Here is a 55,137-nt window from a genome sequence, read left to right on the forward strand (position 1 = left end):
CGCTGCACACCGCGCTGCGCGACACCCGGGGTGCCGCCGTCGCGGTCGCCCAACTCGACCTCGCCGGGCGGCATCTGGAGTTCTCCGGCATCGGCAACATCGGCGCCCGGCTCCGCTCCGGCGACGGCTGGCAGCCACTGGTGTCGCATCCGGGCATAGTGGGCGCCCACCGTCCCGCGCACATCCCCCGCCACCGGCTGCCCTGGAACCCCGACTCCCTTCTCATCCTGCACAGCGACGGCCTGCCCAGCCGATGGTCGCTGCGCCCCGAGGTGCCCGCCGCGACCCTGGACCCGGGGGTGACGGCCGCCCTGATCGTGCGCGACTCCAGCAGTTCGGCCCGGCCCGTCCGGGACGACACCACGGTGGCCGTGCTGTCCCCCCACACCGCCGAATCGTGAACCATGACCCACACCTGGCAGATCACCACCGTCGTCGACGCCGCCCGGGCCCGGATCGCCATCGCCCGGCTCGCGGCCGAGCACGGCGTCCCCGTCCTCGCCCGCACCCGTCTGGTCACCGCGCTCACCACACAGTTGCGCCAGTGCCTCACCAAGGGAGGTGCCTGGCGGCTGACCCTCAAGACCATCCCTCCGTCCCCGCGCGGGGACCAGTCGCGGCTGTGGATCACGCTCTGCCCCCATTCGGGCGACGGCTCCGACGCCGACCTCACCTGGCAGGCCTCGGCCCCCGCCTCGGAGCGGGCGGGCGACGCCGGCTCGGCGGTGGTCCACACCCGTCCGGCGGCCCTCGCCGAGGCGCTGTTGAGCGCCGACGACGACACGGCACGAGTGCTCGAGGCCCTCACCGAGCAGGAGGCACTGGTCGCCTTCCACCGTGAGGAGCTGCACCAGACGAACCAGGGCGTCCTCGCCCTGCACGCGGAACTGGACGCCGCGGGGCGGGCCCAGCAGGAGTTGTTCGCCGCCGAGCGGGCCGCCCGCACCGAGGCGGAGGAGGCGCGCCGGCGGCTGACGTTCCTCGCCGACGCCAGCGCCGCGCTCACAGCCTCCCTCAACCACGGGGAGATCGTGCGGCTGCTCCCCGAACTGCTGATCCCGACCTACGCGCGCAGCGCCGACGTATGGCTGCTCGGCGACGAGGAGGAGGCGCGCGGACACGCTCCCCGTCCCGCCGCCGCCGTCGTCGCCGCCCGCACCGGACGTCCGCAGTACGCGGCCGCCCAGCCCGGCGGTCTGCCCGGCGTGGACGACCGGCCGCCGTCCGCCCTGCACCCCACCCGGCCCCTGCTGTGCGTTCCCCTGTCGGCCCGGCGGACGGCCCTGGGCGTGCTGATCCTCACGCCGCCGGGCGACCGGTGGGACCCGGACGACGCCGTGATGCTCATCGAGCTGGCCCGCCGGGCCGGCATCGCGATCGACAACGCCCAGCGCTTCGAGCACAGCCGGGACATCGCCGAGACACTCCAGCGGGCGCTGCTCACCGATCTGCCCACCACCCCGGGGCTGCGGCTGGCCGCCCGCTACCTTCCGGCGACCCACGGCCTCAACGTCGGCGGTGACTGGTACGACGCCTTCCGCCAGCCCGACGGAAGCCTTATCGCGGTCGTCGGCGACGTCACCGGCCACGGGCTGCACGCGGCGGTGATGATGAGCCAGCTGCGCACCGCCCTGCGCGCCTACGCCGTGGACGGGGGGACCCCGGGTCAACTGCTCACCCGGCTGCACCTGTTCCTGCACCATCTTCAGCCGGATCTGTACGCCACGGCGGTCATCGCCCGGTTCCGCCCCGGCGAGCCGTTCCTGACCTGGGCGGCGGCGGGACATCCGCCCCCGGTGCTGCGCACGCCCGAAGGCCGGGTCCACACCCTCGACGACAAGCCGGGAGCCATGCTGGGCATTCCGCTGCGGCAGGCCATCGAGGACCACACCGTCCCGCTGCCGGCCGGGTCGACCCTCGCCCTGTACACGGACGGCCTGGTGGAGCGGCGGGCGCAGGGGATCGACCCGGGCATCCAGCGGCTCACCGAGGCCCTGTCCGCCCTCGCTCTGCCGGATCTGGCCGGCGATCTGGAGGGCGCCGCCGACCGGGTCCTCGACCCGATGCTGCGGGACTCGGAAGGCGATGACGACGTGTGCCTGCTGCTGTGCCACTTCGACAGCGGGCAGGGGACTCCGGCGGTCGCCTCGCCGTCCCTGCGGCGGTGAGGGCGCCGCTCGGCAACCGGAGCGGCGCGCCGGGAGAAGCCCGCGTCCTGCGTGGGGCTACGCCTCGCCGTCCGGCTGTGCCGCTCGGGCCGCGCGGAAGGCGTGCAGCCCGTGTTCCAGCGCGGCGCGCTGCGCGGGGGTCATCGCGGCCAGCACATCCGCCAGACTCGCGGACCGCCGCTCGGCGACCTCGGTGAGCGCCCTCCGTCCATGGGCGGTGACTCTCAGCTGAAGTTCGCGTCTGTTGCGGGGATGGTTCACCCGTTCCAGCAGTCCGGCTGCCTCCAGCCGGTCGCAGAGTCTGCTGGCGGCGGGCAGGGCGATGCCGAGCGTCTCGGCGAGCGCCGTGAGATTGAGCTCCCGCTGCCGTACGGCGGTCAGCGCCTTCAGCTGATGGCTGGACAGCCGTGGAGTGACCGCCTCGGCCGCCCCGGTCCACAGTGTCACCAGGCTCTCCACCGCATCCGCGACCTGCCGGGCCAGCACCCGGGGACCGCCCCTTGCCTCTTCCGCCTCCGTCACCTCACGGTCATCTCCCACCGCGCTTCTCTTGACCGCCGCGCCGTCCGCTCCCCGAGGTGCACACGAACGGTTCGTCCTTCACTTCAGCCGATATGGTCGGCCCGATCGGCGCCCGTACCCAGAGCGGCGCCGGATACGCCGTCGGACCCCGTCATCTTCACAAGATCACTGCAGGACGCACCGTACCGGGCCCATCAGTGTGACCGGGGCGTGAGTGCCGTGATACCGGATGCGTAGCTCTCGGCGTTCTGGCAACCGTGTTAAGGGGGGCCGGGCGACAGCTCGATGTACCACGACAACCGGCCGACGCGACGGCCGGGGGAAGGACGGTATGGCAACCGAGCCGCGTGGGGACAAGGCCTGGCCGTTCGAGGCGGTCGAGAACCTCGTTGCCGACTTCAAGGGCGACCTGCACGACGTGACGGACGCGCGTCTGGCAGCGGAGGGGTTTCTGCGCCGGCTGGCGCGGGCTTCGCCTCCGGCCAGTCCGGAGCACTGGAACGACGTCTTGCTGGTGGTCGACGAACTGGCGGCCAACGCCGTCCAGTACGCCCCGGGCCATTTCGCCCTGCGGATGCGTCCGACGTACGACGGCATCCATGTGACGCTGCACGACTCCAGCACGACCCCGCCCACTCCGCGGCCCTTCCGTCCGGGGCGCCCGGGCGGTATCGGCTGGCATCTCGTGCACACGCTGTGCGAGCAGGTGAGTGTGGTCATCCAGCCGGAGGGCAAGGATGTGCACGTCTTTCTCCCGTGGTAGGGCAGTTTCTCCCGGTAGGGCGGGTGCGCGGGGCACGCCGCGCCCGTCAGGCGGCCCGGCGCGGCGTCCCGGGACCGGCCGGCCTCGTGGGACGCCTGCCGCCCGGCGCGATCGGGCCGGTCCGCGGCCGGACCGCGGGCTCCGCCTCAGCGCCCGGCACTGTGGGTGACGACGGATCGGGCACGGCGCGCAGCCGGCGGCCGCCGGACGCGGCGGGAGCCTCCTCGGCATCCCCCGGGCCCAGCATGCGTTCCTCGTACCGTCCAAGGGCCAGCAGCAGACAGAGCATGGACGCGGGTATGAGCAGGGATACGGCGATCATGCGGGTTCCCTTCACGGGTGTCCCGTTCCGCATTACCGCACTTGGCCCGGGGAAACACGGGGACCGGGCGAACCGGGGCCTCGGCCGCACCGACCCACCCGGACAGGGCCCTCATCGGCCGGGTCCAACCGGGGCCTCGGCCGCACGGATCCACCGGGCAGGGCCCTCATGGGCCGGGCTCGGGTCTGGCGCGCAAGGGTACGACCACGCTCACGGACTTGCCGCCATGCGCACACTGCTCGATGACGATCTCGTGGGCGAGCCTGATGATCAACGGCCACCCGTACCCGCCGCCGTCGTGTCCGACAGGAAGCGCTCCGGAGCCGAAGGCGACGGTGGGGATGTGGGGGCTGCGGTCGTGCACGGTGAGCCGGATCCCGTCCCGGGCCGGTGTCGCCTCGAAGGCCACGACACCGCCGCCGTGACGGTTCGCGTTGGACACCAGCTCCGAGGTGACCAGCAGCAGATCGGTGACGGCCTGCTCGGCGGGCGGACGGCCCGAACTGCCCCAGTGGCCTCGGACGACCGCCAGGACCTGCGCGCGGGCCGAGGCGGCGGTCATCATCTCCCTGGCGGCCGGGTTCCCATCGTCCCGGGCCGGCGGCTCGGCCGGGTTCCCACCGTCCCGGGCCGGCGGCTCGGCCGGTCTCATCGCCCGCTCGGACAGAGGGACGTCGAGGGCAGGACCCCGCCCACGGGCGGGACCGGCGGGCATGGCGCGGAGACCGGCTGGCGCGGGGCACGGAAGCGGACACCGCCCGTACCGCCGGAGAGGCCCCGCCGGGGACGACGGCGGGCTTCCCGACAGGCACGAGGCGGTGACGTGGCGTGATCTCGTACGTTCATCACCCCTCCCTCTACCCGGCATCGCACAGGCCATGGGTCCCCGGCCCACGCCGGGGTCCGCAGCCGGCGCTCGGCCCGTTCCGGGTTCGGCGGCGCGGCCTTCACCTCCACCTCGGCGCAGGCCGACGTGCTTCGCAGTCCCCGGCTGGCGACGGCCCCTCGGCGTCAGCCCGCCCCGGGCTGCTCCCTGGCGCGGCTGTCCTCGAACGGAGCGGTGAGGTGTTCGAGGGAGCCCGTGATCTCCAGGAGCCGCTGGAGTGCGGGGGGACGGTGGTCGAGCCGGAGGTCGATGGCCGCCGCGTCCGTCCGCCGGCGGATCATCAGCAGGGCGGACAGCCCCATGGAGTCGACGTCTCCGAGCCCCGCGAAGTCGAGGTGCAGCGCGGTCAGCGGGGGGCCGGCCAGGGGCCACCGGGCCAGCTGACCGTCGACGGTGCTCACCAGGTCGTCGCACGTCTCGTAGTCGAGATCCCCGGCGATGCGAACGACGATCGCGGTCCGCTCGGTCTCGACCGTGAGCGTGAGGGAGGGTGTGTGGGAGGTCGTCATCTGGGCTTTCCGGGGCCGGGGACGTTCGGTGCTGCTGGGCGGGCCATCACGGCGTCGTGTGCCGCGCAAAGAATACGGCGGGCCCGCGGGAAGTCGCCGGGCCGGGTCGCCAGGGACGCCGGAGCCGGTCGCGGACCGCGTCCGGCCGCCGTGGCGGACCGGACGGGTGCGGTGCTCACGCGGTGTACCTCCCCCGAGTGCGGCCGTCGACCGCGCTGAGGTGCGCGTGGTGCGGCGCGGTCACGGCGACCACGGCCATGTCGTCGTGGCGGCGGCCGCCGACCCACTGGGCCGCCAGCATCTGCACATGGTCCACCACCGCTTCCGCGGGCATCGCAACGCACTCCGCCACCGCCGCCATCAGCCGCTCGACGCCGAACAGTTCGTCTCCCCAGGGCCCTCCCCTGGCCTCGATGATCCCGTCGGTGAACAGCAGGCAGGTCTCGCCGGGCGCGAGTTCGAGGTGGGCGGTGGTGGAGGTGATCTGCGGGAAGACACCCACCAGGGTGCCGCGCGTGTCCGCCTCCTCGACGCGGCCGTCGGCCCGGACGAGCAGGGGGGCGGGGTGTCCCGCGCTGGTGACGCGGAGCCGTACCGTGCCGCCGCGGCGGATGACGGACGCCAGCGCGAGGGTGGCGAACCGTGTGTGATGCGAGTTGATGAGCGCGCCGTTGAGCAGGCCGAGGACGGAGCGGTGGTCGGCGGCCAGGGGCAGCAGCGCCTGGACCGTGTTGCGGATCTTCCCGGTGAGCACGGCCGCCTCGAGTCCCTTGCCGCACACATCGCCGAGGACGACCAGGGTCTCCTCCTCGTCGGTCGCGCCCGGGTGGACGTCGTAGAAATCGCCGCCGACGCGGTCGTGCTGACTGTAGGGCCGGTAGGCGCCCGCGAACTGCACGCCGTGCACGCTGTGCAGCTGCGGCGGCAGCAGCTCGCGCATCAGGGTCGTGGTGATGGCGGCCTGGTCGGCGTACATCCGCGCGGCGGAGATCGCGGCGCCGGCCCGGGCGGCGAAGAGCCGGGCGAAGACCTCCTCGCTCTCGCTGAACGTCCTGCGGTCCTCGGCGCGCAGGAGGATGAGCGCTCCCGCCGGTACGCCGTGCCCGGGCAGGGGTGACACCACGACGGAGCCGACCGGTCCGGTCAGCCCGGCGGGCACCGCCCAGTCCGGGAGCGCGGCGGGGTCGATCCAGCGGGAGGACACCGGCGGGAAGCCGCGCAGCGCCTCGTCCAGGCCCGGCACGTCCTCGGGGTCCGCGAGCACCGTCGTGTGCGTGATCTCGCCCGAGGGGCCGCAGGAGGTGACGGGGCTGCCCCGGCCGCGGGCGGGGGCGACGGTGACGGCCGCGTCGGCGAGGTGTTCGACGGCCAGCCGGGCGGTGGCCTCCATACAGGTCTCGACGTGCAACGAGGCCAGCAGGGTGGTGGAGGCCCTGGCCAGGAAGGCGGTGCGCTCGCGCTCGCTGCGGAGGGCTTCCTCGGCGAGGCGGCGGTCCGTGTCGTCCACCAGCCACCACACCACCTGGTCGTGGGCCGACCGGGTGGGATGGGCTTCGAACGAGCGCTCCCCGATCCGCCCGGACGCCGGAGTCCCGTCGGTGAGGTCCCGATCGGTGGTGTCCGAGGCGAACCGTTCGTGGGCCTCGCAGAGCCATGGCGGTGCGACGTCCCGCAGACTCGAGCCATGGCCCGCCCCGGGGAACAGGCCTTCCGCGACGGCGTTCAGCTCCAGCACGCGGCCGCGCCTGTCCGCGACCATCACCGGGCAGGGAGCACTGCCCCACGCCACGTCGTGGCCGTGGCCGCGCGAGTCGGCGGAAGTCCGCTGAAAGGTGTCCACAGGCAGGGGGTCGCGTCCGCGGCCCGTTCCCTTCTCTGCTGCACAAGCGACGAGACCGTTGTCCTACGACAACCATCTCGCAGTCCGGCCGTTCTCCGCAAGCAGCCGGCCGTGGCGCGCGACAGAGGCCGTCGGGGCTCAGGCGGCGAGTGCGGACGCCAGTTCGCTTGCGGCCTCGACGAGTTCGGTGTCCGGCTCCGCGAGCAGCTGCCGCAGGGTCCCGTGGTCGGCGCGCACGGCGCTGCGAGCCTGCCGCTCCCAGCCCACGTAGTCATGACGGTGGTTGAGGAGCTTGGGGTACACGGAGGCGGTGCTCTCCCACTGCCGGGCGGCGGCGATGCTCTTGAGCAGGTTGACGATCTGCACTCGGCAGGTCACCTGGGGAAGCCTGGCCAGCTCCCACAGGAAGGGCACCGTGGCGGCCGTGGCCTGGTCGACGACGAAGCCGTACTGGCAGATGCGGGACCGCAGATCACCCAGTGCCGCTCTCGCGGCGGATTCGTCGCCTCGCACGAGGGTGCGCAGCAGGAACGGGATCGCCTCCGCGGTTCCGCTGGAGTCCTTGATCGCACCCCACGGCACGCGCTCCAGGCCTTTCAGTGGTGTCGCCATGTCCGCTCCCCGCAAGACGGTGTGGAGCCGGGCCCCCGTCGTCCCTGCTCCGCGCGCGGCCCCGACGGGTGGGCCTGACATCCGGTACCCAGCTGATGACACGGCATCTGCCTGATGCCACGTCAACGTACGGCGTCTGTCGTGCGATTGACGCCGTCGCTATTATCCACGCAGTCAGCATCGTCGTGCAATTGCATGGGAAATTGCACGACGGGTAGGAGACCCTCGGGAACCGGCGGGTGCACCCCGCCCCGTGCGCCCCGATGCCCCCGTGGCGGAACGTCAGCAAGGAGAATGCGGTGTCTTCAGAGCCGAACGGAGTGCGGGCCAGCGCCTTGGCCGCCCGCTGGATCAAGAGCCGGCACAGCAACGCCGAGGGCAACTGCGTCGAGCTGGCCGCCCTGGCCGACGGAAGTGTCGCGATGCGCAACTCCCGGGATCCGGACGGGCCCGCCCTCGTGTACACCCCCGCGGAGGTGGCGGCCTTCCTGGCCGGCGCGAAGGACGGGGAGTTCGACCACCTCACCTGAGGGCGGAGCGGAAAGTCGTCTCATCGGCGCATGCGGTGGGACCCGTTCGAATGCGATACTGCGAGCCTGCTTTTCTGTCGGCCAGCAGGGAGCCACGATGTCCGCCGAGTCGCACCGCATCTCCCGCCTCGAACCGTATCTGACTCGGACGGAGCCCGCTCCGACTCTGCTGAAGATGCTGGTCGGCGTGCAGTTGGCCGGTATCCGGGAGGAGGCCGGCCTCTCTCAGGAACAGGCGGCGCGCGCCCTCGGTTTCAGTCCCGCGAAGCTGTCGCGCATCGAGGCGGGCAAGGGCCGCAGGCCGCCCACGGAAGGCGATGTCCGCGCGCTGCTCCAGCTGTACGGGGCCGATGACTACGAGGCCACGGTCCTGGTCAAGCTGCTGCAACGCGCCGGTGAACCGGGCTGGTGGCAGCGCTACGACAAGCGCCTGATGCCCGAGTGGTTCGACCGTCTGGTCGGGCTTCAGGAGGCGGCCGTCGCCATCCGCACCTTCGAGATCCAGTACGTTCCGGGACTGCTCCAGACCCCGGCCTACACCCGGGCCGTGGTGGAGCGCGGACTGCCGACCGCGTCCGCCGCCGAGGTGCAGCGCCGGGTGGAGCTTCGGATGCGCCGCCGGGAGCTGCTGTCCCGCCCCGACGCCCCTCAACTGTGGGCGATCCTCGACGAGTCGGTCCTCATGCGGGTGCTGGGCAGCCGTGAGGTGATGCGCGAGCAGGTGGAGCATCTCGTCGAGGCGGCCCGGCTCCCCCATGTGACCGTGCAGATCGTGCCGTTGGACGTGACCAACGCCTCGGCCCCGTCCATCCCGGTCACCTATCTGCGCTTCGGCGGTCTCGAGTTGCCGGACATCGTCTACCTGGAGCACATCAGGAGCGCCAACTTCCTGGAGGACCGCGACGAGACCGAGGAGTACCGGGTGGTACTGGACCGGCTCGCCGACGAGGCCCTCGACCCGCGTGCGTCGCTGGAGCTCTTGCGCAGGACACTGGAGGAGCGCTACCCGGCCCGCTGACTTCCGGGCCGGCGGCCCACGGGGAGCGGCCGGGTCAGCGAAGCCGCCCCACTCCCCCGAACTCGATCCACTCCTGAGTGAGTTGGCGCGGTGCCACTTCGCTGTCCGGCCGCCAGGTGGACACCTCCACCAGGCCCGGTTCGAGGATGTCCATCCCCTCGAACCAGGCCGCGACGTCCTTCTCCTGGCGTACGCGTCCCCAGTGCCCCTGTGTGGCCTGGTCCATGAAACCGGTGACGAAGTCCCGGACTTCGGCGTCCTCGCTGACCAACTGGCACATGACCAGGCAGCTGCCGGGCACGAGGCGCTCGGTCACCCGGCGGACCAGGGCGGGCGGCCCGTCGGTCTCGCTGTCCGGAATGCAGTGCATCACCGAGTTGAAGAGCACGGCCACCGGCCGTGAGAAGTCGATCAGGCGCCGGGTGTCGGGGTGGGAGAAAATGGCCTCGGTGTCCCGCATGTCCGCCTGGATGACCGTGGTGCGCTCGTCCTGCTCCAGCAGGGCCCGGCCGTGGACCAGAACCATCGGGTCGTTGTCCACGTACACCACATGGGTGCCGGGGTCGACCCGCTGTGCGACCTGGTGGACGTTGTCCTGCGTGGGCAGACCGGATCCGTGGTCGAGGAACTGCCGGATGCCGTACTCCGTCGCGAGGGTCCGCACGACGCGCTGAAGGAATCTGCGGTTGTTCAGTGCGAGCGCCCGTGTGCTGGGAACGACCTTGTCCAGCTCCTCGCAGGCCGCCCGGTCGACGGCGTAGTTGTCCTTGCCGCCCAGATAGTGGTCGTACATACGGGCGGCCGTCGGCACCGTGGCGTCGATGGACGTGGACAACTGCCTGCCTGGCTGCATCGTTCCCCCAGATCCATGCCGTGCCGTCAGGACCGGCTCGACGGGCCTCCCATCCTAGGGAAGGGAGGATTCCCGGTGCCAGCCCTTCGATGTAGGACACCGGCGGTTCACGGGCCGCCCTCCGCTCCCGGACCGCGGCGGCCGGCGTCGTACCGTGCAGTAATATGCGCCTCGACAGGCCTGGAGGAGGAACGGTGTCACGGTCGGAACGCTCATCCCTGTTGCTCGCGGGCCTGCTGGCCACCGCGGGCGTCAGCCACTTCGTCGCGCCGCGGCAGTTCGACGCGATCGTCCCGCGTGCGCTACCGGGCGCGGCCCGGGCCTGGACCTATGCCAGCGGCGCGGCCGAACTGGCGCTGGCGGCCGGGGTGGCGCTGCCCCGGACACGCCGTAGGGCCGCGCGGGCGGCGGCGGCCTTCTTCGTCGGCGTGCTGCCGGCGAACGTACAGATGGCCGTGGACTGGCGCGACCGTCCCGCACCCCTGCGGGCCGCGGCGCTGGCCCGGCTCCCGCTCCAGGTGCCGCTGGTGCTGTGGGCGCGTGGCGTCGCGAAGAACGCGGAGGAGCGGGCATGACGGATCGCGTCGAGGTGGGAGCCAGGGTCGAGGACTTCGCCCTGCCGGACGAGACCGGCACACCGCGCCGGCTGTCCGAACTCCTCGCCGAGGGGCCGGTCGTGCTGTTCTTCTATCCGGCCGCCCTCTCGGCGGGCTGCACCGCCGAGGCGTGCCACTTCCGGGACCTGGCGGCCGAGTTCGCGGCCGTCGGGGCACGGCCGGTCGGCATCAGCGGTGACGCGGTGGACCGGCAGCGGGAGTTCGCCGGGCGTCACACCCTGGGCTTCCCGCTGCTGTCGGACGAGGACGGGACGGTTCGCGAGCGCTTCGGCGTCAGGCGTGGCTTCTCCCTCGCCCCCACCAAGCGCGTCACCTTCGTCATCGGCGAGGACCGCACGGTCCTCGAGGTGGTGCGCAGCGAACTGCGGATGAGTGCGCACGCCGACCGCGCGCTGGCCGCGCTGCGGGCCCACCGGGCCTGACGGCCGGCCGCTTCGGCCGCGCGCCGCACACCCACGGGCCCGGACCGCTCGCTTCCGAGCGGTCCGGGCCCGTTCGGGTTGCCGCGCGGCCGGGTGCTTCACGAGCGACCACCTACGCAACGGCGCCCGGGGCGGATGGGGAAACGTCCTATCGTCAGAGCCGTTGAGAGTCCGCGCCGGTGCCGAGGTGGTCGAGTCGCGGCGAAAGGAGCGCATCGGTCGCCTGGCGGCCCTGGCCGGCCGGCTCGCCCCCCACCACCGGCAGGCACTCGCCGCGTCGCTGTCAGCACGCCTTGAAATGGCGCGGTACCGCCGCCCAACCACCCAACAGGCCGACGACACCGCCCCCGACCCGGTAAGGAACCACGCCATGACCACCCCGCACGCCTTCCCCCTGGAACCCACCCCGATCCACGTGCCCGACAAGGTCCTCGATGATCTGCGCACCCGTCTCACATTGACCCGGCCGCCGCTGGACGAGGGGAATGGGGACTGGTCCTACGGCGTCCCGGACAGCTATCTCCGTGAGCTGGTCGCCTACTGGCGGGACGCCTACGACTGGCGCAAGGCCGAGGCCGCCATCAACGCCTACGAGCACTACCAGGTGAGCGTCGCCGGTGTCCCAGTGCACTTCATGCGCAAGCCCGGCCGCGGCCCGCGCCCGATCCCGTTGATCCTCACCCACGGCTGGCCGTGGACGTTCTGGCACTGGTCCAAGGTGATCGACCCGCTCGCCGACCCGGCCGCGTTCGGCGGTGACCCCGCCGACGCGTTCGACGTCATCGTGCCGTCCCTGCCCGGCTTCGGTTTCCCCGGGCCGCTCACCGGCTTTCCGGACGTCAACTTCTGGAAGGTCTCCGACCTCTGGCACACCCTGATGACCGAGACCCTGGGATACGAGAAGTACGCCGCCGGGGGCTGCGACATCGGCGGGATCGTCTCCAGCCAGCTCGGCCACAAGTACGCCGACGAGCTGTACGGCATCCACATCGGCTCCGGGCTGCCGCTCGACTTCTTCACCGGCCACCGCGCCTGGGACTTCGCCCGGAACCGGCCCCTCACCAACGACCAGCCCGCCGACGTCCGCGCCCGCATCATCGAGCTGGACCACCGCTGGGCGTCCCACCTCGCCGTGCACATGCTCGACGGCGCCACCCTGGCCCACGGGCTGAGCGACTCACCCGCCGGACTGCTCGCCTGGCTGCTGGAGCGCTGGAACGCCTGGAGCGACAACGGCGGCGACGTCGAGTCCGTCTTCGCCAAGGACGACCTGCTCACCCACGCCACGATCTACTGGGTGAACAACTCCATCGCCACGTCGATGCGTTACTACGCCAATGCCAACCGCCACCCGTGGGCCCCCGCCCACGACCGCACCCCGGTCGTGCAGGCCCCGGTCGGCCTCACCTTCGTCACGTACGAGAACCCGCCCGGCATCCACACCGCCAACGAGCGCGTCCGGGCATTCAAGACCGGCCCGCAAGCCGAGTGGTTCAACCATGTCAACGTCAACGCCCACGACCACGGTGGCCACTTCATCCCCTGGGAGAACCCCGACGCCTGGGTGAGCGACCTGCGCCGCACCTTTCATGGCCGCAGGCCCTGAACGACCCTGCGGGCCCTCTGGTGAGGGGCCAGGCGAACCTTGACGGTGACCAGGCCCCACACGGTCTTGTGGCGCAGGGCGACGGTGGTTGGCACCGCCGGGGCCGCGGCCGGAGGAGCGTCACGCGCCGGTGTCACCGGCTCCGGTGCGACGAAGCCGGTGACAGGGGTGTGCAGGGGATCAGGAGGCGGGACACTCCTTCCAGGCCAGGTGGTAGATGGTGCTGAGGTCACCGTCGGTCGAGTCCATCGTCATGAAGCTGGTGCTGCCGTGCGCCGACGTCCCGGCGTTGACCCGCAGTTCGGTGTTGATGTTGAAGTTGCGCTGCACGCCGCAGGGCGCCCACACGAGCTGCGCCCAGTCCGTGGTGTCCGTGGCCTGCCAGTTGTCGTTGTACGGGCCGGAGAACGGGTGGGTGAGCGCCGCCGTGCTCGACGAGCCCTGGAAGTAGTACGAGGCCTTCTCGGTGCTGCCGGCCCCGCGCTGGAGGGAGGCGAAGCCCCGGTAGTCCGCGCTGGCGATGGCGTACGTGAAGCCCTGCGGCACATGCACGATCAGGTTGAGCTGACAGTTCTTGCGGAACGCGGTGGGATCGGCGTTCCCGCCGACCTGGGCGAGGTAGTCGCTGTACGTCACCGTGAAGGCGGTGTTGTCCGGCGAGACGGCGACCGCCGCGGTGCCCTGGGGGCAGCCGGATCCGTTCACCGTGGCGACCTTGATCACGATCCTGTCCGGGGGCGGGTCGGTGAATCCGCCCGACGGGTCCTGTACGGGGAATGCGGTGGCGAGGAGCGCGGCGATCGCGCCGCCGAGGAACGGTCCACCAGCCATGGTTCTCCCATCCGTTGCATCGGTTCTCCGGCGGCGGGAGACCGCCGGGTATTGGGGGGTGCGGCCCCGCGGGCAGGCGGGACCGTCGCGGACCAGGTGCGTTGGATCAGGTACAGAGCCTGTTCGGTCATGTGCATGCCAAGCCAGGCGGGCGCATCACCCGGCCTGTGAACGAGCTGTGAAGACCGGGAACGACCGCATCGTATGTACTGCGCCACCAGACCGGAACGGCCATCTCCGGCCAATCGTTCACCCCGTCCTGCCGTACGGCCGCCGGGTGAACGTGCGATGGCCCGCCGCCCCGGGCCCTTCCGGGGACGGCGGGCCGGGCCGGCCCGGTCAGTGGGCGGGCCAGCCGTCCAGGTGGCGATGGAGCGTGACGGTGGGCCGCTCGGCGCCCTTGGGGGCCCTCGCGACCGCGTCGTTGAGCACGGTGTTCACCTCGGCGGCCAGGGCGTCGGCCCGCTGCTTCAGGTCGGTGGCCGGAAGCGTCGAGCGGGTCAGGGCGTCCAGTCGGCGGTGGATGTCGTCGAGGCGCCGCCTGGTCTGCTGGTCCAGGGAGAGTGGGCGTGGCGTGGAGACCACGAACTGATAGGCGCCGGCGAGGGTCTGACAGCCGTCGCAGTGGTTGTTGACCGCGTCGCCGCGGTTCAGGGCCGTCAGATGGGTGTGCTCACCAGCCATCGTGACGATCTGGAAGGACAGGGCGACCGAGCGGCAGTGGTCGTCGACCGAGCAGCCCACCCCGACCGCGTTGGCCTGGTTGCGCACGGTCGCGGCGTTGACCGTGCCGAACTGGCGCACGGTGAAGGAGTCCCGGGCCTGCGTGTGGTGATGGAAGTCGGCGCGGCTGAAGGTCTGGTCGGTGACCACCGCGGTGTGCTGCGGTGTTCCCGTGGCCGCCTGCGCGGGAACCGCGGTCGCGATTCCGGCCGCGCCCGCGGCGAACAGTCCGACACGGACGGCGCGTTGGGTGAAGGCTGACGGCGTGCGTGGTTTGCGGTGCTGGTTCACTTGGGTCTCCTGCTGGAGTGGTGTCGACGGACGGAGCGCCGCGGACCGGGGTGCACGGCACTCCCGGCCGGCGGCGGGGACCGGCCCCGCGCCCGGGGCCGGTCCGCGACCCCCGGGGCACTGGCCCGGGGTGTTCAGGAAGCGGTGGGCGTGGGCGCCGCGGAGGGCTGCTCGCTCGCACTCACCGACGCGGACGGAGTGCCGGCCGTGGAGGGCGGCGTGGACGGCGGGGCGGAGCCGGGATCCGCGGGAACGGAGACCGAGGGGCCGCTCGTGGCGGGGCTGCCCGTCGGTTTGCCGCCGGGGGCTGCGGACGGCGAATCGGAGGCGCTGGGTCCGGGACTCGCGGAGTCGGACGGGCTCTCCGAGGCGGAGGGAGGGGCCGAGACACTCGGGGACACCGTGCCGGAGGGCACGCCGGTGGCCGTGGCCGACGGCGTGGCGTGCTTCCGGTCCGATGGCGTCGCGACCCGCGCGGGCGGGGCCGAGGTCGACACACCGGGTTGCAGGATCGGGGCGATCGGAGGCCTCTTCGGCAGCGGCTCCGGCGTCAGACCGGAGACCCACGCGTAGCTGAGACCGCCCAGCCCGACCAGGAGCACCCCGCACAGCGCCAGCCTGAGTCCCGGCCGTCCGGCCGTCGACTTCGCGGCGCCCCGCCACAGGCGTCCGCCGAGTTTCACCGACAGATAGACCACGCCCGCCATGGGGCACAGCAGCATGACGCAGCCGACCACGCCCATCAGCCCCGCCGCGATCTGCCCGTGCACGAAGGCGCCGCCGGTGCCGAGGACCTGCTCGGTCAGCGAGCGGACCATCGTGGTGGTGATGCGGGGCAGGTTCCACAGCGCGTAGCCCAGCTCGCCGACCAGCAGGGGCACCATCGTCAGCACCCAGGTGGCGACGATGGCACGGGCCGACTTCTTGAGCGCGGCGACCTCGGCGCGGGCCGTGCGTCCCTTGGCCCCGGGGACCAGGCTCAGCAGGATCGGCTGGATCTTGCCGTAGAGGTCGGGCACCCCGGCGAGGTCGCCGAGGATGTAGTAGCCGTCCAGGCGCACGGCCGGCATGAGCTGCTCGAGGATCTCGAAGTGCCCGAGATAGACGGCGGCCAGGAAGAATGCCTGGCCGCTCACGGCGTAGGCGCCGGCCATGGCCAGCATGAAGACGACGTTGAAGTAGACGCCGCCGAGGTCGGTGCGCAGCCGGCCGGCCCGCCCGATGCGGTAGACGTCGGTGACGTCCGTGTACATCGAGGGCCAGATGAGGAACAGGCCGCAGCCGATGCAGCCGGGCCGGGCGCCGCCGTAGCGGCAGGCCGAGGCGTGGCCGAACTCGTGGAAGACCAGGGACGCCACGGTCAGCACGAAGACCACGAGCAGCAGCACCGGCTGGTCCAGCACTTCGAGCACGGGCGTGATCGCGCCGAAGAACACGAACAGCCAGACGTCCAGCATGGCGATGCCCGCGAGCACGGCCACCACCACCAGGGGGCGGTGCAGCCAGGCCAGGGCCCGGGCGATCTTCGCCACCCGTCGCTCGCTGAACAGGACGCGGTGGCCCTTGAGGGCGAGGAGCAGGTCGGACCGGGGCGCGGAGACCTGGTCGTCCTCCTGACCCTCGGGGACCGTCACCCCGAGGGGGTCCAGCTTGTTCTCGATCAGATAGCGGATGTTCTCCGCGCTGACCTCGCGTCCGAACCGGGCGCTGACCCGGTGGGCGATCGTCTCGATGTCGCGGTGGCCGTCGACCGACGACGCCACCAGGTGCAGCAGCCGGGACAGCTGCACGACCTGCCCGTCCCCCCGACGGGCGATGTACTTGGGCTCGGTGAATCCCGATCCCTGATACTCGCCGTGCAGTTGCAGTCCGGCGCTGAGCCGCGGCACCAGCGGATTCTCGAAGCCGACGACGGTCGGGTTCCCCCCGGTGGCCTGCTCGTAGGTCACCGGCATTCCCCCGGGCCCGGGTACGGGGCCGGTGTCGTACAGTGCCGCGGTGTTGTCCCCCAGCAACGTCATATGCGCCTTTCCTCCCCCCAAGGGCGGACCGCGCCTGCCCCGTGCGCGGTCCGCCGGAATTGCCCTCGGTGTACGGGGGTTACTGCTTGATGTTGATCGACTGGGTGGCCTGGGACTCGGCGACCGACCACGCGGAGTGGTCGTTGAGCGCGGCCGACTCGTTGTGCGCGGAGACGTTGGCGACGTGCTTGGTGACGTTCACCGTCTTGCCGAAGCTGAACTTCAGGCGACCCAGCGCCTCACGGCCCGGCAGCAGCTCCGCGGACTCGGCGTCCAGCTCGTAGGCGTCCATGCTCATGGCGTGTCCTTTCCGAAAGACCTTCGTTGACAGGCTTGATGGGAGCCGGGCGGATCAAGGCACCGCCCGGCGAGAGGTGGTGACGTGTCGTCAGACGACGAAGCCGGATGGGGGTACCGCCGCGGCGGGCGAAGGTGTGTGGTGATGCGTCGCCGCGGCGGTACCGGGTGCCGCACGGCGCCGGGGCGCCGGCCCGTGCGGCACCCGATCACTGGCCGATGTTGATGGACTGGGCGGCACCCGACTCCGCCACCGACCACACGGAGTGGTCGTTGAGCGCGGCCGACTCGTTGTGCGCGGAGACGTTGGCGACGTGCTTGGTGACGTTCACCGTCTTGCCGAAGCTGAACTTCAGGCGACCCAGCGCCTCACGGCCCGGCAGCAGCTCCGCGGACTCGGCGTCCAGCTCACGAGGATCCATCATGATCGATTCCCCCTCAGGGTTCTTGTGGTGTTTCCGTCGGACACGGTCAGGTCCCCCCGGACCGTGTCCAACTCCGTCGGACGGGCTGTCCAACGAGATTGGACACTAGGGCCCGCGACCGATGTGACGCAAGCGGTTCGGGAGAACACCTTCCGTCACTCACCCAAGTCGCCCCTAGAATGATCCGACACGGAAGAGTTCCGCCCGGCGGCGAGCAGGAAGTGACCATCGGTGGCCAACGCACTGCAGCAGATCATCCGCGACCGGCTGGACCACGAGCGCTGGTCGTACGGCGACGTCGCCCGTCGCGGAGGCATCCCCCGCTCCACGGTCCACCACCTGGCCACGACCGAGCACATGGCCCGTATGCCCCAGCCGGCCACCCTCGAAGGGCTGGCCCAGGGTCTCGGACTGCCCTTGGGGACCATCCGTCAGGCCGCCGCGGAGGCGTGCGGCATCCACCTCTACGCCCCGGCCGGCGAACCCGCGCCCGTCTCCGACGCCCCCGGCGACCCCGAGGTCGACGTGCTCATCGCCAGCGTCCAGCGGCTGTCCGCCGAGGACCGCCGCCATGTCGCGGCGCTGGTCGAGTCGCTGCTGAACCGCGCTCCGGACGCCTCCTGACCGCAGACGGCGGCAAGCGCGACGGTTGCGCACCTCGCCTGCCACTTCCGCAAAAAGTAGCCACTCCCGCCCAAAGGCCCATGATCCGCCGCTAGTCTCTCCTCCTGCCCGGGACCCATGAGCCGCACGCCCCGGGCCGACTGGGGGGAACTTTGCTCTTCGTACACGGCGGCCCCGCCACCGCCATCGTCAAAGGGCCGACGGGAGAATCCGTGGTCCTGCTGTCCGGCGAGCTGCCGGCCGACCTCACCGACACGGCCATCGGTGAACTGCTCGACCTCGCGGCGGCCGTGCTGAGCGAGGACGAACTCGGGCTGTTCGACCAGTGCCTCGCCATGCTGCGCCGCGGCGAGGGCCCCACTCCTCGGCGCATCGAGGTCAACGGCGCCGTGCTCACCGTCTACCGCGAGTGACCGCGGGCCCGCCGCCCGGGGCGGGGGTGATCTCGTACGGAATTCCGGACGCCGGGACCGTGGCTACCAGGCCCCGGGCAGGGCACCATCACGGCCATGGGAAAGACCGCACCTGCGCACCACCGCCCCGCTTTCCGGGCGGCACCATGAGCCCGGCCCGCATCCCCGGCCTGATCGTGCCGCTCGTCTTCCTGATCGCCCTTGTGGCCGGTGCCGTGTGGTACTGGCGCCACCGTGGCGAATAGCCCCGGCGCGCCGGGCTCAGCCCGGCCCTCGTTCCGCCTGCTCGCGCAGGAACGTGCTGATCTGTCCGGCCAGGATCTCCGACGCCCCGTCGGGACGGGCACCCGATCCCGGCATACCGTCCGGCGCGCTCAGATCACCGGACCACAGATACCGGTCGGCCCATTCATCGCCGGCCTTCACCTGCACCTGAATGTCGACGAGAGGCAGGCAGGACTCCGGGGCGGCGGCATACAGCACCGCGGTCGCCCGGCGCAGCGGATAAAGATCGAAGCCCTCGATGAACTGCGAGTTGCGCCAGTCGAGGAACGCGCTCTCCCCGTCGGGGCCGGTGCGGACGTCGAGTTGACCGTCTTCGAGATGGATGCCGACGACGTCCCCGCCGCGGTTTTCGACGGTCACCCGGAAGCGGAAATACGTCAATCCCTCGGCGGCGTCGTCCCGCCCGCGCGGCGGCTCCGCCTTTTCCAGGCGGTGCACGCGAATACGCAGACCGGCATGCTCGTCCGAGCATTCCTGCCAGTCACCGATCACATGGGGCTCGCGCACAGTCCACCTCTCCACTTCCGCGCCTTGTTTCCTATCCGCGCGCGCAACAAAGTGTCAAATGCGGAGAACACTGCGTGGCCAGCGGATTTTCCCCTCTTGATCACCGATCAAGCGATGCGCAGCAAGGATCCCCCGCGGGATCCGTGGGGGGCCGTCGCGCACGTGTCGCACATCACGCCGGCCGCCGCCCGCGGCGGACCGTGACCGGGGTTCCGGCGGGGGCCGGGCCGGCGGCTGGCACACTGCACGTCATGGCCCCGATCACGCCCGCCCGCGCACTGCGTCTGCTCGTCACCGGGCTGGTCTGTCTGACCACCGCGAGCGGCGCCCTCCTCGGTGCGCTCTTCGGCGGGGCGCGGATCGCCCTCGTCGCCGCGACGGGCGCCGGTGCGGTGACCGCGCTCACCACCTTCCTCCTGCGCCGGAGGGCGCTGGCGCACTTCGCGGCGGCCCGTCGGCAGGCCGGGGCGCGCGGCTACGCCGAGGGGATAGCCCACGGCGTGCTCCTGCACATCGCCGTGTACGAGGCCGCGGTCTTCCCGCGCTCGGGGCCCGCGGGGGTCGCCCCCGAGGAGCGGGCCGCGCGGCGTACGGTCGCCTATCGCATGGCCGCGCTGGACGAAGTGCCCCGGCCGGTGCGGGAGGCCGCGGCCGACGCGCTCGCCGCGCTCGACGACGCCGACCGCACGCGGGCCGAGGAGGCCCTCGCCCACCTCGCCTCCACCGTGCGGCAGGAGTACGCCCGGCCCTGAACGGCCCGGCGACTCCGCTGTTCCGCCTTGCCCTTCCGGCGCGCGTGACACGAGGCCGGCCGTAACCCGTGCGCCGTTGAGCAAGGTCCTGCCGTTGCGACGTAGCAGAGGACATGATGACGTACGAACAGCGGTCGCTCCTCACAGCCGACGACGGGAGCGCGGCGGTCCCCGGTGCGGCGCCGGCCGACGCTCGGCGGGGCGGCGGCCGCTGGGAGCGGCTGCGGCGCCACCGGCGGCCGCTGCTCGCACTGCTGGTGGTCGCGCTGCTGGCGCAGATGGCCGTGGCGATGGTGACCACCGCCGTGCGGCAGACGCCCACCATCGACGAGCCCGTCTACGTGGGCACGGCGGTGGTGTACGTCCGCGAGCACAGCCTGCGGTTCAACCCGGAGCACCCGCCGCTCGGCAAGCTCATCGTCGCGGCCGGCACGGTGTTCGCGCATCCGCGTCTGAAACCCGGCTTCCACGGCGACCAGGGGCAGTTGGGGCGGCGGCTGCTGTACGAGTCCGGCAACGACCCCTGGCGGGTGATGTTCTGGGCCCGGCTCCCGGTGATCGTCGTGACGCTGCTGTCCGCCCTGGTCGTCTTCGGCTTCGCCCGCGATCTCGTGGGACGGGTGGGCGCACTGGTGGCGCTCGCCCTGTACACGTTCTCCCCCGATCTGATCACCAACGGTTCGCTGGCCACCCTCGACCTGCCCGCCGCGGGGTTCGTGGTGACCGCGGCGTGGATGCTGTGGCGCGCCCGGCGCCGGCCGCTGCCGTATCTGCTCCTCGCCGGCCTGGCGACGGGTGCCGCCGTCGCCACGAAGATGAGCACCCTGCCCGCGGTGCCCGTGCTGCTGGCGCTGGCCGCCTGGTCGTACTGGCGGGCTACGGCGAGCACCGTTCCCCGGTGGCGGCGCGCGGCACACGCCCTGGCGGCGGCCGGCGGTGTCGCACTGGTGCTGGTCGCCGTCGTATGGGCCGTGTATCTGGCCGTGGACCCCCGGCTGCGGTGGACGACACCGGCGAACGTACCGGCGGTGCACGGACCGAGGGGCCTGCTGATCGACTGCCTGCCGTTCCCCGACGCCTACCGCGACGGGATGCGGATCCAGTTCGGCTTCGAGAACGCGACCTGGCACGGCTATCTGTTCGGCCATGTCTACACCGGCGCGCTGTGGTACTACCTGCCGGCCGCGCTCCTGGTGAAGACACCGCTGGGCATGCTGGCGCTGTGGCTTGTCGGGGCCGGGGCCATGGCGGCGCTGCCCCCGCTGCGCGCCGCCGTGCCGTATGTGCTGGTGGTGCCGGCGGTGCTGCTGGCGGCGGCCATGCAGGGCTCACGTGACCTCGGGGTGCGATACGCGCTGTTCATACCGGTGTTCCTGGCCGTCGCGGCCGCCTGCGTGCCCACGCTGCGGCGGCGGGGGGCGTACGCCGTGACGGCGGTGCTGGTCGCGTTCGTCGCGGTCAGTTCGCTGCGCACGTACCCGTACTACCTGCCGTACTCCAATGAGGCCTTCGGCGGTCCGGCGCAGACCCATCTGAGGCTCCACGACTCGAACGTCGACTGGGGCCAGGACCTCGGGCGGCTGGCCGATCGGCTGCGCGAGCGCTATCCGCGGGAGCGGGAGGTGTGGCTGGTCTACAAGGGCAGCGGCGAGCCCTCCTGGTACGGCATCCACGGCCGTGACCCGCTCGAGGTGCCGCCGGACCGGGTGCACGGGCTGCTCGTCGTGTCCGACTCGTCGATCGCCAAGGCGCAGGGTCCGCTGAAGCGGCTGATCCGCGGCAGCAGGGCGATCGACGACGTCGGACACTCGATCACGATCTTCCGGCGGCCCTGAGAGCTCCGGGCGGAACAGGCGCCCGGCTCGCGACGCCTGTCTTGTTCGGATGTCTTCTTCGGAGCTCCGGGTCAGGACGCGGACGGCTTGCCCGCCGTGCCGATCCAGGTGTGGAACAGCGCGCCGAGGTCCTTGCCCGACAGGCGCTCCGAGAGCCGGACGAACTGGGCCGTGGTCCCGTGGCCGCCGCGGTGGCCGGCCGCCCAGGTGCGCAGGATGCGGAAGAAGACCCGGTCGCCGACGGTCGTGCGCAGCCGGTGCAGGGCCATGGCGCCCCGGGCGTAGACGGGCGTGTCGAAGAGATGGGCCCCACTGCCCGGGTCGGCGGGCGGGAAGGCCCACAGGTCGTCGCTCGCCGGGCGGGCGTAGAGCGAGTCGAAGGTCTGCTGTGCCGTCGTGCCTCCGTGCTGCTCGCTGTAGAGCCACTCGGCATACGTGGCGAAGCCCTCGTTGAGCCATATGTCCTGCCAGCGGGTCAGGCTGACCGAATCGCCGAACCACTGGTGGGCGCTCTCGTGCACCAGGGTGCTGACGTCGGGCGCCCGGTCGTAGACCGGGCGGGTCTGCGTCTCGAGGGCGTAGCCGACGTTGGTGGCCTTGTCGACGATGGCTCCGCCCGCGCGGAAGGGATAGGGGCCGAAGAGCTTGCTCTCCCAGGCGAGGACGGAGGGCAGCTTCTTGAGTACGGGGGCGGCGGCGGACGCCACGCGCGGGTCGACGGCGTTGAAGATCCTGATGCCGTCCCGGGTGGTGTACTGCTCGACGTCGAACTTCCCCACGGTCGCCGTGGCCAGATACGCGGCCATCGGCTCGGACTGGCGCCAGTGGAACGTGGTGTGCCCGTTAGCGGTCCTCCGGCTGACCAGGACGCCGTTGGAGACGGCGGTACGGCCTTGCGGGACCGTGATGGTGATGTCGTACGACGCCTTGTCCCGGGGGTGGCCGTTCACGGGGAACCAGGTCATGGCGCCCTGCGGCTCGCCCGCCACGAAGGCGCCGTCGTCGGTGGGGATCCAGCCGTCGAGCGAACCGTCGGGGTCGGTGACCGGCTTGGGCGTGCCCTGGTAGCCGACGGCGACACGGAAGTCCTGGCCCTTGCGCAGCGCGTGCCTCGGGGAGACCACGAGTTCCTGCCCGTCGCGGCGGAAGGACGCCTTCACATGGTCGACGGTGACCATGGTGACCTTCAGGCCCTTGAGGTCGAGGTCGAAGCGGGTGAGGCGCTGGGTGGCCCGGGCGCGCAGGACGGCCCGGCCGTCGAGGTGGCCGCTGCCCGGGGCGTAGCCGAGGGTCAGGTCGTAATGGCTCACGTCGTAGCCGCCGTTGCCCTCGCGCGGAAAGTACGGGTCGCCCGCCCCGGCCGAGCCCACGGTGCCGGCCGCGGCGGGGCCCGCGGCGGCGAGCAGCGCGGCGAGGGCGACGGGGACCGTTCCTGCGACGGCCTGCCGGGGCAGGACGGTGCTGCGTCTGGGGGTGTGCCGACGGGGTGGCGTCACGGTGACTCCTGTGGAGGGGCGGATGATCAACGGCCGTCAGCTTAGGGTGCGGCCTGGCTCCGGAATCACCTGTGTTCGGTCAAGTTCCCTGCCGCCGGGCCCTGTTGCTCCGCTCCGGCGGGCGGTTGTGGTCAAGCCCGTGGAAACGTGATGGAGTTCGTGCCATGACAGACCTGTTGCCGCCGTGGACCGGGGAGCCCCTGCGGGTGGGTCTCGTCGGGGCGGGGCCCTGGGCACGTGCCGTGCACGCACGGGTGCTCGCGGCCGGCCCCGAGACCCGCTTGACGGCGGTATGGGCGCGCCGCGAGGAGGCGGCCCGCGAGACCGCGGCCCCCTACGGCGCGAAGGCCACCGACCGGTTCGAGGAACTCCTGGACTCCTGCGAGGCGGTGGCCTTCTCGGTGCCTCCGGCGGTCCAGGCCGAACTGGCCGTGCGGGCCGCGGGGGCGGGCCGGGCCCTGCTGCTGGAGAAGCCGCTCGGACAGGATCCGGCCTCGGCGCGGCGGCTCGCGGACGCGGTCGGGGAGGCGGGGGTCGTCTCCCAGCTCGTCCTGTCCAACCGCTATCACCCGGCGGCCCGCCGGTTCCTGGCCGCCGCACGGGAGACGGAGGTCGCCGGCGCGCGCTCCAGCGGACTGAGCGGCGCCTTCCTGGGCGGCGACTTCGCGACCCCGTGGCGCCTGGAGCACGGCGCGCTGCTCGATGTGGGGCCGCATCTGCTCGATCTGCTGGAGGCGGCGGTCGGTCCCGTCGCGCGGATACGCGGTATGGGCGACCCCCGCCGCTGGCTCGAGCTGACGTGCGAGCACACCACCGGGGCGATCAGCCAGTGCTCGCTGTCCGGCTCGGTGGACGTCCCGGGGGGTGGCACCCGTGTCGAGCTGTTCGGACCGCGGCCTCCGCTGGTGTACGACACCGCCGGCCTCGACTACGAGGAGGCCTGGCCGGTGCTGCGCCGCGAGTTCGCCACCGCCGTGCGCACCGGGGTGTCCGGCGAGCTGGACGTCCGGCGGGGGCTGCGGTTGCAGGAGCTGATCGCTCAGGCCGCACCGGCGTAGCTCGGGCGCCGTTCAGGGGAAAACGCCGGGCCGGGACGCGTGACGGTGCCCGGCGGCGTCCACAACTGACCCGTGAGACTTCCGCTGATCGCCCCCATGCTCGCCACTCCCGGTGTCCTGCCGCCCGCCCGGCAGGACGAGAAGTGGGCGTACGAGACCAAGCAGGACGGCCAGCGAGCGGTGGTCTATCTGCCCGGCGACGGCAGCCTGGGACTGCGGGCCCGGTCGGGGGAGATCATCACGGGGGCCTACCCCGAACTGCGTCCGCTGGGGGGTGTCCTCGGCGCGACACCCGCGGTGCTGGACGGGGAGGTGGTGGCACCGGACGAGCGGGGGCGGGGGGACTTCCAGCGGCTTCAGTCCCGGATGGGGCTCGCCCACTCTCCGGCGCTGGCGGCGCGCCGCGCGGCGCAGACGCCCGTGCATCTGGTGCTGTTCGACGTGATGTTCCTGCGGCACGACCTCACCCGGCTCCCCTACGCGCGGCGGCGGCGGGAGCTGGAGGCGCTCGGGCTGGCCGGTCCGCACTGGTCGACGCCGGGCGCGATCGTGGGCCACGGCGCCCAGGCCCTCGAGGCGACCCGGGAGAGCGGTCTGGAGGGGCTGGTGTGCAAGCGGCTGGACTCGGTCTACGAGCCCGGGGTGCGGTCCCGGTCCTGGATCAAGATCCGCAACGTGCGGGCCGTGGATGTGATCGTCGGCGGCTGGCTGCCCGGCCAGGGCCGGCTGTCGGGACTGCCCGGGGCGCTGCTGGTGGGGCAGCGGGCGGAGGGGCGGTTGCGCTATGTGGGCCGGGTGGGAACGGGCTGGAGCGAGGCGGAGCGGGTGGAACTCGCCCGGATGCTGGAGGCCGTGGAGTCACGGGTGTGCCCCTTCGACCGGGACCCCCGGGTGCCGGGGGCACGCTGGGTGCTGCCGAGACTCGTGGGCGAGGTCCGCTACAGCACGCGCACCCGGTCCGGCCTGCTCAGACAGCCGTCGTGGCTGCGGATGCGTCCGGATCTGACGCCGGAGGAGTCGGCGGCGGAGCTGCCGTGACCGGCGCCGTCCGGGCGGCCCCGGACTCCGCCGCTTCCGTGCCGCAAGGACACACACCGGGCCCGTGCCGGGTGGGTGGTGGGCGGCTCAGACGTGGCCCGGGCCGCCGCTGCCGAACGCACCGCTGGAACCGGGAAGCCAGCGCTTGCGATGCTGATCGTCGCAGCGTTTGCTCGCCGCGTGATGGAGCTGGTACGGCATGAGCCGTTCGCTCTCCTGCGCGGCTTGCGGCATCTCTTCCGGTTCCCGGACCTCCCGCTCCTCGAGGACCGGGCCACCGTCGGGCAGGTGGGGCTGCTCTTCGGGGCCTGGGGGCTCCGGTTCCCGGTCTCGTACGGCCATACCGATCCGTACGGCCCAGATCAGCGCTCCGGCGACGACCAGGCCGCCGATGAAGGCGAGGAACACGTTGACCTGTTCCTGCGATACCGCCAGCAGTACATAGCTCATCGCATTCATAATGTGACCATACTCCCGCTGAATGGAGTTCGCCCTCCCCCGGGAATTTCCCCCGCACCTACGGCCGTCGCGCGCCCGGCAAATCCGCCGGGCGCGCGAAAGCCGTATTTCCCCGGTGGAATGCCGGGTGTCAGATCCGGTAGTCGCGCAGGGCCGGGGTCGCGACGGCGAGGACGAGGATGGCGAGGACGACCAGCAGGCCGCCGCCGTCGATGGCCGCGCGGACACCGAGGGCCGAGCCGACCGTGCCGTGCAGGACGTCCGCGAGACGCGGGCCCCCTGCGACGACGACCGTGAACACGCCCTGCATCCGGCCCCGCATCTCGTCGGTGGCGGCCGACAGCAGAATGGCCCCGCGGAAGACCATCGAGACCATGTCGGCCACTCCGGCGGCGGCGAGGAAGGCCACGGCCACCCAGAGGTTGGTGGTCAGTCCGAGGCCGGTGATGGCCACGCCCCAGGCGATCACCGACAGGATGACCATGAGGCCGTGGCGGCGGGCGCGGGAGAACGTGCCGGACATCAGACCGCCCAGCACCGCGCCGATCGGAATGGCCGCGAACAGCAGTCCGAGCGCGAGCCCCTCCCCGTAGGCGGCGTAGGTGCGGGCGGCGAGCTGCGGAAACAGCGCCCGCGGCATCCCGAGCACCATGGCGATGATGTCGGCGAGAAAGGACAGCAGCAGCACCTTGTGCAGCGACATGTAGCGGAAGCCGTCGGCTATCGCCTGCCAGCCGGAGCTGCTCCTCTCCCCCGTCGTCCGGGGCGGCAGCGCGGGGAGCCGCACAACGGCCCACACCGTCACGCACAGCGCCAGTGCATCGATCAGATACAGCTCGGACAGGCCGATCACCGGGATCAGCACACCCGCCAGGAGCGGACCCGCGACCAGGCCGGTCTGCATGACGGTGGAGCCGAGCGCGTTCGCCGCGGGGAGTTCCTCCGCCGGCACCAGTCGGGCGATGGAGGCGTTGCGGGCCGGGGAGTTGAGGCCGAAGAAGGCCTGCTGGAGGGCGAGCAGTGCCATCAGCACGAACACCGAGTCCAGTCCGATGGCGGCCTGGACCCAGAAGAGCACGGACGTGACCGCGAGACCGGTGTTGGTGAGCAGAAGCAGCCTGCGGCGGTCCATGCTGTCGGCGATCGCCCCGCCCCACAGGGCGAACACCGCGAGCGGCAGAAGGCCCGCCAGGCTCGCGTAGCCCACCCACGCGGAGGAGTCCGTGATGTCGTAGATCTGCTTGGGCACCGCGACCGCGGTGAGCTGGCTGCCGACGCCCGTGACGATCGTCGAGGTCCACAGGCGGCGATAGGCGGGACGGCGCAGCGGCCGGGTGTCCATCGCCCAGCGGCGCCATCCCCGCCCCTTCGCTCCCGCCCCGTCCTGCCCGTCGTCCTGCGCCGCTGCTTCGTTGCCGGTCGTACTGTCGCTCGTGTCCACGGACTTCCCAGCTGCCTCGAACATCTGATGATTCCCGGTTCACTATCACCGATCGGCCTCCGGCCCGGCCGCCGGGGGTCCTCCGGCCGGCCGGGCGCGGGTTCAGGCCCCGGCGATCAGCAGGCCACCGGTAGTGATCACCGTCACCGCGACCAGGGCGTCCAGCAGGCGCCGGGAGGAGGGGCGGGACAGGAAGCGGCCGGGCAGCGAACCAGCCCAGGCCGGCGAGGGCCGCGCCGAGCCCGAAGGTCCGGCGCAGCGAGCCGTGGCCGGCCGCGAGGGTGGCCGTGGCCGGGTCAGCCGTCCGCGACGACGAGGACGAGCGGGACGTCGTCGCACGGGACGAGCCGCAGTCCCTCGTGGCGGCCGGGCCGCGCCCCGGTGAGCACCGCGCCGAAGTCGGGGCCCTTGGTGAGCGAGCCGACCAGATGCGCCGGGTCGGCCGAGGCCGCAACCCGGCCGCGGGCGTTGACCAGGTGTGCCGCCCGGGGCAGCTTCCTGAGCAGCGGCATCACGGCCGCCTCGAAGTGCCTCAGATAGACGTCGGCCGCGGCGACCCCGGCGAACCGGCCCGCCACCTGGACCGGCGCGGACAGCGTGAGGCTGTACTCGTCGGAGCAGAGGTAGTCGACATACGGTCCGGCGACGGCGCGGCGGCCGGTGTCCCGGGGCAGCGTGAACCAGTCCCAGTGGGTGTAGTCGGAGTAGGCCGACTGCCGCGGGTCGAGGTCCAGCAGCAGCGGCCGTACGGCCCCGTCGGAGCCGGTCTGCCACCACTCCAGCCACGCCGGTACGTCGCCTAGCAGCCCCGGGGCCGCCACAAAGCCGACGCCGGAGACCAGTTCCCGCCGGAGAAGGTCCCGGTGGAGGCCGGGACGCAGCGCGGCGAGGTCGGCGGTCAGCGGGGAACGGCCCTCGGCGGCGACCCGGGTCAGCAGGGCCGTGGTGTCGCCCCGGACCCGGGCCACGGTCTCGAAGACGGCTTCCAGGGTGCGGCGCACCTGGGCCGCCACGCCGGCTTCGGTGACCGCGTCGAGCGTCGCCGTGGCCGCACCCGTGTGCCGACCGCCGTCTCTCGCGGTGGGACTCTGACCCGTAGGGACGGCCTGGGGGACAAGGCACGGAGAGGCGCCGGGCTGCTGCGGGAGGTCGGACATGACCGCGACGGTATACGCCCGGCTCGCTTCACCGCACCTTGACTGTCCGTCAACTTGCCTTGTAAACACGCAAGTTGATCAGAATGGCGACGCTCCGTAGGGTGTTGGCCACGCCGTCCGCCCGAAGGAGCCAACCCGTCCTCGGGGCGGACTCCCGGGCGGGTCGTGCCGGTCCGCCCACCGGCCAGGAGTGTCGTCCGAGCCCGCCGTCGCGACCCGCGGCACTCGGAGCCGCCCCGTCACCGACGCCGGCCGCCCCCACCCCGGATGCCGTGTGCGGCCGGACGGCCGCGCCATTCGTCCGGGTCGCATGCTGCACGCCCCGCGCATCCGCTGTCACCCGCCGCCACACAACCGCCCCCGATTCCCCCCACTCCCCCACACCGTGGAGATTTCCGTGCGTCTGAACAGATCCCTGAAAGCGACCGCGGCCGTCTGCTCGCTGCTGCTCATCGGCGGCTGCGGACTGTTCGCCGAGTCGAGCGCGTCCTCCTCGGCGGGCTTCAACCCGCCGGATCTCAAGGCGCAGTCGGAACTCGGCCGCGCGGAAGGCCAGGTGAACCTGGTCGCCTGGGCAGGGTATGTGGAGGACGGTTCCACGGATCCGAAGGCCGACTGGGTGACGCCTTTCGAGAAGCAGACCGGGTGCCAGGTCCACGCGAAGGTGGCGGCCAGTTCGGACGAGATGGTCAAGCTGATGAAGTCGGGCGCCTACGACGCCGTCTCCGCGTCGGGTGACGCCTCCCTCAGGCTCATCGCCTCGGGCGAGGCGGCGCCGGTGAACACCGACCTGGTGCCCAACTACAAGGACGTTTTCTTCGGGCTGAAGAACCAGAGCTGGAACTCCGTCGACGGCACGGCCTACGGCATTCCGCACGGCCGGGGCGCCAATCTGCTGATGTACAACACGCGCGAGGTCTCCCCCGCCCCCACGTCCTGGTCCGCGGTGTTCGACGACGCCTCCCGGTACAAGGGGCACCTCACGGCGTACGACTCACCGATCTACATCGCGGACGCGGCGCTGTATCTGCGCGAGACCCGGCCGGGGCTGCGCATCCAGAATCCGTACGCGCTCGACCAGCACCAGTTCGACGAGGCCGTCGACCTGCTGAGGAAGCAGCGCCCCAACGTCGGCGAGTACTGGAACGAGTACCTCAAGGAGATCTCCGCCTTCAAGAGCGGCGACTCGGTCATCGGCACCACCTGGCAGGTCATCGCCAACCTCGCCCGGGGCGAGGGCGCCAAGGTCAAGGCGGTCCTTCCGCAGGAGGGGGCCACAGGATGGTCCGACACCTGGATGCTGTCCGCCAAGGCGAAGCACCCCAACTGCGCGTACAAATGGATGAACTGGATCATCTCCCCCAAGGTCAACGCGCAGGTGGCCGAGTACTACGGCGAGGCGCCCGCCAACATCAAGTCCTGCGACGAGACCAGCGACCCGGCGTTCTGCGACACCTTCCACGCCACCGACGAGAGCTACTGGAAGGACATCGCGTTCTGGACGACTCCGATCGAGCAGTGTCTCGACGGCCGGACGAACGTCAAGTGCGTACCGTACTCCCGGTGGGTGCAGGCCTGGACGGAGATCAAGGGCTGAGCCGGTCCGCCCGGCGCCACCCGGCGGGCCCACCCGTGAGGACCGTCGACGGCGGTCCTCACTCCCGTGGGACGTCGGCCGTGGCGCGCTGACGACGGGCGAGCGCGTGGCCGATGTCGCGGGTCGCCGGGTACAGGCGTAGGTAGAGGTCGTAGAGACCGTCGTAGCGGGACTGCCGGCGGGCATCGGGCAGGACGCGCTCGCGCACCGGGTTCCAGCGGTCGATGTCGGCCCCGCCGACCGCGTTCGCGGCCAGGAAGGCCGCCCCGTAGCTCGCGCCGAGCGTCACGGCCCTGATCTCCTGCTCCAGTCCCGTGACATCGGAGACGATCCGCGTCCACAGACCGCCCTGGGTGCCCCCGCCCACCGCGACGACCCGGCGGATGTCGGCACCGGCCGCGCGCATCGCCTCCGCGTTGTGCCGCACCCCGAAGGCGGTCGCCTCCAGAGCGGCGCGGTACAGATCGCCGCGGGTGTGCTCCACGGTCAGTCCGGCGATCACGCCCCGGGCGTCCGGGTCGGCGATCGGGGTGCGCTCCCCCGCGAAGTAGGGCAGCATCAGCAGGCCCTTCGCGCCGACCCCGGACGCCTCGGCCTCGGCGAGGAGGGCGCGGTGCCCGGAGACACCGAACAGTTCCCGCAGCCAGTCGGTGATCACCCCGGAGGTGGCCATGCCGCCGGCGAGGCTGCGCGTACCGGGCAACGCGCCGACCGTGCTCCACAGTTCCGGCACCAGGAGCCGCTCCGCCACGGTGTGGATCAGGAACATGGTGCTGCCATACATGAGCATCAGGTCGCCGGTGTGCTGGGCACCGACGCTCAGCGCCTCCGACCAGGCGTCGACGGTGCCGGTGACGACCGGGATGCCGACGGGGAGCCCGGTGGCGGCCGCCGCGCCGGCGGTGACCCGCCCGGCGATCTCACCGGGCCAGCGCAGTGGCGGCAGTTCGAGGTCCGGTGCGATCCGGCGCGCCCAGGGGCGGTACCACTTCTGGGCGGTGGAGTCGTACAGCGGTACGGACTGGCTCGCCGAGTGGTGGTCGAGCACATAGGCGCCGGTGAGCCGGTTCACCAGATAGGAGCTGGGCATGTACAGCCGCCGGGCGCGGGCGGTGATGCCGGGACGGTGCTCCGCGAGCCAGGCGATCTTGGGGCCCACCGCCTGGGTGGACAGCAGGGATCCGCAGCGCTGGAGGACTGCGTCGGGGCCGAGTTCGGCGTCGAGCCGGGCGATCTGGGCGGTGGCGCGGGTGTCGACGCCGTACAGGATGGCCGGGTGCAGCGGTGTGTCGTTCTCGTCGGCGAGGGCCACACACGGGCCCATGCCGCTGACGCCGACCGCCTCGACGGCGGTCCCGGGCGGTACCAGCTCGCGGGCCAGGGAGGCGAACTCGTCCCACCAGAGGGCGGCGTCCATCTCGACATGGCCCGGCCTCGGCCGGCTGACCGCATGCGGCCGCACCGCCGTGCCGAGCACCGTCCCGTCCGCGCCGACCAGCACACCTTTGCTGCTGGACGTACCGATGTCGACCCCGAGCACCGTCATGCGCTTTCCGTCCTTCGCTTCGTGACCCCCGGGACATCGTTCCCCTCCCGCGGGGCGGCCACTGGCCGAAACGCAGAAGTCGGGGTGTTCAGGGGGCTGTTGCTGTTTCGGGACATCGTCGACCTTGGCGGAACGTGATCTTCCGGGACACCATGCGCTCATGAAGGGTGATCTCTTTTCCAGCGACAACATGGTGCAGCCAGCCGACCGGCCGGGCATGTCCGTGCAGAACGCCAAGTCCATCCGGTACGTGGTGGACGGCGAGATGTTCGCGCGGCAGGGCGCGATGGTCGCCTACCGCGGGAACCTGCAGTTCGAACGCAAGGGCCAGGGCGTGGGCGGAATGCTCAAGCGGGCCGTCACCGGTGAGGGGCTGCCGCTGATGACCGTGCGCGGCCAGGGCGAGGCATGGTTCGCGCATGAGGCGCAGAACTGCTTCATCGTGGACGTCGAGCAGGGTGACGAGTTCACGGTCAACGGGCGCAATGTGCTCTGCTTCGACGCGACGCTCTCCTACCGGATCCAGACCGTGAAGGGTGCTGGCGTCAGTGGCGGCGGGCTGTTCAACAGCGTGTTCACCGGGCATGGCCGGCTGGGGCTGGTCTGCGAGGGCAACCCGCTCGTCATACCGGTCTCGCCGCAGCAGCCGGTGTACGTGGACACCGACGCGGTGGTGGGCTGGACCGCGCGGCTGCAGACCGCGCTGCACCGGTCGCAGTCCATCGGGTCGATGCTGCGCGGGGGTTCGGGGGAAGCGATCCAGCTCAAGCTGGACGGCCAGGGCTATGTGGTCGTACGGCCCAGTGAGCTGACCCCGCAGAAGGAGCACTGAGCGCGGGGGCCCGCCGGGCGGCGGGCCCCCGCGTGTCCGGGCCGGATCAGCGGCCGTCGGACGGGGCGTCGGCGTCCGTCACATTGACGGCCGCCCATGCCGCGTCGACCGTCTTGTACTCGGTGCTGCTCGCGCCGTACATGTCGGTGGCGGCCTTCAGCGTCGCGGTGCGCGCGTCATGGAAGTCCGTCGTGGAGACCATGTACCGGGTGAGCGCCCGGTAGAAGATCGCCAGGGCCTTCGCCCGGCCGATACCGGTCACCTTCGAGCCGTCGTAGGTCGGCGACTCGTACGCCACACCGCCGATGGTCTTCCTGCCGCTGCCCTCGGCCAGCAGGTAGAAGGCGTGCGAGGAGACACCGGAACCGGCGTGCACCTCGGTGTCGTAGACCTGCGGCGACCAGTAGTCGACCGTGCCCTCGAGCTTGTCGAGGGACGGGTGGTCGAGGCGCCGCAGGAACTTCTGCCGCAGCCCGAGCTTCTCGCCCATCAGGTAGTTCGGCGGGTTCTTCGGGTTGTTGGCGGCGAACTCGACGCCCGAGCCGAAGATGTCCGCGAGCGACTCGTTGAGCGCGCCCGGCTCGCCGTACTGGCCATAGCGGTCCACGCGCGTCGGTTCGAGGCCGGCGGTGGCGTCGACGACGCCGTGGGTCAGCTCGTGACCGGTGACGTCGAGGACGACGAGCGGCTTCTTGAACAGCCTGCCGTCCCCGTCGCCGTACAGCATGCAGCCGCAGTCGGAGTCCCAGAAGGCGTTGCCGACCTTGTTGCCGAAGTGGACCATCGCGTGGGCGCCCGTGCTGTTGTTCCTGATGCCCTTGCGGCCGAAGGTCTTCTTGTAGAAGTCCAGCGTCTTGGTGATGCCGTACTGGGCGTCGACCGCGACGGTGGCGCGGTTCGAGGTGGCGCCGTTGCCCCACTCGTCGGTGGTGCTGGTCAGTGCGGTGCCGCGCGAGAAGACCTCCAGCTCCCGGCCCTTGGCGTCGCGGGTCTCGGTGCCCCAGCGGGTCGGGTCCTTGAGGAGGTAGCTCGTGCGGGCGGTCCGGGTGGTGGTCAGCGGCACCTTGCCGACGAACAGGGAGGTGCCGGTGCCGTTCGCGGTCGACGGGTAGTGGGCGGCCGCGGATGCCGGCGCGGCGGTGAGGCCGGACAGCGCCACCTGTCCGTCGGTCCCCGGGGTCGCCGACTCCCCCCGCTTGCGCAGGGTCTCCCCCAGCCTGGGCGAGATGAACTCGTCGTTGTCGGGCGTGTCGCTGCGGACCCGGCCGGTCAGCGCGTCCACGACGACCGTCCGGGAACCGCCCGCCTCGGCGGTGCGGCTGTCCGTGACGCGCACCTGGTAGGCGAGCGCGGCGTGGCCGTCACGGGCGTCGAGCACGAGCTCGGCGGTGCCCGCCTCACCCTGCGCGGCGTCGGCGGCCTTGCGCTCGGCCTCTTCGGCGGTCAGCTTCGCCGCGGTGGTGGCGGGCTTGACGGCGTGGTCCGCGGCGCGGGTCACCCCCAGGTAGCCGCCCCGCCGGTCGAGATGGACGACCAGGTCGCCGCCGAGGACGGGCATGCCCTGATGGCTGCGGAGGAAACGGACGTGCTGCTTACCGTCCGGGTCGGTCATGACGTCCTTCGCCTGCAAGGTGTCCCCCCGCGTGACACCGGTGGCGGAGGCGTGGGCGAACGCGGCGGCCCGGGCCGCGTCGACCGGCGAGGCGGTCGCGGTGGCCCCGGCGGCGGGTGCGTCGGCGAGCGCCGGGGTGGCCGGGAAAGTGGCCGCCGTCGCCACCGTGACGGCGACGGTCAGCCTGCGTATATGGGGGCTGCGCACAGAGTTCCTTTGCTCCAGGGGGCGGTCGTGAGCGCCAACCGCCCATGCACACAGCGCCGTTGAGCGCCGTGGGGGCTGGTCGGGCCCCGGTGCGCCACCCTCATGCATTCACCATGTACATGTAAAGGAGAAGGATCCCTTTTACGGCTTTTCAGGTGATCTCTTTACGAAAGTTCGGATATGGGTGACCGGCCGGTGACCGACGGTGCGTCGGGGGGAGAGATGGGCGGCGGGCTGGGCCGGTTGCCCGACGGCCGTCTCCCGGACGAGATGTGACCGATGTCGCATCGCCTCCGGGGCCCGGGCTGCGGTGGCCGATGCCGCGTCGCCTCCGGCCCCGCAGGGCGGTGGCCGGAGGCGAGCGGGCTCAGACCGTGCGCCGGGTCAGGACCGAGAGCAGGCTGCGCAGGTCCCCGGCGGCGTGCGGCGAGCAGGGGACCGCGTCCAGGAGGGCGTCGGCGGCGGCGAGATGACGGCGCGCCTCGCGCAGGGCGGCCGCACGGCCACCCGCCCGCGCCACAAGGCCGGCGGCACGCTCCGCCGTGTCACGGGCGCCGAGCAGTTCGGCCAGCTCGGGGCCGTACGAACCGCCGAGGGCGGCGAGGACCGGGAAGGTCTTCTTCCCTTCCCGCAGATCGCCGTGGACGGGCTTGCCCGTGACCTCGGGATCGCCCCAGATGCCCAGCAGGTCGTCGACGATCTGGAACGCCACACCGAGGTGACGGCCGGCGCGGTCGAGGGCGGCCACGGTCTGGTCGCCGGCTCCGCCGAGGTGGGCACCCAGAGCGAGGGCACAGCCGAGCAGCGCCCCCGTCTTGTGCTCGGCCATCGTCTCGTACTCCCTGGCGGTCACGGCCTCGGGGCCGGTCCACGGGCGGCGGGCGAAGAGCAGGTCGTCGGCCTGGCCCCGGACGAGATCGTCGAGGGCGCCGGCGAGCCGGCGCGCGGCGGCCGGGTCCGCGCTGAGGATCTCCACGGCGAGGGCGAGGAGCGCGTCGCCCGCGAGGACGGCGGGGCCGGTACCGTACGCCTTCCACAGTGCGGGGCGACCGCGGCGCAGGGCGTCACCGTCCATGATGTCGTCGTGCACCAGCGAGAAGGTGTGCACGAGTTCGACGGCCACGGCGGCGGGAACGCCGGTGCCGGCGGGCGCGCCGGCCAGTTCGGCGCCGAGCAGGGCGAGCGCCTGGCGGATGCCCTTGCCGCCACGAGGGCCGGCGTCCGTCCCGCGGCCGCCGGGCGCCGTCCCGCCGCGGCCGAGCGCGTACTCGGCCATCTCGGCGACCCAGGGGTGCAGCGTGGCGACGGCGTCCGCGAGGGCGGGGGCGACGAGATCGCGGGCCCGGTCGAGGATCCGCCCGGCGGCGAGGTCCTCCCGCGGGGAGCCGAGCGCGTCCGCGGTGGTCGGGGCGGTCATCGTGCGGTTCCTTCCGGGGCGGTGAGCCCGAGTTCACCGTAGGCCCGCAGGACCATCGCACGGCCGTGCCGCAGCCCGATCCCTTCCAACTCCCGGGCGAGCGCGTCGAGATCGGCGGTGGTCTCGGCGCGGTCACGGCCCAGCCGCGCCCGCGACTTGACGAGGCCCAGACGGGCGAGGGCGGTCCCACGCGGCTCGTCCATGCCCTCGAACTCCGCGAGCGCCTGAGCGTAGATCTCGCGCGCCTCCTCGTAACGCCCGGCGCGGTAGAGGACGTTGCCGCGCATCTTGTGGTTGTAGGCGAGCGCGCCGAGGAGGTTCATCGCCCGGCAGCCGGCCTCCGCCTCCGACAGCAGCTCCAGGGCCCGCTCCGTGTTCCCGTCCCGGACCGAGAGGATGTCGGCGAGACCACGCAGCGCCCAGGCGTGACCGCGGCGGTCGTCGGCGCGGGCGGCGATGTCGGCCGCCTCCTCGAACATGGCGTACGCGGTGTCGTACGCACCGGTGTTGCGGTGTATCTGCGCGATGCCCTCCAGTGCCCACACGGTGTGGCGGGCCTCGCCACGGCGGCGGGCCTCGGCCAGAAGCTGCTCGTGCAGGGCGGTCACGGCCTCGTAGTCGCCCTGAATGCGACCGGTCTCGGCCATTCCCGCGAGCGAATATCCGCGCACGACGACATCGCCGGCCCGCTCGCCGAGGTCGGCGGCGAGCCGCAGCAGCCGCCAGGCCAGGGGCAGGGCACCGCGCTGCCGGGCCAGGGTCCCGCCGCTCCACAGGGCCCAGGCCATCGCCGCGGTGTCACCGGCCTCCCGGGCCGTGCGGTAGCTCGCCTTCCAGGCTCGGTCGGCGTCGGCGACCTGGCCGAGCCGGCGGTGCGCCTCGGCGACCGCGAGACCGGAGCGGGCCGCCTCCTGCCGGGCCCCGGCGCGCTCGGCGGCCCGCAGGTGCTCGGTGCCCGCGGCCAGGACATCCGTGAGCGGGGAGTTCACGGACAGGGAGGTCAGAGCGCCCTGGTACTCCGGGGCGAAGGCCTTGCCGTACATGAGTGCCTTTCGGTCTGCTGCCGGCCGGGCGCGTGGGCGCACGACCGACGGGTGCTGGCTGTCGGCGGCGGCAGGCACGGCGAGACCCGGCTGCGCACTCCGTGGGGATGTGCACGTATACGCGAGATGTATACGCAACATGTATACACGGAGCGTATAGGACCCGGGACATCCGCCCGGAACCCTTTTCGGTGATCGGTCCGCACTACCGCCCGTTGTCGATCAGGACGTCATCCGGATCCCCAAGGTTGCTTCGCAGCAAAGCAGTTGACCTACGCCACACCGGCACACGGCGGACGCCGGTCGTAATCAGAACACATTTTCGAATCGAGGAGTACGCTGCCCCTATGGCCACGCATCTCCAGGGCTCGCTGTTCGACCAGACCGACGACCTCCGGCTCGCCCCGCTCGACGGGCTGCGGCGGACCCCGCTCGGCGCCGGGGCATGGATCGACCTGCTCCCGGGATGGCTCAGCGGGGCCGACGCGCTGTTCGAGCGGCTGGCCGCCGAGGTGCCGTGGCGGGCCGAGCGACGGAAGATGTACGACCACACGGTGGACGTGCCGCGGCTCCTCGCCTACTACCACCCGGGCGAGCCCCTGCCCGACCCCGTTCTGGAGGAGGCCCGCGACGCCCTGTCCGCCCACTACGCGGACGAGCTGGGGGAACCCTTCGCCACAGCCGGGCTCTGCTACTACCGGGACGGCCGCGACAGCGTGGCCTGGCACGGGGACCGGATCGGCCGCGGCGCGCGCGAGGACACCATGGTCGCCATTCTCTCCGTGGGCGCTCCCCGGGATCTGGCGCTCAGGCCGCGCGGCGGCGGGGAGACCCTGAGGCGTCCGCTCGGCCACGGCGACCTGATCGTCATGGGTGGCAGCTGCCAGCGCACATGGGAGCACGCGGTGCCGAAGAGCACCCGGGCGACCGGACCCCGGATCAGTATCCAGTTCCGGCCGCGCGGGGTGAACTGACCTCGCTCAGGGCGTCAGCTGCGCCTGGACGACCGGGGCGTAGCGCTCGACGATCGCCTCGACGTCCAGGACGCGCAGATGGGTTCCGCGCGCGATGCCGAACATCACGCCCAGTCCCAGCAGGGTGCCGACCGCGAGCTCCGCGCGCAGGCCGGCGTCGGGCCCGCTCAGCCGCTCGGCGAGGCGGTCGGTGACCTGGGTGCGGAAGTTCTCGCGCAGGATGTCGCCCTGGTCGCCGTGCAGGGGGGCGAACACGATGCGCAGGAGGGGGTCGGCACCCTGCCGGGTCTGGCTCACCAGGACCTGTCGGACCATATGCCCCCCGAGGTCGGTGAGCGGTGCGTCCAGCAGGGCCGAGGCGTCCGTCTCGAAGGACATCACCTGGGAGAAGAGGGTGTCCTTGTTGCCGAAGTACTTCAGGATCAGCGGCGGACTGACCCCTGCCCGTTCGGCGACCGCCTTGAGCGTGATGTCGGCGTGGGCCTGACGCGCGAGGAAGTGACGGGCGGCACGGAGGATCGCCGCCTTCGTCGCCTCGGCGTCGCGGCGGGCCGGGGATCCGCCGGTGCCCGTCTGACGGACGGGAGCCGCCGCGGGCCCGGCGTCCCGGTGGGCCGCTCTCTCGTCGGCCCGGCGGGCCGCTGGGTCCTCGGCGGCTCCGCCCCGGCGGGCGGCAGCGGATGAGGGGGGCACGGTACTCACGCTCCTTCCAGCGCCTCGTCCTGAGGCACCGTGGTCTCCCCCCGTACCCCGCCGAGGCCGCCGGACCCCCCGTCCCGCGGGATGGCGAGGGCGGCGGCACTGGCCGCCAGTGCGACGCCGCCCGCCATGGCGAACGCCACCAGGTACCCGTGCAGCGTGGGCACGGGCACGCCGGCGACACGGCTGGTGTGGCGGACCAGGACCGCCGCGACGGCCGCGCTGCAGACGGCCTGGCCGATGGTGCGCATCAGGACGTTCACACCGTTCGCGGAGGCTGTCTGGTCGGCCGGCACGGCACGCAGGATCAGGGTGGGCAGGGCCGAGTAGGCGAGGGTCGTGCCGGTGGCCACGATCGAGGCACCCACGACGATCATCCACAGATCACGGCTGTCCGCGATGCGTACGGCGTAGCCGAGCGCGAGGACGGCCGCGCCGAGGGCGAGGGTGACCCGGGGACCGCGGGCCGCCGAAATACGGGCCGAGAGCGGGGAGAACAGCAGCATCGTCACCCCGCCGGGCAGCAGGCACAGGCCGCTGCCCACGATGGACAGGCCCAGCCCGTAACCGGTGGCCTTCGGCGCCTGGACGAGCTGGGCCGTGAGCAGCGAGTTGGCGTAGAACCCGAAACCGACCACGAGCGCCGTCAGATGGGGCAGGGCCACACGCGGGCGGGACGCGAGGCGCAGATCGACGAGGGGCCGTTCGGCACGCAGCTGCTGCCGGCACCACAGGGCGAGCACCACGACGCAGGCCGAGAACAGGCCGACGATCCGCGGGCTGCCCCACCCCCACGCGCCGCCCTGTGACACGCCCAGCAGCAGACAGACCAGCGCGGCGGCGAGCCCGAGCGCGCCCAGGACGTCAAAGCGCCCCGGAGCGCGTACCGGCGACTCGCGCACCGCCCACCAGGCGAGCAGCAGACCGAGGACGCCCAGGCAGGTGGTCGCCCAGAACATGGCGTGCCAGTTCGCGTACTGGATGACGAGGGCGGCCAGCGGCAGCCCCAGGGCGGCGCCGATGCCGACGGTGGAACTCATCAGCGCGACCGCGGATCCGGTGCGCCGGGGCGGCAGTTCGTCGCGCAGGATGCTGATCGACAGCGGGACGACCGAGGCCGCCGCGCCGGACAGGGCACGCGCGGTGATGAGCACCGTGATGTCGGAGGAGAGGGCGCACAGCAGCGAGCCGAGGGTCATCAGCCCGAGGGCGGCCAGCAGCACGCGCCGTTTGCCGTACATGTCCCCCGCGCGCCCGAGCACCGGGGTGAGCACCGCGCCGGCCAGCAGGGTGGCGGTGACCATCCAGGAGACGGTGCCCGCGGACGCGCCGGTGAGCCGGGGCAGGTCGGGCAGCAGGGGGACGACCACCGTCTGCATGACGGCCATGAGGATGCCGCCGAACGCCAGCACCGGGACCGCCAGCCGGTCCCGCGCTCCCGGCCGTCCGTCCCTGCTGTCGGGGCCGGGGAGGCGGTGGGAGGGGGCGGGTATCGGGACCATGGACACTCCGGCGGCGGTGCGGAAAGCTGGGTGAATGCCCATTCACCTTAACTGGTGAATGGGCATTCACCCAAAAAATTCTCTTCAGGCCGCACGGGCGCGGGAAGCGCCGGCCGCCGCCTTGCAGGGCGGGGCCACGCGGCAGTTCGCGTCAGATCACGGACGTGAGCCGCGCCACGCACGGGACGCCCGCCGCGAAAGATCCTCGTCCACCGACTGCCAACAGGGCGGAATTTTCCCGTCCGTCGCGTCCGCGGCACCCTTCACAGCAAGATCATCTTCGTTCAACTTTGCAGGACATGTAGGCAATTGTCCTGATCGCAGCCAACCCCCTCGCGACGATTTCCCGGCCCGGGCAGCCGCCGGATAGGCAGGACGCGACGTCAACTTCCAGTGACCCAGGAGGACTTCGTATGCCCGAACTCACCCGCCGCCGCGCCCTCGCGGCCGGGGCCGCCGTCGCGGCCGGCGGTCTCGCTGCGCAGGCTGCCCCGGCATCCGCCGCCACCTCGTACTCCTCCGTACCAGGCTCCGCCGCTATGGCTCCGGGGCACGATCACGGCGCGCCCGCTCCCTTCGACGAGGTCTACCGGGGCCGCCGAATAGAGGGCCGCGCCACCACGGGCGGCCACCATGGATCCGGATATGGCGTGTTCATCGATGGGATCGAACTGCATGTGATGCGCAACGCGGACGGCAGCTGGATCAGTGTGGTCAGCCACTACGACCCCGTGCCGAGCCCCCGTGCGGCGGCCCGCGCCGCCGTAGTGGAGCTACAGGGCGCCCCGCTCGTCCCGTTCAACTGACCGTCCCCCACAGGATTTCCGGAGCCTTCCGCACATGACCGTACGCAAGAACCAGGCGAGCCTCACCGCCGACGAGAAGCGGCGGCTGGTCGCCGCGTTCGTCGAGCTCAAGCGCAGCGGACACTACGACGCCTTCGTCACGACCCACAACGCCTTCATCATGGGCGACACCGACACCGGTGAACGGACGGGCCATCGCTCACCGTCCTTCCTGCCCTGGCACCGCAGATTCCTCATCGAGTTCGAGCGGGCGCTGCAGTCCGTCGACTCCTCGGTCGCGCTGCCGTACTGGGACTGGACCACCGACCGCTCCGCGCGCTCCTCACTGTGGGCGCCGGACTTCCTCGGCGGCACGGGTCGCAGCCTGGACGGGCGGGTGATGGACGGACCGTTCGCCGCGTCCGCCGGCAACTGGCCGATCACCGTGCGCGTGGACAGCCGTACCTATCTCCGGCGCTCCCTCGGGGAGGGCGGACGCGCGTTGCCCACCCGGGCCGATGTCGACTCGGTGCTCGCCCTGTCCACGTACGACATGGCGCCCTGGAACAGCGCGTCCGACGGGTTCCGCAACCACCTCGAAGGGTGGCGGGGCGTCAACCTCCACAACCGGGTGCATGTGTGGGTGGGCGGTCAGATGGCCACCGGGGTCTCCCCCAACGACCCGGTCTTCTGGCTGCACCACGCCTTTGTCGACAAGCTGTGGGCCGAGTGGCAGCGCCGGCATCCGACGTCCGGCTACCTGCCGACGGGCGGCACGCGGTACGTCGTCGACCTCGACGAACCGATGAAGCCGTGGAACAACGTGCGTCCCGCCGATCTGCTGGACCACGCGGCGTACTACGCGTTCGACACCGACTGAGATCCCGTCCGGCGGCCCGGTCCCGGCAGGGGCCGGGCCGCAACGGCCGACGGTCCGGGCCCGGCTCGGGGCGGCGGCCGAGAAGACGGTGGCGGCGCAGGGGCCGACGCCACCGCTGCGGCCCTAGTCCTCGCCGGTCGTGCGGCACTCCGGGTGGCCCCAGCCCTGGGCGTTCTTGGCGATGGGGTCGCCGGCCGCGTACGCGCGGCCGCAGACGCAGCGACCGGGGAACTTGGCCTTGAGGGTGCGGCCGGAGATGCGCTTCCTCGCGGGCGCGCCGCGGCGGGCCGGGGCGGCTGCCGCCGGGGCGGGCGAGGGCGGCGGCTCGGGCGAGCCGTGCTCACTGCCCGCGGGCTGCTGCAAGCCGGCCGCCTGGCTGGCGGCGCGGTCCGCGAAATCGTTGAGGCGGTCGCCGCCCACCTGGTGCGCGGGGACATAGCGGAACTCGACCTCACGGCCGTCGAGCAGCGCGTCGATCCGCACGACCAGGTCCCGGTTGGCGACGGGCTTGCCGGCGGAGGTCTTCCAGCCGTTGCGCTTCCAGCCGGGCAGCCAGGTCGTGACGGCCTTCATCGCGTACTGGGAGTCCATCCGGATCTCCAGCGGGACATTCCGGTCGACGGCGGTCAACAGCCGTTCCAGCGCGGTCAGTTCGGCGACGTTGTTGGTCGCCCTGCCCAGCGGGCCGGCTTCCCAGCGGCCGGGGATCTCGTCGTCTGCGGCGACGACCCAGGCCCATCCGGCAGGTCCGGGGTTTCCCTTCGAAGCCCCGTCGCAGGCGGCCACAACTCGTTCAGGCATGTCTCCGATCATGCCACGGCTCGGTGACCGCACCGGAGCCCGGGGCGAACCGAGCGCACCTCACCGGAGCCCCGGCGCAGCCGGCGGATCCGCCGTCCCTGCGCCGCCCGGCCCCTACACCACGGTCATGTCCGGCATCCTGCCCTGCGCGGTGGTGCCGTCGATGACGGAGAAATGGGCGCCCTGGGGATCGCTCAGCGCCGCGAACCGGCCGAAGGGGCTGTCCATCGGGCCGAACCGCAGGATCCCGCCGTGCCCCTTCGCCCGCTCGACCGCGGCGTCGCAGTCGTCGACGGTGAAGTACACATTGACGTAGGACGGGACCTCCGGCGGGAAGTCGTCCGTCATCTTCATACGGCCGAGGACGGGTGTGCCGCCCAGTTCGAAGACGCGGAAGTCGATCGCCTCGTCCTGGATCTGCTTGACCTGGTAGGGGAAGACCGCGGGGAAGAAGACGTCGGACTTCTCCGGCTCGCGGGTGAAGACCTCGGCCCAGCAGTACGCGCCGGGCACTCCCGTGGCCTCGAAGCCCTCATGGGTGCCCGCCTGCCAGAGGCCGAAGACGGCACCGCTCGGGTCGCGGGCCAGGGCCATGGTGCCGAAGTCGCCGACCTTCATCGGTTCCATCAGCACCTCGCCGCCTTCCTCCCGGATCCTCCGTGCCGTCGCGGCGGCGTCCTCGGCCGCGAAGTACAGGCACCAGGCGGACTGGCCTTCCTGTCCCGGCATGGGCGGTACGACCGCGGCGACCGCCTTGCCGTCGGCGTACGCCTGTGTGTAGTGGCCGTACTCGGACGTCGACTCGCCGAACGTCCAGCCGAGGACATCGCCGTAGAAACGTTTGGCACCCTCGAAGTCGCTGAACATCGCGTCCGCCCAGCAGGGCGTTCCCTCCGGCTGTACCGCCATGGCGTGCGACCTTTCCCGGTTCGGCGGCTCGGGCTCCGTTTCCCACGGTAGCCAGGTCCGCAGCGCGCCGCGCGCCGGTCCACGCACCTGTCCGACACTGGAACGGGGCTGTCGTCGAGGGACGGGGAGCGGGCGATGCGCGCATGGGTGGTGGACCGGCCGGGTCCCGTCGAAGGGGAGCCGCTGCGGTTCGCGGAGCGGCCGGTCCCGGTGCCGGGGACGGGCGAGTTGCTGGTGCATGTGCGGGCGTGCGGTGTGTGCCGGACGGATCTGCACGTCGTCGAGGGCGATCTGCCGGTGCACCGGCCGGGGGTGACGCCCGGGCACGAGGTGGCGGGCGTGGTGGCCGCGGTGGGAGAGGCGGCGGGCGGATGGGCCGTCGGCGACCGGGTCGGGGTCGCGTGGCTGCGCCGTACGGACGGCAGCTGCCGGTACTGCGTGCGGGGAGCGGAGAACCTGTGTCCCGCCTCCGAGTACACCGGCTGGGACGCCGACGGCGGCTACGCCGAGTACACGACGGTGCCCGCGGCCTTCGCCTACCGGCTGCCGGCGGACGTGGACGATGTGGCGCTGGCGCCGCTGCTGTGCGCGGGCATCATCGGTTACCGGGCGCTGCTGCGGACGTCGCTGCCGCGGGGCGGGCGGCTGGGGCTGTACGGGTTCGGCGGCAGCGCGCATCTGTGCGCGCAGGTCGCGCTGGCGCAGGGGGCCACCGTGCACGTTCTGACCAGGGACGAGGCGTCGCGGCGGCTCGCGCTCTCGCTCGGGTGCGCGTCGGCGGGCGGTGCCTACGATCCGCCGCCGGAGCCGCTGGACGGGGCGATCCTGTTCGCACCGGCCGGGGAGCTGGTCCCGGTGGCCCTGCGGGGACTGGACCGGGGCGGCGTGCTGGCGGTCGCGGGCATTCATCTGAGCGACGTCCCGGTGCTGCACTACGAGAGCGAGCTGTTCTACGAGAAGGAGGTGCGCAGCGTCACCTCGAACACCCGGGACAACGGACGGGAGTTCCTGGACCTCGCCGCCCGGTACGGCGTCCGCGCGACCACGCATCCCTACCGCCTGTCGCAGGCGCGACATGCTCTCCGTGATCTGAAGGCCGGGCGATTCGACGGGGCGGCCGTTCTGGTCAACGACCTCTGAGGGTGTCGGGGGGTGGCGCGGATGCGAGCCCGACCGCCCCGTGCGTGGATGGACTCGGGACGTGTGGTCACGGAGGTGGCGCTGTGGGCGTTGAGAACGCTGCAGACCCGCCGCCCGGCCTGGAGGACGCTCTCGAGTCGATCGGTACGACCCTCGACGAGCGGACCACGTGCCGGGAACTGGCCGCCTGTGTGTGCGCCCGGCTGTGCGACGCCGCCGTGGACCTGCTGCCCCAGGACGTACTCCTTCGAGGCGCGGGAAACGGGTGCCGCGGGACCGCGCCGGCTCAGAGGGTGGGCAGACGCAGCAGACGGGTGATCGTGCGCAGTACGCCGTTGTCCGTGTGGGCGGGCGCCAGGTGACGGGCCCGCCGGATCACGTCCGGGTGGGCGTTGGCCATGGCGAAGGACCACTCGGCCGCGTCGAGCATCTCGAGGTCGTTGAGGTAGTCCCCGAACACCAGCGTCTGCGCGGGCGTGACGCCCAGCTCCCGCTGGAGCCGCCGTAGCGCGGCGCCCTTGTTGGCCGTTGCGTTCATGATGTCGACCCAGTGCGCGCCCGAGACGACCACTTGGTGCGTCGAGGTGAACGGCTTCAGCGCGGGGGCGGTGGTCCGCTCCACGGGGCCGAAGTCGAAGAGGGCGACTTTCAGGAACTCGTCCTCGACGGCGGTGAGGTCCTCCACCGTCTCCAGCAGGGTGTAGTACCGCTTGGCCTCGGCCACGAACACGTCGTCGGTCCGCTCCACATAGGCCGACCTCTTGCCGCACAGCACCGCCCCCACGTCCACACCGTCGGCGGCGAGGCGGCGCGTGGTGGAGACGACGCGGTGGGCCACCGGCGCGTCCAGCGGGTCGGAGGCGAGTTCGGCCCCGTCGCGCACCACATAGGTGCCGTTCTCCGCGACGAAGACCATTCCGTCGCGCGCGTCGGCGAACTGCTCGGCGAGCGTGGCGTACTGGCGGCCGCTGGCCGGGCTGAACAGCACGCCGCGCCGGCGCAGTTCGGCGAGGAGCGGCCACAGGCCCTCGGGTATCCGCCCGTCGCCGTCGAGGAGCGTGCCGTCCATGTCGGTGACCACGAGCCGGATGTCGACGGGGTCGCTCGGGAGATCGGGGGCGATCCCGGCGGTGGCGAGAAGTGGCGAGGGCGTGGAGGACATGTCCTGCTTTCTGGTGGAGGCGAGGGGATGCCGGTTTCCGCTGAGGCGAGGGGGTGCCGCACGGCGGGTGCGGAGGCCGCGTGCGCGCCGGAGGGTCAGTCGCTCCGGGCGTGGGTGCGCAGGGCGGCGCGGGCGTGGGGCGGGGTGACGGGGGTGGGCTCCCGCATCGGGGCCGTGCCGGCTACGGCGGCCCCGGCGGGCGCTCGGTGGATCTCCATCTCACCTCTTGCGGGTCGGATCTGTGGTCCTCGGCGCCGTTGCCTCGTCGTGGCCCCATCGTAGGAGTTCCTGTTTCCCGACCGACGGTCCGGGTCCGGGTGCGAGATGAGCGTGCGGCAGCCGAAGCGGTGCATGGCTCAGCCGCCACCTGCACCTGTCAAGACATCAATATGTAAGTTCACCTGGTCGAGTGAACTAGATCTTGCCGGGACGGCCGCAGGGATGTTTTCGCCCGGGGCGGGGTATTTACGCAGATCAAACGTCATACTCCCCTGCCGAGGAGGAGCCGGCCATGTCCTCCGAGCCGGTGGCGGCGAACCCCTTCGCTCGCAGTTACACCCTCGGCCCGTACACGGTGGTCGAGGTGTCGGGCGAGATCGACATGGCGACGGCGGGCTCGGTGGCCGAGCATCTGGAGGCGGCCACGGGCCGGCCCTCGCCCGATGTGCTCGTCGATCTGCGGCCGGTCGTCTTCTTCGACTGCTCGGGCCTGCGCGCGCTGTGCCGGGCGGAGACCCGGGCCCGGGAGCGCGGCGGGCGGCTGCGCCTGGTCTCGGACCGGCCCCGCCTCCACCGACTGCTGCGCGCCGCGGGCCTGCTCAGACGCTTCCCCCCACTCGCCGTCCTGCCCGACCCCCGTCCGGAGCCGCCGGAGGGGCCGCCGGGGGCCGGAGGGCAACCCCCGCCCGGAGGGGAGGGGCGCGGTGCGGGCTGACGTCCGGGGTGAGTGACACCGGAGCCGCGCACGCGCAGAACCCACGCAGGACCCACGCAGAACCCACGCAGGGCGTACGAGGTCGTATACGACTTCGCCCACCGCTGCGAACCGCGCGCGGTGGGCTGTGAGTCCATCGAGAACACAAGATGTGGGGACCGGCCGGACGGCCCCACTCCTTCCGGCCGGCCCCCGCCGCGAGATCTCACGGTCGCCGCGACTGGGCTTGCACTCCCCAGTTACAGGCCCACGGTCCACGCTCGCGGTGGCCGCGCGATCCCGGTCCTCAGAACGCGAAGATGGCGGTCCCGTAGGAGCTCTTCACGCACTCGTTGGCGAAGGTGCGTTCGTAGTCGATGCGCTTGCCCTGCCACACGCCTTGCACCGTGACGACGACGGGGTCGAACAACTTGGTACAGAAGACGCCTTCTCGGGCCCGCAGAGCATTGAGGTCGCCGTCGACGGCCCGCAGATCGGCGCAGGCGTCCGCGGCGGCGGGGTGCGTGCCCGAGGCGGCCGGGGCGCAGTTCAGCGTGACCGCGCGCTGCGGCGTGGCCGTGGCGGTGCTCTGCCCGTGGCCCGTGGTCAGGACCAGGGCCGAGGGGGCGTACAGGGAGGCGGGGGCGGCGTTCGGGGCGGCGATCGCGGACCCCGCGATGGGTCCGCAGACGGCGGTGGCCGTGAGGGTGAGGGTCGCTGCCCAGCGCGCGGTGTTCGGCATTGTGTGCATCCTTCCGCTCGTATCGAAGTGACGTTTCAGCTTCGGCAGGTACGTGGGCCGGAGCCGTGACGTCCGGTGCCGGTTCGGCGAGCGGGAGTCTGCCGAGTCCGCGCCGGAAACTCACATCGACCCCCCGGGTTTCGGTAACTTTGAGTATTGAATCAGTGGCGTGAAGTCACGGAATTCCCACGCTTACCTTCCGAAACTGCGCCGCTACAGCGTGTCCGGGGTCGCTGGCTGGCCGGTTTCCCACGGCTCGGCAATCGGCCTGAAACATTCCGGTTACAGGATCCGGTAAGCGCTGTCTTCTCCTGCCGCCCACAGGCCATGGAGCGCGACTCCGAGTGGGGCCCTCAAGTCCGCCGCCGACGATCCCGGCCCCGGGCCGGAAGTCACCTTGGCCCACGGCCGTAGCGGCCGTGGATCAAGACGGCGGATTCCCGGGGCATCGGCCCCCGCCACAAGCGGCCGAGCCGCCTCGCCACGGCCCCCGCCACAAGCGGCCGACCCGCCTCGCCACGGCCCCCGCCACAAGCGGCCGACCCGCCTGGCTACGGCCTCCGCCACAGGGCGGCAGGGCCTCCTCCCCCTGGCTCCGGCCGCACGGTCCCGCCGAGGCCCGCCCTGGTCCATCCGCCGCCCACGGTGCCGCCCGCTGGGGGCGGTCCGGTGACCGTGACGCGCGCGGGGCGCAGCAGCCGGTCACCCACCCGGTACCCGGGGCTGAGGATCTCGGTGCAGACCAGGCACTCCGCATCCGCGGCGACGACGTGCGTCACCGCCTCATGGCACGTGGGGTCGAAGGGTTCGCCCTCCTCCCCGAACGACTGAAGACCCAGGGTGCCCAACTGGCTCCCCAGCACATCGACGACGGCCCGGAGACCGGATGGCATGGCCTCCTCCTGCCTTCGGGCCGCCTCCACGGCGTCGAGCACCGGCAGCAGTGCCCGCAGCACGTTCTCCGTCGCGATCTCGCGCACCGCCATACGGTCGCGCCGCACCTGCTTGCGGTAGTTGTCGTACTCGGCCTTCACCCGCTGCAGGTCGGCGGTGCGCTCGTCCAGCAGACGTCGCAACTCCGTGCTCTGCGGCTGGATGCGGTCCACGATCAGCCCGCCCGCGAGGTGTCGTCGTCATCCACGATCTCGGCGTCCACCACGTCGTCGCCGTCCTTGGCGCCGCCGTCGGCCGCGCTCTGCTCCCCGGCCGTGCCGCCCTCGGTCCGCGCCCGCTCGTACAGGGCGCTGCCGATCTTCTGGGCCGCGGCGGCCGCCTTGTCCAGGGCCTGACGGATCTCCGCGGTGTCCTCGCCCTTCAGCTTCTCCTTCAGCTCGGCCAGCGCGCTCTCCGTCTCGCCGCGCGCGTCCCCCGGGATCCTGTCCCCGTTGTCCTTGATGAGCTTCTCGGTCTGGTAGACGAGCTGCTCGCCCTGGTTGCGGGTCTCGGCCGCCTCGCGCCGCCTGCGGTCCTCCTCGGCGTGCTGCTCGGCCTCGCGGACCATGCGGTCGATGTCGTCCTTCGGCAGCGCGGAGCCGCCGGTGACGGTCATCTTCTGCTCCTTGCCGGTGCCGAGGTCCTTCGCCATGACGTGCATGATGCCGTTGGCGTCGATGTCGAAGGACACCTCGATCTGCGGGACACCGCGCGGCGCCGGCGGCAGACCGGTCAGCTCGAACATGCCGAGCTTCTTGTTGTACGCCGCGATCTCACGCTCGCCCTGGTAGACCTGGATCTGCACGGACGGCTGGTTGTCCTCCGCCGTGGTGAAGATCTCGGACCGCTTGGTCGGGATCGTGGTGTTGCGCTCGATCAGCTTGGTCATGATGCCGCCCTTGGTCTCGATGCCGAGGGACAGCGGGGTCACGTCGAGGAGCAGGACGTCCTTGACCTCGCCCTTGAGGACACCGGCCTGGAGCGAGGCGCCGACGGCCACGACCTCGTCCGGGTTCACGCCCTTGTGCGGCTCCTTGCCGGTCAGTTCCTTGACCAGCTCCGTCACCGCGGGCATCCGGGTCGAGCCGCCCACGAGGATCACATGGTCGACGTCGGAGATCTTGATCCCGGCATCCTTGACCGCCTGGTGGAAGGGGCCCTTGCAACGGTCCAGCAGGTCGGCCGTCAGCTGCTGGAACTGGGCCCGGGTCATCTTCTCGTCCAGATGCAGCGGACCCTCCGACGAGGCCGTCACATAGGGCAGGTTGATGGTTGTCTCGGAGGAGCTCGACAGCTCGATCTTGGCCTTCTCCGCGGCCTCGCGGAGCCGCTGCACCGCCATCTTGTCCTGGGACAGGTCGATGCCGTACCCGTTCTTGAACTGCTTGACCAGGTGGTCGACGATCCGCTGGTCCCAGTCGTCGCCACCGAGGTGGGTGTCGCCGTTGGTGGCCTTCACCTCGATGACTCCCTCGCCCATCTCCAGGAGCGACACATCGAAGGTGCCGCCACCGAGGTCGAAGACGAGGACCGTCTGGTCGTTCTCCTTGTCGAGTCCGTACGCCAGCGCGGCCGCCGTCGGCTCGTTGATGATCCGCAGGACGTTCATCCCGGCGATCTCCCCGGCCTCCTTGGTGGCCTGCCGCTGGGTGTCGTCGAAGTATGCGGGCACCGTGATCACCGCGTCGGTGACGTCCTCGCCGAGGTAGGCCTCCGCATCCCGCTTCAGCTTCTGCAGCACCCGGGCGGAGATCTCCTGTGCGGTGTACTTCTTGCCGTCGACGGTGCCGCTCTCCGGGAAGCGCCAGGACTGTTCGCCCATGTGGCGTTTGACGGAGCGCGCGGTGCGCTCGACGTTGGTCACCGCCTGCCGCTTGGCGACCTCGCCGACCAGCACCTCTCCGTTCTTGGCGAAGGCCACGACCGACGGCGTGGTCCGGGCGCCCTCGGTGTTGGTGATGACGGTGGGCTCGCCGCCCTCCAGGACCGAGACCACCGAGTTCGTGGTGCCGAGGTCGATACCGACCGGACGTGCCATGGGGGATCTCCCTCCTCGTCGTCCCTCGTTGTCCGTTCTCGTCAGACGCCGCGTTCTTTCCGCGCCGGTCCGTCGCGACGCCCCTCCAGGCTGCGGTTTTGTCCTGATTTCCTCACCTGCCTGAATAAATCTTGAGTGCCCTCTTGTCAAGGCGATTCCTGCCGAACCGACGGCACTTTCATGGTCCGCTCCGATCGGGCGGACGTCGATCGGGGCGCTTCTCCGCACCGGGGAGACACACCGAGGAGATATGGAGGAACCATCCACCCGACGCGGGAAAGGTGGAGAAAACGTCCTCTGGTGTGGACCGTGCGGGACGCCGTACCGTCTGCACACCCCCAGCGGACGGCCCCGTCTCGCCCCGCGCACCCCTGCGGTGGCCCGGTGCCGTCCGGCCCACCGCGCCATGAACGCGCTCCGCCGCCCCTCCCCCGCTGGAGCTCCGTTGCCCGAGAACCCTGATTCCTCCCCCGCCGCCGCTCCCCCGTCCCTCACCGAGGTGGAGACCTACGGCGTCGAGCGCATCCCCGACGCGGACCGCACCGCGACCCCGCTCGATCTGTTCCGGGTCGCCTTCGGCGGCGCCAACACCTTCTCCACCTGCGTCCTCGGCGCCTTCCCGATCCTGTTCGGCCTCTCCTTCTGGCAGGGGCTCGCGGCAACGCTCCTCGGTGTGGTCGCGGGTGCGCTGATCCTGTGCCCGATGGCGGTGTTCGGTCCGGTCAACGGCACGAACAACGCGGTCTCCTCCTCCGCCCACCTCGGCGTGCACGGCCGCGTGGTCGGATCCTTCCTCTCCCTGCTCACGGCCATCGCGTTCTTCTCGATCTCCGTGTGGAGTTCGGGCGACGCCCTGGTCGGCGGCGCGCACCGGCTCTTCGGCCTCGAGCGCGGCACGCTGTCGTACGTCGTCGCCTACGCGCTGTTCGCGGGCCTGGTGCTCGCGGTGTGCGTCTACGGCTTCCGGTTCATGCTGTTCGTCAACAAGATCGCGGTGACCTCGGCGACCGTGCTGTTCCTGCTCGGGGCGATCGCCTTCGCCGGGGACTTCGACCCCTCGTACGCCGGTGTCTTCACCGCCTCGGCCGACCCCGGGACCAAGGCGCTGTTCTGGCCGTCGTTCATCGGCGCGACGCTGATCGTGCTGTCGAACCCGGTGTCGTTCGGCGCGTTCCTCGGCGACTGGTCGCGCTACATCCCCGCCGGCACGCCACACCGCAAGGTGGTCGGCGCCGCGTTCCTCTCGCAGATCGCGACGCTCCTGCCCTTCGTCTTCGGGCTGGCGACCGCGAGCATCATCGCGAAGCAGGCGCCGAAGTACGTCGCCCCGTCGGCCCCGGACTTCGTCGGCGGCCTACTCGCCATCTCACCGGCCTGGTTCTTCCTGCCTGTGTGCCTGCTGGCACTGATCGGCGGCATGTCGACGGGTACGACATCGCTGTACGGAACGGGCCTGGACTTCTCGTCGGTCTTCCCGCGGCTGTCCCGGGTCCAGGCGACGCTGGTGGTCGGCGTCCTGTCGATCGCGTTCATCTTCATCGGCCGTTTCGGGCTGAACCTGGTGCAGTCGATCTCCACTTTTGCCACGATGATCATCACCTGTACCACTCCGTGGATGGTCGTGATGATGCTCGGCTTCTACACCCGGCGCGGCTGGTACGACCCGGACGCGCTGCAGGTCTTCAACCGCCGCCAGCGCGGCGGCCGCTACTGGTTCACGCACGGCTGGAACTGGCGGGGCATGACCGCCTGGTGGGTCTCCGCCGTGATCGGCGTGCTGTTCACCAACATCCCCGGTCAGTTCGTCGGCCCGCTGGGCAACCTGGCAGGCGGCGTCGACATCAGCCTGCCGCTGTCGCTGGCCGTCGCCGCGATCCTCTTCCTGGCGCTGCTGCGGCTCTTCCCCGAGCCCAGGGCGGCGTACGGGCCCGAGGGCGCGCGGCTGGCCCGTACCGTCGAGGCGCCGATCCCGCCGATCACCGGGCCGGGCGCGCCGGAAGAGAGCGCTCCGGCGCTCGTGGCCGAGGGTGGCTGATGGACACCTGGCTCGACCTGTCGGTGCCCTTGGTCACCGGGATGCCCGTCTATCCCGGTGACCCGCAGGTAGAGGTGGACCGGGCGCTGCGGGTGGCGACGGACGGCGTGAACGTCCTGCGCCTGCACCTGGGTTCGCAGTCCGGGACGCATGTGGACGCGCCGTACCACGTGAACTCGGGGTGGCCCGCGCTGGACGCGCTGCCGCTGGAGCGGTTCACGGGGCCGGCCGTGGCGGCGGACGTGCGGGGCCTGCCCGCGCGGACGGCGATCACACCCGAGCTGCTCGCCCCCGCGCTCAGTCTGCTGCGGCTCCAGCCGGGCGCGATCCTGCTGCTGGCGACCGGCTGGTCGGCCTACTGGGGAACCGAGGCCTACAGGGACCATCCCTGGCTGACGCCCGAGTCGGCGCAGGCGATCGTCAACGCGAGCGTCCGCACGGTCGGGGTGGACGCGCTGAGCGTGGATCCGTACGGCGACCCGGACCTGCCCGCCCATCGGGTGCTGTGCGGCGCGACCGGCGTGATCGCGGAGAACCTCACCGGGCTCGACCGGGTCCTGGCCGCCCAGCGCGCCGGCCGCCCGGTGGAGGTGTATCTGTTCCCCCTGCACCTGCCCGGCTCGGACGGCGCCCCGGTCCGGGCGGTGGCCCGGGTCGGCGGTGCGGCGAGGTACGCGTAGAGGCCGGCCGCGAGGCCCCGGGCCGGCGGTGGCGGCCGGTTCAGCTCCTGATCGTGCGGGCGAGGTCCAGGGTCAGGCGCTGCCAGGGGTCGCGCGGGTCGCGGGAGGTCAGGGCGTGGATCCGGCGCAGCCGGTAGCGCAGCGACTGCGGGTGCAGATGGAGCGCGCGGGCGGCCGCGGTGGCCGACCCCGCCTCGATGTAGGCGGTCAGGGCCTGGAGCAGATGGCGCTGGTCCGGCTCGGTCAGCGGGCCGAGGACGAGATGGGCGATGTGGTCGGGGGTGGCGGCCGGGCGCCCGGCGAGCAGGGCGAGAAGGTGGGCGTCGGCGTCCGTGAGGACACGGCCGGGACGGTGGGCGTGGGCGGGCGCCGTGTCGAGGGCGTCGGCGGCGAGCCGGTGGGCCACGGCGACCCGGTCCAGGCCCTCCCCGGTGATCGCGCAGGCCCGCCAGGCCCGCTCGTCCAGGGCGGCCGGCGCCCGCTGCACCGCCGCCTGGGGCAGCAGCAGCACGGCCCGGGAGCCGCGGACCGTCGACAGTGAGGTACGGCCGTCGCCGAGCGCGGCGAGCAGTTCCGCGGCGGCCTCGTACGACATGTCGGGGCCACCCTCGGTCGTCGGCTCGGCCACCAGCAGGCAGTAGGCGTCGGGGAGGTGGACGCCCAGCCGCGCCGAGCGGTCCGTCAGCGCTCCCGCCGAGGCGTGCCGTCCCGCGATCAGGTCGTCGAGCAGCAGTCGCAGTGCCCGGTCGCGGTCCCCGGCGAGGTCCTCGGTGGTGGCCGCGTAGGCCGTGGCCACCTCCTCCGACAGCGTGTCCAGTGCCGTGAGCAGCACCCGGGCGAGCGCGAAGCCGTCCGTCGGCGTGAGGTCCCCGGCCCGGGCGGCGACCTCGTCGGTGAGCACGGTCGCCGCCACCCGGTAGGCGCGCAACACCGCCTGCACGGGCCGGCCGTCGGCCGCGCGGGCCGCCGCGATGCCACGGAACCGGCGCAGGTCGGAGGGGGCCAGCGTGCCGTCGGTGGCCCACAGCCGCAGCAGCCGGTCCACCCCCCAGGCGGCGATGGCCCGCACCTCCGTGAGCCTGCCGTCGTCGAGCGTGGCGTACACCGGCACCTGGTCGTGGACGGCGGCGACGACCACCTCCACGAACCGCCGGTCGGCGAGGAGGTCGTCCCGGACGCGGCTGCGGGCGGGCAGGGGCTCGTTCATCACAGGGTGATGATGGCAGCCGCCCGTTGTGCGCACCACAGTGGACGGGCCTTGTCAGGGTCGCCAGGATTGTCGTCCTACCACGCGGTCTCAGGGACGAGAGGCGGAACGCAGGGGATGACACGGCACTGGGCGGACTTCCAGTACGAGATCTATCTGAACGGCATGACGGGCGCCGTGCCGCGGCTGCCCACCGATCTGACCCGGCTGGAGGAGCTGACCGAGCAGCGGCTCGGGCCGGGACCGGTCGGCTATGTGGCCGGCAGCGCGGGCAACGGCAGCACCGCACGGGCCAATCGGGCCGCGCTGGAGCGCCGCCGGATCGTGCCGCGCATGCTGAGGGATGTGCACGAACGGGATCTGTCCGTCGAGGTGTTGGGGCGGCGGTTGCCGGCTCCGCTGGCCCTGGCGCCGGTCGGTGTGCTGTCGATCATGCATCCGGACGCGGAGCCGGCGGCGGCACGGGCCGCCGCCGCACAGGGCGTGCCGTACATCCTGTCCTCGGCCTCCAGTACGCCGATGGAGCAGGTGGCCGAGGCGTCCGGGGACGGGGAGCGCTGGTTCCAGCTCTACTGGGCCAAGGACCGCGAGGTCACCCGAAGTTTCCTGGCCCGGGCGAAGGCGGCCGGGTTCACGGCCCTGTTCGTCACGCTCGACACACCGCTGCTGGCCTGGCGGCCCCGGGACCTGGATCAGGCGTACCTGCCGTTCCTGCACGCGGTGGGCACCGCCAACTACTTCACCGACCCGGCGTTCCGGGCCGGTCTGGCCAAGCCGGTTCACGAGGATCCCAACGCCGCCGTGCTGCACTTCGTGGGCATGTTCGCGGACCCCGGCAAGACCTGGCCGGACCTGGCGTTCCTGCGGGAGAACTGGGACGGGCCCATCGTGCTGAAGGGCATCCTGCACCCGGACGACGCCCGCCGGGCCCTCGACGCGGGGATGGACGGCGTGGTGGTCTCCAACCACGGCGGCCGGCAGGTGGCGGGTTCGGTGGCGGCCGCGGACGCGCTGCCGCGGGTGGTGGAGGCGGTCGGGGACCGGCTCACCGTGCTGTTCGACAGCGGGATACGCACCGGCGACGACATCTTCAAGGCGCTCGCGCTGGGCGCGCGGTCGGTGCTCGTGGGACGGCCGTACGCCTATGGACTGGGGCTTGACG

General features: G+C 72.0%; 55 protein-coding genes (2 of these 55 only partly in view). 24 read left to right on the top strand and 31 right to left on the bottom strand.

What is annotated here, in order from left to right; translation table 11 throughout:
- Both ACIP94_RS19320 and ACIP94_RS19325 read left to right on the top strand, forming a co-directional pair.
- A protein-coding gene (locus ACIP94_RS19320) for a SpoIIE family protein phosphatase (RefSeq protein ID WP_402426582.1) crosses the window boundary here: on the top strand, positions 1–401 show its 3' portion. It extends 664 nt beyond the left edge of the window; the window shows 401 of its 1,065 coding nt (coding positions 665–1,065); its start codon lies off the left edge, out of view; the stop codon is at positions 399–401.
- A gap of 3 nt (positions 402–404) precedes the next feature.
- Positions 405–2,168: a PP2C family protein-serine/threonine phosphatase gene (locus ACIP94_RS19325; RefSeq protein WP_402426584.1), complete on the top strand. Its 1,764-nt coding sequence runs from the start codon at positions 405–407 to the stop codon at positions 2,166–2,168.
- Positions 2,169–2,225: 57 nt separating this feature from the next.
- On the opposite strand, the gene ACIP94_RS19330 is transcribed toward ACIP94_RS19325, so the two are convergent.
- The gene (locus ACIP94_RS19330; protein WP_402426586.1) at positions 2,226–2,708 is read right to left on the bottom strand and encodes a MarR family winged helix-turn-helix transcriptional regulator; all 483 of its coding nucleotides are present in this window, start codon (positions 2,706–2,708) and stop codon (positions 2,226–2,228) included.
- A 313-nt stretch (positions 2,709–3,021) separates the two neighbouring features.
- On the opposite strand from ACIP94_RS19330, the gene ACIP94_RS19335 reads away from it, so the two are divergent.
- The gene (locus ACIP94_RS19335; protein ID WP_402426588.1) at positions 3,022–3,453 is read left to right on the top strand and encodes an ATP-binding protein; all 432 of its coding nucleotides are present in this window, start codon (positions 3,022–3,024) and stop codon (positions 3,451–3,453) included.
- A gap of 46 nt (positions 3,454–3,499) precedes the next feature.
- Here ACIP94_RS19335 and ACIP94_RS19340 read toward each other — a convergent pair whose 3' ends face one another.
- The 5 genes from ACIP94_RS19340 to ACIP94_RS19360 all read right to left on the bottom strand — a co-directional run bounded on the left by ACIP94_RS19340 (position 3,500) and on the right by ACIP94_RS19360 (position 7,622).
- On the bottom strand, positions 3,500–3,775 hold the full coding sequence (locus ACIP94_RS19340; protein WP_402426590.1) for a hypothetical protein: 276 nt from the start codon (positions 3,773–3,775) through the stop codon (positions 3,500–3,502).
- Positions 3,776–3,941: 166 nt separating this feature from the next.
- On the bottom strand, positions 3,942–4,427 hold the full coding sequence (locus ACIP94_RS19345; protein ID WP_402426592.1) for an ATP-binding protein: 486 nt from the start codon (positions 4,425–4,427) through the stop codon (positions 3,942–3,944).
- A gap of 359 nt (positions 4,428–4,786) precedes the next feature.
- Positions 4,787–5,170: an STAS domain-containing protein gene (locus tag ACIP94_RS19350; RefSeq protein ID WP_402426594.1), complete on the bottom strand. Its 384-nt coding sequence runs from the start codon at positions 5,168–5,170 to the stop codon at positions 4,787–4,789.
- Positions 5,171–5,345: 175 nt separating this feature from the next.
- Positions 5,346–7,010, bottom strand: a complete 1,665-nt coding sequence (locus ACIP94_RS19355) for a PP2C family protein-serine/threonine phosphatase (RefSeq protein WP_402426596.1) — start codon at positions 7,008–7,010, stop codon at positions 5,346–5,348.
- Between the two features lie 138 nt (positions 7,011–7,148).
- On the bottom strand, positions 7,149–7,622 hold the full coding sequence (locus tag ACIP94_RS19360) for a hypothetical protein (RefSeq protein WP_402426598.1): 474 nt from the start codon (positions 7,620–7,622) through the stop codon (positions 7,149–7,151).
- 263 nt (positions 7,623–7,885) lie between these two features.
- On the opposite strand from ACIP94_RS19360, the gene ACIP94_RS19365 reads away from it, so the two are divergent.
- Complete coding sequence (locus tag ACIP94_RS19365; protein ID WP_402426600.1) at positions 7,886–8,152, top strand: DUF397 domain-containing protein; 267 nt, start codon at positions 7,886–7,888, stop codon at positions 8,150–8,152.
- Between the two features lie 97 nt (positions 8,153–8,249).
- Positions 8,250–9,170: a helix-turn-helix domain-containing protein gene (locus ACIP94_RS19370; protein ID WP_402426602.1), complete on the top strand. Its 921-nt coding sequence runs from the start codon at positions 8,250–8,252 to the stop codon at positions 9,168–9,170.
- 34 nt (positions 9,171–9,204) lie between these two features.
- Here the strand turns inward: ACIP94_RS19370 and ACIP94_RS19375 are convergent, their stop codons facing one another.
- Positions 9,205–10,023: an SAM-dependent methyltransferase gene (locus ACIP94_RS19375; RefSeq protein WP_402426604.1), complete on the bottom strand. Its 819-nt coding sequence runs from the start codon at positions 10,021–10,023 to the stop codon at positions 9,205–9,207.
- A gap of 194 nt (positions 10,024–10,217) precedes the next feature.
- Here ACIP94_RS19375 and ACIP94_RS19380 point away from each other — a divergent pair, with 194 nt between their 5' ends.
- The 3 genes from ACIP94_RS19380 (at position 10,218) to ACIP94_RS19390 (ending at position 12,668) form a co-directional block, all read left to right on the top strand.
- Positions 10,218–10,598, top strand: a complete 381-nt coding sequence (locus ACIP94_RS19380) for a hypothetical protein (protein WP_402426606.1) — start codon at positions 10,218–10,220, stop codon at positions 10,596–10,598.
- On the top strand, positions 10,595–11,062 hold the full coding sequence (locus ACIP94_RS19385; RefSeq protein WP_402426608.1) for a peroxiredoxin: 468 nt from the start codon (positions 10,595–10,597) through the stop codon (positions 11,060–11,062). The genes ACIP94_RS19380 and ACIP94_RS19385 overlap by 4 nt, the downstream gene beginning before the upstream one ends.
- Before the next feature lie 370 nt (positions 11,063–11,432).
- Complete coding sequence (locus ACIP94_RS19390) at positions 11,433–12,668, top strand: epoxide hydrolase family protein (protein ID WP_402426610.1); 1,236 nt, start codon at positions 11,433–11,435, stop codon at positions 12,666–12,668.
- 180 nt (positions 12,669–12,848) lie between these two features.
- Here ACIP94_RS19390 and ACIP94_RS19395 read toward each other — a convergent pair whose 3' ends face one another.
- The 5 genes from ACIP94_RS19395 to ACIP94_RS19415 all read right to left on the bottom strand — a co-directional run bounded on the left by ACIP94_RS19395 (position 12,849) and on the right by ACIP94_RS19415 (position 17,253).
- Positions 12,849–13,499, bottom strand: coding sequence for a DUF4360 domain-containing protein (locus ACIP94_RS19395; RefSeq protein WP_402426612.1), 651 nt, complete (start codon positions 13,497–13,499; stop codon positions 12,849–12,851).
- A 339-nt stretch (positions 13,500–13,838) separates the two neighbouring features.
- Positions 13,839–14,513, bottom strand: a complete 675-nt coding sequence (locus tag ACIP94_RS19400; protein ID WP_402426613.1) for a hypothetical protein — start codon at positions 14,511–14,513, stop codon at positions 13,839–13,841.
- 134 nt (positions 14,514–14,647) lie between these two features.
- Positions 14,648–16,534, bottom strand: a complete 1,887-nt coding sequence (locus tag ACIP94_RS19405) for a hypothetical protein (RefSeq protein ID WP_402426615.1) — start codon at positions 16,532–16,534, stop codon at positions 14,648–14,650.
- Between the two features lie 79 nt (positions 16,535–16,613).
- Positions 16,614–16,832: a hypothetical protein gene (locus ACIP94_RS19410; protein ID WP_402426617.1), complete on the bottom strand. Its 219-nt coding sequence runs from the start codon at positions 16,830–16,832 to the stop codon at positions 16,614–16,616.
- Positions 16,833–17,040: 208 nt separating this feature from the next.
- Positions 17,041–17,253 (bottom strand): hypothetical protein, encoded by a 213-nt coding sequence (locus ACIP94_RS19415; RefSeq protein ID WP_402426878.1) that lies wholly within the window; start codon positions 17,251–17,253, stop codon positions 17,041–17,043.
- Between the two features lie 234 nt (positions 17,254–17,487).
- Here ACIP94_RS19415 and ACIP94_RS19420 point away from each other — a divergent pair, with 234 nt between their 5' ends.
- Together ACIP94_RS19420 and ACIP94_RS19425 are read left to right on the top strand one after the other, a co-directional pair.
- The gene (locus ACIP94_RS19420) at positions 17,488–17,880 is read left to right on the top strand and encodes a helix-turn-helix domain-containing protein (protein WP_402426619.1); all 393 of its coding nucleotides are present in this window, start codon (positions 17,488–17,490) and stop codon (positions 17,878–17,880) included.
- 152 nt (positions 17,881–18,032) lie between these two features.
- Positions 18,033–18,293, top strand: a complete 261-nt coding sequence (locus ACIP94_RS19425) for a hypothetical protein (RefSeq protein WP_402426621.1) — start codon at positions 18,033–18,035, stop codon at positions 18,291–18,293.
- 261 nt (positions 18,294–18,554) lie between these two features.
- Here ACIP94_RS19425 and ACIP94_RS19430 read toward each other — a convergent pair whose 3' ends face one another.
- On the bottom strand, positions 18,555–19,085 hold the full coding sequence (locus ACIP94_RS19430) for a hypothetical protein (protein WP_402426623.1): 531 nt from the start codon (positions 19,083–19,085) through the stop codon (positions 18,555–18,557).
- 251 nt (positions 19,086–19,336) lie between these two features.
- On the opposite strand from ACIP94_RS19430, the gene ACIP94_RS19435 reads away from it, so the two are divergent.
- Both ACIP94_RS19435 and ACIP94_RS19440 read left to right on the top strand, forming a co-directional pair.
- Positions 19,337–19,837 carry a hypothetical protein gene (locus ACIP94_RS19435; RefSeq protein WP_402426625.1) on the top strand — a complete coding sequence of 167 codons (501 nt, stop codon included), beginning with the start codon at positions 19,337–19,339 and terminating at the stop codon, positions 19,835–19,837.
- 113 nt (positions 19,838–19,950) lie between these two features.
- On the top strand, positions 19,951–21,672 hold the full coding sequence (locus ACIP94_RS19440; protein ID WP_402426627.1) for an ArnT family glycosyltransferase: 1,722 nt from the start codon (positions 19,951–19,953) through the stop codon (positions 21,670–21,672).
- Between the two features lie 71 nt (positions 21,673–21,743).
- On the opposite strand, the gene ACIP94_RS19445 is transcribed toward ACIP94_RS19440, so the two are convergent.
- Complete coding sequence (locus ACIP94_RS19445) at positions 21,744–23,168, bottom strand: M1 family metallopeptidase (protein WP_402426629.1); 1,425 nt, start codon at positions 23,166–23,168, stop codon at positions 21,744–21,746.
- 164 nt (positions 23,169–23,332) lie between these two features.
- Between ACIP94_RS19445 and ACIP94_RS19450 the strand changes: the two genes are divergently transcribed.
- Together ACIP94_RS19450 and ACIP94_RS19455 are read left to right on the top strand one after the other, a co-directional pair.
- Positions 23,333–24,226, top strand: a complete 894-nt coding sequence (locus ACIP94_RS19450) for a Gfo/Idh/MocA family protein (protein ID WP_402426631.1) — start codon at positions 23,333–23,335, stop codon at positions 24,224–24,226.
- Between the two features lie 72 nt (positions 24,227–24,298).
- On the top strand, positions 24,299–25,264 hold the full coding sequence (locus ACIP94_RS19455; RefSeq protein ID WP_402426633.1) for an ATP-dependent DNA ligase: 966 nt from the start codon (positions 24,299–24,301) through the stop codon (positions 25,262–25,264).
- A gap of 87 nt (positions 25,265–25,351) precedes the next feature.
- Here ACIP94_RS19455 and ACIP94_RS19460 read toward each other — a convergent pair whose 3' ends face one another.
- The 3 genes from ACIP94_RS19460 to ACIP94_RS19470 form a co-directional block, all read right to left on the bottom strand.
- Positions 25,352–25,723: a DUF6479 family protein gene (locus ACIP94_RS19460; protein ID WP_402426635.1), complete on the bottom strand. Its 372-nt coding sequence runs from the start codon at positions 25,721–25,723 to the stop codon at positions 25,352–25,354.
- Between the two features lie 130 nt (positions 25,724–25,853).
- Complete coding sequence (locus ACIP94_RS19465; protein ID WP_402426881.1) at positions 25,854–27,164, bottom strand: MFS transporter; 1,311 nt, start codon at positions 27,162–27,164, stop codon at positions 25,854–25,856.
- A gap of 296 nt (positions 27,165–27,460) precedes the next feature.
- Positions 27,461–28,321 (bottom strand): cache domain-containing protein, encoded by an 861-nt coding sequence (locus ACIP94_RS19470; RefSeq protein WP_402426637.1) that lies wholly within the window; start codon positions 28,319–28,321, stop codon positions 27,461–27,463.
- 397 nt (positions 28,322–28,718) lie between these two features.
- Between ACIP94_RS19470 and ACIP94_RS19475 the strand changes: the two genes are divergently transcribed.
- Positions 28,719–29,918 (top strand): ABC transporter substrate-binding protein, encoded by a 1,200-nt coding sequence (locus ACIP94_RS19475; protein WP_402426639.1) that lies wholly within the window; start codon positions 28,719–28,721, stop codon positions 29,916–29,918.
- Between the two features lie 58 nt (positions 29,919–29,976).
- Here ACIP94_RS19475 and ACIP94_RS19480 read toward each other — a convergent pair whose 3' ends face one another.
- Positions 29,977–31,464, bottom strand: coding sequence for an FGGY-family carbohydrate kinase (locus tag ACIP94_RS19480; protein WP_402426641.1), 1,488 nt, complete (start codon positions 31,462–31,464; stop codon positions 29,977–29,979).
- 160 nt (positions 31,465–31,624) lie between these two features.
- Between ACIP94_RS19480 and ACIP94_RS19485 the strand changes: the two genes are divergently transcribed.
- The gene (locus ACIP94_RS19485; protein WP_402426643.1) at positions 31,625–32,296 is read left to right on the top strand and encodes an AIM24 family protein; all 672 of its coding nucleotides are present in this window, start codon (positions 31,625–31,627) and stop codon (positions 32,294–32,296) included.
- Between the two features lie 46 nt (positions 32,297–32,342).
- Here ACIP94_RS19485 and ACIP94_RS19490 read toward each other — a convergent pair whose 3' ends face one another.
- The 3 genes from ACIP94_RS19490 to ACIP94_RS19500 form a co-directional block, all read right to left on the bottom strand.
- A complete protein-coding gene (locus ACIP94_RS19490) occupies positions 32,343–34,115 on the bottom strand; it encodes a M4 family metallopeptidase (protein ID WP_402426645.1) in 1,773 nt (590 codons plus the stop codon).
- 367 nt (positions 34,116–34,482) lie between these two features.
- Entirely contained in the window at positions 34,483–35,532 is a 1,050-nt protein-coding gene (locus ACIP94_RS19495; protein ID WP_402426647.1) for a polyprenyl synthetase family protein, read from the bottom strand.
- Complete coding sequence (locus tag ACIP94_RS19500) at positions 35,529–36,575, bottom strand: tetratricopeptide repeat protein (protein WP_402426649.1); 1,047 nt, start codon at positions 36,573–36,575, stop codon at positions 35,529–35,531. Before ACIP94_RS19500 ends, ACIP94_RS19495 begins: the two co-directional genes overlap by 4 nt.
- 347 nt (positions 36,576–36,922) lie before the next feature.
- Here ACIP94_RS19500 and ACIP94_RS19505 point away from each other — a divergent pair, with 347 nt between their 5' ends.
- On the top strand, positions 36,923–37,549 hold the full coding sequence (locus tag ACIP94_RS19505) for an alpha-ketoglutarate-dependent dioxygenase AlkB (RefSeq protein ID WP_402426651.1): 627 nt from the start codon (positions 36,923–36,925) through the stop codon (positions 37,547–37,549).
- Between the two features lie 6 nt (positions 37,550–37,555).
- On the opposite strand, the gene ACIP94_RS19510 is transcribed toward ACIP94_RS19505, so the two are convergent.
- Positions 37,556–38,242: a TetR family transcriptional regulator gene (locus tag ACIP94_RS19510; RefSeq protein WP_402426653.1), complete on the bottom strand. Its 687-nt coding sequence runs from the start codon at positions 38,240–38,242 to the stop codon at positions 37,556–37,558.
- A 5-nt stretch (positions 38,243–38,247) separates the two neighbouring features.
- Positions 38,248–39,750 (bottom strand): MFS transporter, encoded by a 1,503-nt coding sequence (locus tag ACIP94_RS19515; RefSeq protein WP_402426655.1) that lies wholly within the window; start codon positions 39,748–39,750, stop codon positions 38,248–38,250.
- A gap of 413 nt (positions 39,751–40,163) precedes the next feature.
- Between ACIP94_RS19515 and ACIP94_RS19520 the strand changes: the two genes are divergently transcribed.
- On the top strand, positions 40,164–40,556 hold the full coding sequence (locus tag ACIP94_RS19520) for a tyrosinase cofactor (RefSeq protein WP_402426656.1): 393 nt from the start codon (positions 40,164–40,166) through the stop codon (positions 40,554–40,556).
- A gap of 34 nt (positions 40,557–40,590) precedes the next feature.
- Positions 40,591–41,415 carry a tyrosinase family protein gene (locus ACIP94_RS19525; RefSeq protein ID WP_402426658.1) on the top strand — a complete coding sequence of 275 codons (825 nt, stop codon included), beginning with the start codon at positions 40,591–40,593 and terminating at the stop codon, positions 41,413–41,415.
- Positions 41,416–41,538: 123 nt separating this feature from the next.
- Here ACIP94_RS19525 and ACIP94_RS19530 read toward each other — a convergent pair whose 3' ends face one another.
- Together ACIP94_RS19530 and ACIP94_RS19535 are read right to left on the bottom strand one after the other, a co-directional pair.
- On the bottom strand, positions 41,539–42,228 hold the full coding sequence (locus ACIP94_RS19530; protein WP_402426660.1) for a ribonuclease H: 690 nt from the start codon (positions 42,226–42,228) through the stop codon (positions 41,539–41,541).
- Between the two features lie 102 nt (positions 42,229–42,330).
- Entirely contained in the window at positions 42,331–43,125 is a 795-nt protein-coding gene (locus ACIP94_RS19535) for a VOC family protein (protein WP_402426662.1), read from the bottom strand.
- Positions 43,126–43,260: 135 nt separating this feature from the next.
- Between ACIP94_RS19535 and ACIP94_RS19540 the strand changes: the two genes are divergently transcribed.
- Positions 43,261–44,265, top strand: a complete 1,005-nt coding sequence (locus tag ACIP94_RS19540) for a zinc-binding alcohol dehydrogenase family protein (protein ID WP_402426664.1) — start codon at positions 43,261–43,263, stop codon at positions 44,263–44,265.
- A gap of 286 nt (positions 44,266–44,551) precedes the next feature.
- On the opposite strand, the gene ACIP94_RS19545 is transcribed toward ACIP94_RS19540, so the two are convergent.
- Both ACIP94_RS19545 and ACIP94_RS19550 read right to left on the bottom strand, forming a co-directional pair.
- Positions 44,552–45,427: a Cof-type HAD-IIB family hydrolase gene (locus tag ACIP94_RS19545; RefSeq protein WP_402426666.1), complete on the bottom strand. Its 876-nt coding sequence runs from the start codon at positions 45,425–45,427 to the stop codon at positions 44,552–44,554.
- Between the two features lie 95 nt (positions 45,428–45,522).
- Positions 45,523–45,645, bottom strand: a complete 123-nt coding sequence (locus ACIP94_RS19550) for a hypothetical protein (RefSeq protein ID WP_402426668.1) — start codon at positions 45,643–45,645, stop codon at positions 45,523–45,525.
- A gap of 293 nt (positions 45,646–45,938) precedes the next feature.
- On the opposite strand from ACIP94_RS19550, the gene ACIP94_RS19555 reads away from it, so the two are divergent.
- Positions 45,939–46,361, top strand: coding sequence for an STAS domain-containing protein (locus ACIP94_RS19555; protein ID WP_402426670.1), 423 nt, complete (start codon positions 45,939–45,941; stop codon positions 46,359–46,361).
- Between the two features lie 286 nt (positions 46,362–46,647).
- Here ACIP94_RS19555 and ACIP94_RS19560 read toward each other — a convergent pair whose 3' ends face one another.
- The 3 genes from ACIP94_RS19560 to dnaK all read right to left on the bottom strand — a co-directional run bounded on the left by ACIP94_RS19560 (position 46,648) and on the right by dnaK (position 50,053).
- Positions 46,648–47,082 (bottom strand): protease inhibitor, encoded by a 435-nt coding sequence (locus tag ACIP94_RS19560; protein WP_402426672.1) that lies wholly within the window; start codon positions 47,080–47,082, stop codon positions 46,648–46,650.
- A gap of 551 nt (positions 47,083–47,633) precedes the next feature.
- Entirely contained in the window at positions 47,634–48,188 is a 555-nt protein-coding gene (grpE, locus tag ACIP94_RS19565) for a nucleotide exchange factor GrpE (RefSeq protein WP_402426674.1), read from the bottom strand.
- 2 nt (positions 48,189–48,190) lie between these two features.
- Entirely contained in the window at positions 48,191–50,053 is a 1,863-nt protein-coding gene (gene dnaK, locus ACIP94_RS19570) for a molecular chaperone DnaK (protein ID WP_402426676.1), read from the bottom strand.
- 445 nt (positions 50,054–50,498) lie between these two features.
- Between dnaK and ACIP94_RS19575 the strand changes: the two genes are divergently transcribed.
- Positions 50,499–52,088: a purine-cytosine permease family protein gene (locus tag ACIP94_RS19575; RefSeq protein WP_402426678.1), complete on the top strand. Its 1,590-nt coding sequence runs from the start codon at positions 50,499–50,501 to the stop codon at positions 52,086–52,088.
- Positions 52,088–52,768 (top strand): cyclase family protein, encoded by a 681-nt coding sequence (locus tag ACIP94_RS19580; protein ID WP_402426680.1) that lies wholly within the window; start codon positions 52,088–52,090, stop codon positions 52,766–52,768. The genes ACIP94_RS19575 and ACIP94_RS19580 overlap by 1 nt, the downstream gene beginning before the upstream one ends.
- A 40-nt stretch (positions 52,769–52,808) precedes the next feature.
- Here ACIP94_RS19580 and ACIP94_RS19585 read toward each other — a convergent pair whose 3' ends face one another.
- Entirely contained in the window at positions 52,809–53,975 is a 1,167-nt protein-coding gene (locus tag ACIP94_RS19585; protein ID WP_402426682.1) for a helix-turn-helix domain-containing protein, read from the bottom strand.
- 117 nt (positions 53,976–54,092) lie between these two features.
- Here ACIP94_RS19585 and ACIP94_RS19590 point away from each other — a divergent pair, with 117 nt between their 5' ends.
- Positions 54,093–55,137: the 5' portion of a lactate 2-monooxygenase gene (locus ACIP94_RS19590; RefSeq protein WP_402426684.1), read on the top strand. 125 nt of this gene lie beyond the right edge of the window; the window shows 1,045 of its 1,170 coding nt (coding positions 1–1,045); the start codon lies at positions 54,093–54,095; its stop codon lies beyond the right edge, outside the window.

It is taken from the genome of Streptomyces sp. NPDC093261 (assembly GCF_044753645.1).
In the GTDB taxonomy this organism is placed as follows: Bacteria; Actinomycetota; Actinomycetes; order Streptomycetales; family Streptomycetaceae; genus Streptomyces.

What these genes read in the sequence shown, in the direction of transcription:
- ACIP94_RS19325 (WP_402426584.1), top strand. Translation starts at nt 405, where the DNA reads ATGACCCACACCTGGCAGATCACCACCGTCGTCGACGCCGCCCGGGCC.
- ACIP94_RS19335 (WP_402426588.1), top strand. Translation starts at nt 3,022, where the DNA reads ATGGCAACCGAGCCGCGTGGGGACAAGGCCTGGCCGTTCGAGGCGGTC.
- ACIP94_RS19340 (WP_402426590.1), bottom strand. Translation starts at nt 3,775, where the DNA reads ATGATCGCCGTATCCCTGCTCATACCCGCGTCCATGCTCTGTCTGCTG.
- ACIP94_RS19345 (WP_402426592.1), bottom strand. Translation starts at nt 4,427, where the DNA reads ATGAGACCGGCCGAGCCGCCGGCCCGGGACGGTGGGAACCCGGCCGAG.
- ACIP94_RS19350 (WP_402426594.1), bottom strand. Translation starts at nt 5,170, where the DNA reads ATGACGACCTCCCACACACCCTCCCTCACGCTCACGGTCGAGACCGAG.
- ACIP94_RS19360 (WP_402426598.1), bottom strand. Translation starts at nt 7,622, where the DNA reads ATGGCGACACCACTGAAAGGCCTGGAGCGCGTGCCGTGGGGTGCGATC.
- ACIP94_RS19365 (WP_402426600.1), top strand. Translation starts at nt 7,886, where the DNA reads ATGCCCCCGTGGCGGAACGTCAGCAAGGAGAATGCGGTGTCTTCAGAG.
- ACIP94_RS19370 (WP_402426602.1), top strand. Translation starts at nt 8,250, where the DNA reads ATGTCCGCCGAGTCGCACCGCATCTCCCGCCTCGAACCGTATCTGACT.
- ACIP94_RS19375 (WP_402426604.1), bottom strand. Translation starts at nt 10,023, where the DNA reads ATGCAGCCAGGCAGGCAGTTGTCCACGTCCATCGACGCCACGGTGCCG.
- ACIP94_RS19385 (WP_402426608.1), top strand. Translation starts at nt 10,595, where the DNA reads ATGACGGATCGCGTCGAGGTGGGAGCCAGGGTCGAGGACTTCGCCCTG.
- ACIP94_RS19390 (WP_402426610.1), top strand. Translation starts at nt 11,433, where the DNA reads ATGACCACCCCGCACGCCTTCCCCCTGGAACCCACCCCGATCCACGTG.
- ACIP94_RS19395 (WP_402426612.1), bottom strand. Translation starts at nt 13,499, where the DNA reads ATGGCTGGTGGACCGTTCCTCGGCGGCGCGATCGCCGCGCTCCTCGCC.
- ACIP94_RS19405 (WP_402426615.1), bottom strand. Translation starts at nt 16,534, where the DNA reads ATGACGTTGCTGGGGGACAACACCGCGGCACTGTACGACACCGGCCCC.
- ACIP94_RS19410 (WP_402426617.1), bottom strand. Translation starts at nt 16,832, where the DNA reads ATGAGCATGGACGCCTACGAGCTGGACGCCGAGTCCGCGGAGCTGCTG.
- ACIP94_RS19415 (WP_402426878.1), bottom strand. Translation starts at nt 17,253, where the DNA reads ATGGATCCTCGTGAGCTGGACGCCGAGTCCGCGGAGCTGCTGCCGGGC.
- ACIP94_RS19435 (WP_402426625.1), top strand. Translation starts at nt 19,337, where the DNA reads ATGGCCCCGATCACGCCCGCCCGCGCACTGCGTCTGCTCGTCACCGGG.
- ACIP94_RS19440 (WP_402426627.1), top strand. Translation starts at nt 19,951, where the DNA reads ATGATGACGTACGAACAGCGGTCGCTCCTCACAGCCGACGACGGGAGC.
- ACIP94_RS19450 (WP_402426631.1), top strand. Translation starts at nt 23,333, where the DNA reads ATGACAGACCTGTTGCCGCCGTGGACCGGGGAGCCCCTGCGGGTGGGT.
- ACIP94_RS19460 (WP_402426635.1), bottom strand. Translation starts at nt 25,723, where the DNA reads ATGAATGCGATGAGCTATGTACTGCTGGCGGTATCGCAGGAACAGGTC.
- ACIP94_RS19470 (WP_402426637.1), bottom strand. Translation starts at nt 28,321, where the DNA reads ATGTCCGACCTCCCGCAGCAGCCCGGCGCCTCTCCGTGCCTTGTCCCC.
- ACIP94_RS19480 (WP_402426641.1), bottom strand. Translation starts at nt 31,464, where the DNA reads ATGACGGTGCTCGGGGTCGACATCGGTACGTCCAGCAGCAAAGGTGTG.
- ACIP94_RS19485 (WP_402426643.1), top strand. Translation starts at nt 31,625, where the DNA reads ATGAAGGGTGATCTCTTTTCCAGCGACAACATGGTGCAGCCAGCCGAC.
- ACIP94_RS19495 (WP_402426647.1), bottom strand. Translation starts at nt 35,532, where the DNA reads ATGACCGCCCCGACCACCGCGGACGCGCTCGGCTCCCCGCGGGAGGAC.
- ACIP94_RS19500 (WP_402426649.1), bottom strand. Translation starts at nt 36,575, where the DNA reads ATGTACGGCAAGGCCTTCGCCCCGGAGTACCAGGGCGCTCTGACCTCC.
- ACIP94_RS19505 (WP_402426651.1), top strand. Translation starts at nt 36,923, where the DNA reads ATGGCCACGCATCTCCAGGGCTCGCTGTTCGACCAGACCGACGACCTC.
- ACIP94_RS19515 (WP_402426655.1), bottom strand. Translation starts at nt 39,750, where the DNA reads ATGGTCCCGATACCCGCCCCCTCCCACCGCCTCCCCGGCCCCGACAGC.
- ACIP94_RS19520 (WP_402426656.1), top strand. Translation starts at nt 40,164, where the DNA reads ATGCCCGAACTCACCCGCCGCCGCGCCCTCGCGGCCGGGGCCGCCGTC.
- ACIP94_RS19525 (WP_402426658.1), top strand. Translation starts at nt 40,591, where the DNA reads ATGACCGTACGCAAGAACCAGGCGAGCCTCACCGCCGACGAGAAGCGG.
- ACIP94_RS19530 (WP_402426660.1), bottom strand. Translation starts at nt 42,228, where the DNA reads ATGATCGGAGACATGCCTGAACGAGTTGTGGCCGCCTGCGACGGGGCT.
- ACIP94_RS19535 (WP_402426662.1), bottom strand. Translation starts at nt 43,125, where the DNA reads ATGGCGGTACAGCCGGAGGGAACGCCCTGCTGGGCGGACGCGATGTTC.
- ACIP94_RS19540 (WP_402426664.1), top strand. Translation starts at nt 43,261, where the DNA reads ATGCGCGCATGGGTGGTGGACCGGCCGGGTCCCGTCGAAGGGGAGCCG.
- ACIP94_RS19545 (WP_402426666.1), bottom strand. Translation starts at nt 45,427, where the DNA reads ATGTCCTCCACGCCCTCGCCACTTCTCGCCACCGCCGGGATCGCCCCC.
- ACIP94_RS19550 (WP_402426668.1), bottom strand. Translation starts at nt 45,645, where the DNA reads ATGGAGATCCACCGAGCGCCCGCCGGGGCCGCCGTAGCCGGCACGGCC.
- ACIP94_RS19555 (WP_402426670.1), top strand. Translation starts at nt 45,939, where the DNA reads ATGTCCTCCGAGCCGGTGGCGGCGAACCCCTTCGCTCGCAGTTACACC.
- ACIP94_RS19560 (WP_402426672.1), bottom strand. Translation starts at nt 47,082, where the DNA reads ATGCCGAACACCGCGCGCTGGGCAGCGACCCTCACCCTCACGGCCACC.
- dnaK (WP_402426676.1), bottom strand. Translation starts at nt 50,053, where the DNA reads ATGGCACGTCCGGTCGGTATCGACCTCGGCACCACGAACTCGGTGGTC.
- ACIP94_RS19580 (WP_402426680.1), top strand. Translation starts at nt 52,088, where the DNA reads ATGGACACCTGGCTCGACCTGTCGGTGCCCTTGGTCACCGGGATGCCC.
- ACIP94_RS19585 (WP_402426682.1), bottom strand. Translation starts at nt 53,975, where the DNA reads ATGAACGAGCCCCTGCCCGCCCGCAGCCGCGTCCGGGACGACCTCCTC.